At 67.7% G+C, this 53,234-nt stretch carries 57 protein-coding genes, 2 tRNA genes and 1 pseudogene (2 of these 60 only partly in view); 32 read left to right on the top strand and 28 right to left on the bottom strand.

What is annotated here, in order from left to right; genetic code table 11:
- A protein-coding gene (gene ppk1 / locus ACTJKJ_RS12650; protein WP_297388123.1) for a polyphosphate kinase 1 crosses the window boundary here: on the bottom strand, positions 1-51 show its 5' portion. It extends 2,010 nt beyond the left edge of the window; 51 of the gene's 2,061 nt are visible here — the first part of the coding sequence; its start codon is at positions 49-51; the stop codon falls past the left edge of the window.
- Positions 52-207: 156 nt separating this feature from the next.
- Positions 208-1,164, bottom strand: a complete 957-nt coding sequence (locus ACTJKJ_RS12645) for a UDP-2,3-diacylglucosamine diphosphatase (protein ID WP_440820656.1) — start codon at positions 1,162-1,164, stop codon at positions 208-210.
- Between ACTJKJ_RS12645 and ACTJKJ_RS12640 the strand changes: the two genes are divergently transcribed.
- Positions 1,163-2,095, top strand: coding sequence for a hypothetical protein (locus ACTJKJ_RS12640; protein ID WP_440820655.1), 933 nt, complete (start codon positions 1,163-1,165; stop codon positions 2,093-2,095). The two genes, ACTJKJ_RS12645 and ACTJKJ_RS12640, sit on opposite strands and share 2 nt — an antisense overlap.
- Complete coding sequence (gene recJ, locus ACTJKJ_RS12635; RefSeq protein WP_440820654.1) at positions 2,092-3,840, top strand: single-stranded-DNA-specific exonuclease RecJ; 1,749 nt, start codon at positions 2,092-2,094, stop codon at positions 3,838-3,840. The genes ACTJKJ_RS12640 and recJ overlap by 4 nt, the downstream gene beginning before the upstream one ends.
- 24 nt (positions 3,841-3,864) lie before the next feature.
- Here recJ and trxC read toward each other — a convergent pair whose 3' ends face one another.
- Entirely contained in the window at positions 3,865-4,323 is a 459-nt protein-coding gene (gene trxC, locus ACTJKJ_RS12630; RefSeq protein WP_440820653.1) for a thioredoxin TrxC, read from the bottom strand.
- 176 nt (positions 4,324-4,499) lie between these two features.
- Between trxC and ACTJKJ_RS12625 the strand changes: the two genes are divergently transcribed.
- The 4 genes from ACTJKJ_RS12625 (at position 4,500) to ACTJKJ_RS12610 (ending at position 8,605) form a co-directional block, all read left to right on the top strand.
- Positions 4,500-4,961, top strand: a complete 462-nt coding sequence (locus ACTJKJ_RS12625) for a host attachment protein (RefSeq protein ID WP_440820652.1) — start codon at positions 4,500-4,502, stop codon at positions 4,959-4,961.
- A 145-nt stretch (positions 4,962-5,106) separates the two neighbouring features.
- Entirely contained in the window at positions 5,107-6,945 is a 1,839-nt protein-coding gene (locus ACTJKJ_RS12620) for a bifunctional diguanylate cyclase/phosphodiesterase (protein WP_440820651.1), read from the top strand.
- A 101-nt stretch (positions 6,946-7,046) separates the two neighbouring features.
- Positions 7,047-7,913 carry a 3',5'-nucleoside bisphosphate phosphatase gene (locus ACTJKJ_RS12615; RefSeq protein ID WP_440820685.1) on the top strand — a complete coding sequence of 289 codons (867 nt, stop codon included), beginning with the start codon at positions 7,047-7,049 and terminating at the stop codon, positions 7,911-7,913.
- A 41-nt stretch (positions 7,914-7,954) separates the two neighbouring features.
- The gene (locus ACTJKJ_RS12610; RefSeq protein ID WP_091725483.1) at positions 7,955-8,605 is read left to right on the top strand and encodes an L-threonylcarbamoyladenylate synthase; all 651 of its coding nucleotides are present in this window, start codon (positions 7,955-7,957) and stop codon (positions 8,603-8,605) included.
- Between the two features lie 81 nt (positions 8,606-8,686).
- Here ACTJKJ_RS12610 and ACTJKJ_RS12605 read toward each other — a convergent pair whose 3' ends face one another.
- From ACTJKJ_RS12605 to ACTJKJ_RS12590, 4 genes are read right to left on the bottom strand one after another with little or no spacing between them, the layout of a single operon-like run.
- Entirely contained in the window at positions 8,687-9,037 is a 351-nt protein-coding gene (locus ACTJKJ_RS12605; RefSeq protein ID WP_440820650.1) for a RidA family protein, read from the bottom strand.
- Positions 9,034-9,750 (bottom strand): glycerol-3-phosphate 1-O-acyltransferase PlsY, encoded by a 717-nt coding sequence (gene plsY, locus ACTJKJ_RS12600; RefSeq protein ID WP_440820649.1) that lies wholly within the window; start codon positions 9,748-9,750, stop codon positions 9,034-9,036. Before plsY ends, ACTJKJ_RS12605 begins: the two co-directional genes overlap by 4 nt.
- A 6-nt stretch (positions 9,751-9,756) precedes the next feature.
- Positions 9,757-10,260: an aminoacyl-tRNA deacylase gene (locus ACTJKJ_RS12595; protein WP_297388102.1), complete on the bottom strand. Its 504-nt coding sequence runs from the start codon at positions 10,258-10,260 to the stop codon at positions 9,757-9,759.
- A complete protein-coding gene (locus ACTJKJ_RS12590) occupies positions 10,257-10,469 on the bottom strand; it encodes a hypothetical protein (RefSeq protein ID WP_440820648.1) in 213 nt (70 codons plus the stop codon). Before ACTJKJ_RS12590 ends, ACTJKJ_RS12595 begins: the two co-directional genes overlap by 4 nt.
- On the opposite strand from ACTJKJ_RS12590, the gene ACTJKJ_RS12585 reads away from it, so the two are divergent.
- The gene (locus ACTJKJ_RS12585; protein WP_440820647.1) at positions 10,468-11,580 is read left to right on the top strand and encodes a DNA alkylation repair protein; all 1,113 of its coding nucleotides are present in this window, start codon (positions 10,468-10,470) and stop codon (positions 11,578-11,580) included. The genes ACTJKJ_RS12590 and ACTJKJ_RS12585 overlap by 2 nt on opposite strands.
- Before the next feature lie 30 nt (positions 11,581-11,610).
- Here ACTJKJ_RS12585 and ACTJKJ_RS12580 read toward each other — a convergent pair whose 3' ends face one another.
- Positions 11,611-12,669: an aldo/keto reductase gene (locus ACTJKJ_RS12580; protein WP_440820646.1), complete on the bottom strand. Its 1,059-nt coding sequence runs from the start codon at positions 12,667-12,669 to the stop codon at positions 11,611-11,613.
- A gap of 225 nt (positions 12,670-12,894) precedes the next feature.
- On the opposite strand from ACTJKJ_RS12580, the gene ACTJKJ_RS12575 reads away from it, so the two are divergent.
- The 4 genes from ACTJKJ_RS12575 (at position 12,895) to ACTJKJ_RS12560 (ending at position 15,391) form a co-directional block, all read left to right on the top strand.
- Positions 12,895-13,446, top strand: a complete 552-nt coding sequence (locus ACTJKJ_RS12575; RefSeq protein ID WP_440820645.1) for a DUF2975 domain-containing protein — start codon at positions 12,895-12,897, stop codon at positions 13,444-13,446.
- A 7-nt stretch (positions 13,447-13,453) separates the two neighbouring features.
- Positions 13,454-13,693, top strand: coding sequence for a helix-turn-helix domain-containing protein (locus ACTJKJ_RS12570; protein WP_297388090.1), 240 nt, complete (start codon positions 13,454-13,456; stop codon positions 13,691-13,693).
- A complete protein-coding gene (locus ACTJKJ_RS12565) occupies positions 13,680-14,408 on the top strand; it encodes a hypothetical protein (protein ID WP_297388087.1) in 729 nt (242 codons plus the stop codon). The genes ACTJKJ_RS12570 and ACTJKJ_RS12565 overlap by 14 nt, the downstream gene beginning before the upstream one ends.
- 119 nt (positions 14,409-14,527) lie before the next feature.
- Complete coding sequence (locus tag ACTJKJ_RS12560) at positions 14,528-15,391, top strand: hypothetical protein (RefSeq protein ID WP_440820644.1); 864 nt, start codon at positions 14,528-14,530, stop codon at positions 15,389-15,391.
- Positions 15,392-15,463: 72 nt separating this feature from the next.
- On the opposite strand, the gene ACTJKJ_RS12555 is transcribed toward ACTJKJ_RS12560, so the two are convergent.
- Positions 15,464-17,158, bottom strand: a complete 1,695-nt coding sequence (locus ACTJKJ_RS12555) for an acyl-CoA synthetase (protein ID WP_440820643.1) — start codon at positions 17,156-17,158, stop codon at positions 15,464-15,466.
- A gap of 221 nt (positions 17,159-17,379) precedes the next feature.
- On the opposite strand from ACTJKJ_RS12555, the gene arsC reads away from it, so the two are divergent.
- Entirely contained in the window at positions 17,380-17,730 is a 351-nt protein-coding gene (arsC, locus tag ACTJKJ_RS12550; RefSeq protein WP_440820642.1) for an arsenate reductase (glutaredoxin), read from the top strand.
- Between the two features lie 12 nt (positions 17,731-17,742).
- On the opposite strand, the gene ACTJKJ_RS12545 is transcribed toward arsC, so the two are convergent.
- The gene (locus ACTJKJ_RS12545; RefSeq protein ID WP_440820641.1) at positions 17,743-18,237 is read right to left on the bottom strand and encodes an N-acetyltransferase family protein; all 495 of its coding nucleotides are present in this window, start codon (positions 18,235-18,237) and stop codon (positions 17,743-17,745) included.
- A 90-nt stretch (positions 18,238-18,327) separates the two neighbouring features.
- Between ACTJKJ_RS12545 and ACTJKJ_RS12540 the strand changes: the two genes are divergently transcribed.
- Positions 18,328-19,254 (top strand): alpha/beta fold hydrolase, encoded by a 927-nt coding sequence (locus tag ACTJKJ_RS12540; protein ID WP_440820640.1) that lies wholly within the window; start codon positions 18,328-18,330, stop codon positions 19,252-19,254.
- A gap of 146 nt (positions 19,255-19,400) precedes the next feature.
- On the opposite strand, the gene ACTJKJ_RS12535 is transcribed toward ACTJKJ_RS12540, so the two are convergent.
- Positions 19,401-19,844 carry an acyl-CoA thioesterase gene (locus ACTJKJ_RS12535; RefSeq protein WP_440820684.1) on the bottom strand — a complete coding sequence of 148 codons (444 nt, stop codon included), beginning with the start codon at positions 19,842-19,844 and terminating at the stop codon, positions 19,401-19,403.
- Positions 19,845-20,147: 303 nt separating this feature from the next.
- On the opposite strand from ACTJKJ_RS12535, the gene ACTJKJ_RS12530 reads away from it, so the two are divergent.
- Positions 20,148-21,038, top strand: coding sequence for a plasmid replication/partition related protein (locus ACTJKJ_RS12530; RefSeq protein WP_440820639.1), 891 nt, complete (start codon positions 20,148-20,150; stop codon positions 21,036-21,038).
- 6 nt (positions 21,039-21,044) lie between these two features.
- On the opposite strand, the gene ACTJKJ_RS12525 is transcribed toward ACTJKJ_RS12530, so the two are convergent.
- Entirely contained in the window at positions 21,045-21,410 is a 366-nt protein-coding gene (locus ACTJKJ_RS12525; protein WP_440820638.1) for a DUF4212 domain-containing protein, read from the bottom strand.
- Between the two features lie 89 nt (positions 21,411-21,499).
- On the opposite strand from ACTJKJ_RS12525, the gene prfB reads away from it, so the two are divergent.
- From prfB to ACTJKJ_RS12510, 3 genes are all read left to right on the top strand, one after another.
- Positions 21,500-22,604 (top strand): peptide chain release factor 2 gene (prfB, locus tag ACTJKJ_RS12520; RefSeq protein WP_440820637.1). Its coding sequence is split into 2 segments (ribosomal slippage): positions 21,500-21,580 and positions 21,582-22,604, totalling 1,104 coding nucleotides; the frame shifts between segments, so codons are not numbered across the junction.
- A 75-nt stretch (positions 22,605-22,679) separates the two neighbouring features.
- Positions 22,680-25,418 (top strand): aminopeptidase N, encoded by a 2,739-nt coding sequence (gene pepN, locus ACTJKJ_RS12515; protein WP_440820636.1) that lies wholly within the window; start codon positions 22,680-22,682, stop codon positions 25,416-25,418.
- Positions 25,419-25,491: 73 nt separating this feature from the next.
- Positions 25,492-26,511, top strand: a complete 1,020-nt coding sequence (locus ACTJKJ_RS12510) for a class 1 fructose-bisphosphatase (protein ID WP_091725551.1) — start codon at positions 25,492-25,494, stop codon at positions 26,509-26,511.
- A 90-nt stretch (positions 26,512-26,601) separates the two neighbouring features.
- Here the strand turns inward: ACTJKJ_RS12510 and ACTJKJ_RS12505 are convergent, their stop codons facing one another.
- From ACTJKJ_RS12505 to ACTJKJ_RS12495, 3 genes are all read right to left on the bottom strand, one after another.
- Positions 26,602-27,960: an amino acid deaminase gene (locus tag ACTJKJ_RS12505; RefSeq protein WP_440820635.1), complete on the bottom strand. Its 1,359-nt coding sequence runs from the start codon at positions 27,958-27,960 to the stop codon at positions 26,602-26,604.
- Between the two features lie 85 nt (positions 27,961-28,045).
- A complete protein-coding gene (locus tag ACTJKJ_RS12500; protein ID WP_440820634.1) occupies positions 28,046-28,783 on the bottom strand; it encodes a PEP-CTERM sorting domain-containing protein in 738 nt (245 codons plus the stop codon).
- Positions 28,784-28,984: 201 nt separating this feature from the next.
- Positions 28,985-29,060 (bottom strand) — tRNA-Thr (locus ACTJKJ_RS12495).
- A gap of 310 nt (positions 29,061-29,370) precedes the next feature.
- Here ACTJKJ_RS12495 and ACTJKJ_RS12490 point away from each other — a divergent pair.
- The gene (locus ACTJKJ_RS12490) at positions 29,371-29,886 is read left to right on the top strand and encodes an HNH endonuclease (protein ID WP_440820633.1); all 516 of its coding nucleotides are present in this window, start codon (positions 29,371-29,373) and stop codon (positions 29,884-29,886) included.
- Complete coding sequence (locus tag ACTJKJ_RS12485) at positions 29,837-30,532, top strand: T6SS effector amidase Tae4 family protein (RefSeq protein ID WP_440820632.1); 696 nt, start codon at positions 29,837-29,839, stop codon at positions 30,530-30,532. The genes ACTJKJ_RS12490 and ACTJKJ_RS12485 overlap by 50 nt, the downstream gene beginning before the upstream one ends.
- Before the next feature lie 54 nt (positions 30,533-30,586).
- On the opposite strand, the gene ACTJKJ_RS12480 is transcribed toward ACTJKJ_RS12485, so the two are convergent.
- From ACTJKJ_RS12480 to ACTJKJ_RS12465, 4 genes and pseudogenes are all read right to left on the bottom strand, one after another.
- Entirely contained in the window at positions 30,587-30,700 is a 114-nt protein-coding gene (locus tag ACTJKJ_RS12480; protein WP_440820683.1) for an H-NS family nucleoid-associated regulatory protein, read from the bottom strand.
- Positions 30,701-30,924: 224 nt separating this feature from the next.
- A pseudogene (locus tag ACTJKJ_RS12475) lies at positions 30,925-31,014 on the bottom strand (hypothetical protein); the annotation flags it as partial.
- Positions 31,015-31,367: 353 nt separating this feature from the next.
- A complete protein-coding gene (locus tag ACTJKJ_RS12470) occupies positions 31,368-31,625 on the bottom strand; it encodes a hypothetical protein (protein ID WP_440820631.1) in 258 nt (85 codons plus the stop codon).
- Positions 31,622-31,795, bottom strand: coding sequence for a hypothetical protein (locus tag ACTJKJ_RS12465; protein ID WP_440820630.1), 174 nt, complete (start codon positions 31,793-31,795; stop codon positions 31,622-31,624). The genes ACTJKJ_RS12470 and ACTJKJ_RS12465 overlap by 4 nt, the downstream gene beginning before the upstream one ends.
- Before the next feature lie 685 nt (positions 31,796-32,480).
- On the opposite strand from ACTJKJ_RS12465, the gene ACTJKJ_RS12460 reads away from it, so the two are divergent.
- From ACTJKJ_RS12460 to ACTJKJ_RS12445, 4 genes are all read left to right on the top strand, one after another.
- A complete protein-coding gene (locus ACTJKJ_RS12460) occupies positions 32,481-32,993 on the top strand; it encodes a hypothetical protein (protein ID WP_440820629.1) in 513 nt (170 codons plus the stop codon).
- 57 nt (positions 32,994-33,050) lie between these two features.
- Entirely contained in the window at positions 33,051-33,890 is an 840-nt protein-coding gene (locus ACTJKJ_RS12455) for a hypothetical protein (RefSeq protein WP_440820628.1), read from the top strand.
- 675 nt (positions 33,891-34,565) lie between these two features.
- Entirely contained in the window at positions 34,566-35,369 is an 804-nt protein-coding gene (locus ACTJKJ_RS12450; RefSeq protein WP_440820627.1) for a hypothetical protein, read from the top strand.
- Positions 35,370-35,730: 361 nt separating this feature from the next.
- Complete coding sequence (locus tag ACTJKJ_RS12445; protein ID WP_440820626.1) at positions 35,731-36,216, top strand: site-specific integrase; 486 nt, start codon at positions 35,731-35,733, stop codon at positions 36,214-36,216.
- A 720-nt stretch (positions 36,217-36,936) separates the two neighbouring features.
- On the opposite strand, the gene ACTJKJ_RS12440 is transcribed toward ACTJKJ_RS12445, so the two are convergent.
- The 3 genes from ACTJKJ_RS12440 to ACTJKJ_RS12430 form a co-directional block, all read right to left on the bottom strand.
- Positions 36,937-37,443 (bottom strand): TIR domain-containing protein, encoded by a 507-nt coding sequence (locus ACTJKJ_RS12440; RefSeq protein WP_440820625.1) that lies wholly within the window; start codon positions 37,441-37,443, stop codon positions 36,937-36,939.
- An 8-nt stretch (positions 37,444-37,451) separates the two neighbouring features.
- Positions 37,452-37,871 (bottom strand): hypothetical protein, encoded by a 420-nt coding sequence (locus ACTJKJ_RS12435; protein WP_440820624.1) that lies wholly within the window; start codon positions 37,869-37,871, stop codon positions 37,452-37,454.
- A gap of 408 nt (positions 37,872-38,279) precedes the next feature.
- The gene (locus ACTJKJ_RS12430; protein WP_440820623.1) at positions 38,280-38,735 is read right to left on the bottom strand and encodes a MarR family winged helix-turn-helix transcriptional regulator; all 456 of its coding nucleotides are present in this window, start codon (positions 38,733-38,735) and stop codon (positions 38,280-38,282) included.
- 58 nt (positions 38,736-38,793) lie between these two features.
- Between ACTJKJ_RS12430 and ACTJKJ_RS12425 the strand changes: the two genes are divergently transcribed.
- Positions 38,794-39,585 (top strand): siderophore-interacting protein, encoded by a 792-nt coding sequence (locus ACTJKJ_RS12425; protein ID WP_440820622.1) that lies wholly within the window; start codon positions 38,794-38,796, stop codon positions 39,583-39,585.
- Between the two features lie 79 nt (positions 39,586-39,664).
- Positions 39,665-40,054 carry a VanZ family protein gene (locus ACTJKJ_RS12420; protein ID WP_221211085.1) on the top strand — a complete coding sequence of 130 codons (390 nt, stop codon included), beginning with the start codon at positions 39,665-39,667 and terminating at the stop codon, positions 40,052-40,054.
- On the opposite strand, the gene ACTJKJ_RS12415 is transcribed toward ACTJKJ_RS12420, so the two are convergent.
- On the bottom strand, positions 40,026-40,886 hold the full coding sequence (locus ACTJKJ_RS12415; protein ID WP_440820621.1) for a response regulator transcription factor: 861 nt from the start codon (positions 40,884-40,886) through the stop codon (positions 40,026-40,028). The two genes, ACTJKJ_RS12420 and ACTJKJ_RS12415, sit on opposite strands and share 29 nt — an antisense overlap.
- 247 nt (positions 40,887-41,133) lie before the next feature.
- On the opposite strand from ACTJKJ_RS12415, the gene egtB reads away from it, so the two are divergent.
- The gene (gene egtB, locus ACTJKJ_RS12410) at positions 41,134-42,408 is read left to right on the top strand and encodes an ergothioneine biosynthesis protein EgtB (RefSeq protein ID WP_440820620.1); all 1,275 of its coding nucleotides are present in this window, start codon (positions 41,134-41,136) and stop codon (positions 42,406-42,408) included.
- The gene (gene egtD, locus ACTJKJ_RS12405; protein ID WP_440820619.1) at positions 42,405-43,319 is read left to right on the top strand and encodes an L-histidine N(alpha)-methyltransferase; all 915 of its coding nucleotides are present in this window, start codon (positions 42,405-42,407) and stop codon (positions 43,317-43,319) included. The genes egtB and egtD overlap by 4 nt, the downstream gene beginning before the upstream one ends.
- Positions 43,320-43,331: 12 nt before the next feature.
- Here egtD and ACTJKJ_RS12400 read toward each other — a convergent pair whose 3' ends face one another.
- The 4 genes from ACTJKJ_RS12400 to ACTJKJ_RS12385 form a co-directional block, all read right to left on the bottom strand.
- Positions 43,332-44,087: an N-acyl amino acid synthase FeeM domain-containing protein gene (locus tag ACTJKJ_RS12400; protein WP_297389601.1), complete on the bottom strand. Its 756-nt coding sequence runs from the start codon at positions 44,085-44,087 to the stop codon at positions 43,332-43,334.
- 432 nt (positions 44,088-44,519) lie between these two features.
- A complete protein-coding gene (locus tag ACTJKJ_RS12395) occupies positions 44,520-45,899 on the bottom strand; it encodes a lyase family protein (RefSeq protein ID WP_440820618.1) in 1,380 nt (459 codons plus the stop codon).
- A gap of 160 nt (positions 45,900-46,059) precedes the next feature.
- On the bottom strand, positions 46,060-46,803 hold the full coding sequence (locus ACTJKJ_RS12390; RefSeq protein ID WP_091725581.1) for a SapC family protein: 744 nt from the start codon (positions 46,801-46,803) through the stop codon (positions 46,060-46,062).
- Complete coding sequence (locus ACTJKJ_RS12385; RefSeq protein ID WP_091725584.1) at positions 46,800-48,101, bottom strand: hemolysin family protein; 1,302 nt, start codon at positions 48,099-48,101, stop codon at positions 46,800-46,802. Before ACTJKJ_RS12385 ends, ACTJKJ_RS12390 begins: the two co-directional genes overlap by 4 nt.
- 99 nt (positions 48,102-48,200) lie before the next feature.
- Here ACTJKJ_RS12385 and ACTJKJ_RS12380 point away from each other — a divergent pair, with 99 nt between their 5' ends.
- The 3 genes from ACTJKJ_RS12380 (at position 48,201) to ACTJKJ_RS12370 (ending at position 50,032) form a co-directional block, all read left to right on the top strand.
- Complete coding sequence (locus ACTJKJ_RS12380; protein WP_440820617.1) at positions 48,201-49,031, top strand: symmetrical bis(5'-nucleosyl)-tetraphosphatase; 831 nt, start codon at positions 48,201-48,203, stop codon at positions 49,029-49,031.
- Positions 49,032-49,072: 41 nt separating this feature from the next.
- A tRNA-Ser gene (locus ACTJKJ_RS12375) sits at positions 49,073-49,162 on the top strand.
- A gap of 3 nt (positions 49,163-49,165) precedes the next feature.
- Positions 49,166-50,032, top strand: a complete 867-nt coding sequence (locus ACTJKJ_RS12370; RefSeq protein WP_440820616.1) for a cyanophycinase — start codon at positions 49,166-49,168, stop codon at positions 50,030-50,032.
- A 7-nt stretch (positions 50,033-50,039) separates the two neighbouring features.
- Here the strand turns inward: ACTJKJ_RS12370 and ACTJKJ_RS12365 are convergent, their stop codons facing one another.
- Positions 50,040-50,900 carry an NAD(P)H-dependent oxidoreductase gene (locus tag ACTJKJ_RS12365; RefSeq protein ID WP_440820615.1) on the bottom strand — a complete coding sequence of 287 codons (861 nt, stop codon included), beginning with the start codon at positions 50,898-50,900 and terminating at the stop codon, positions 50,040-50,042.
- 92 nt (positions 50,901-50,992) lie between these two features.
- Between ACTJKJ_RS12365 and ACTJKJ_RS12360 the strand changes: the two genes are divergently transcribed.
- Positions 50,993-51,925, top strand: coding sequence for a LysR family transcriptional regulator (locus ACTJKJ_RS12360; protein ID WP_440820614.1), 933 nt, complete (start codon positions 50,993-50,995; stop codon positions 51,923-51,925).
- 140 nt (positions 51,926-52,065) lie between these two features.
- Positions 52,066-53,234, top strand: the 5' portion of a protein-coding gene (locus tag ACTJKJ_RS12355; RefSeq protein ID WP_440820613.1) for a methyl-accepting chemotaxis protein. It continues 274 nt past the right edge of the window; the window shows 1,169 of its 1,443 coding nt (coding positions 1-1,169); the start codon lies at positions 52,066-52,068; its stop codon lies beyond the right edge, outside the window.

Here is a 53,234-nt window from a genome sequence, read left to right as displayed (position 1 = left end):
CTCGAGGATCGCGTTTTCGCGGTTGAGCAGCGGGACATCGGGCAAAGTCATGAACTTATTCTATGAAGCTGGTATGACAAGCCGGTGACCCTCTTTGGAGCCAGTCCGCAGGCGATGCGCGGCCCCGATGACCGACGCCGCGAGTCGTCTCGCGCCGCCCGGAGTTGGCGATGCGGGGGAGACCAGGTCGCCCGAAAAGGGGACCCCTCAGGCGGGTTGGCGCATGGCGGCGGCGAGTGCCTGCGCCGCGTCCTGCTCGGCGCCGGAGCGCTGCCGCTCCGCCCAGTCCAGGATTTCCAGGTGCCCGTCCGCGTGCTCGACCAGCGCCGTGAGGCTCTCGACCCAGTCGCCGTCGTTGGCGTAGGTGATGCCGTCGATGTCGCGCAGCTCGGCGTGGTGGATATGGCCGCAGATCACGCCGTTGACGCCGCGCTTGCGGGCCTCGCGCGCCAGCGCTTCCTCGAACTCGCTGATGAAGGAGACGGCGCGCTTGACCTTGAGCTTCAGGTAATTGCTCAGGCTCCAGTACGGCAGCCCCAGGCGCGCGCGCATCGAGTTGAGGTGGCGGTTCAGCTTGAGCGTGAATTCATAGAGGCTGTCGCCGACGTAGGCCAGCCACTTGGCGTGCTGGATGACGCCGTCGAAGAGATCGCCGTGGGTGATCCAGAACTTGCGGCCGTCGGCGGTCTCGTGGATCCACTCGTGCGCCACCTCGATGCCGCCGAAGCTGTGCTGCAGGTACTTGCGCGCGAATTCGTCATGGTTGCCCGGCACGTAAATCACCCGGGTGCCCTTGCGGGCCTTGCGCAGCAGCTTCTGCACCACGTCGTTGTGGGCCTGCGGCCAGTACCAGCTGCGGCGCAGCTGCCAGCCATCGACGATGTCGCCAACCAGGAAGAGCTGCTCGCACTCGACCTCGCGCAGGAAGTCCAGCAGGGCCCGCGCCTGGCAGCCGGGCGTGCCCAGGTGCAGGTCGGAGATCCACACCGTGCGCACCCGGATCGAGCCGCCCTCTTCCGCCTCGGCCCCAGGCGGTTCTTGCGAGACAGCGGCGGCCATGAGCGTGTCGGTCAGCATGGCCCCACAGGTTGCCGGGGCCGGATGAAAGCTTGATGACCGCCCGACGGGGGGCCTTCCGGGGGAACGCCGATAATCCGCCGCCATGCACCTGATGATCCCCTTCGCCAGTGCGCTGGATCCTCATTTCGAGGGGGCCCTGCGCGAGCTGGAGCTGCCGAACCTGAGCCACCTGCTCGGGCGGCTGGCACCGGCCGGCGAGGTCGGCGACGCCGACGAGACCACCCCGATCCCTCCCCACGAACGTTTCCTGGCGCACTCCCGCGGCATCACCGACGATCACCCGCCGCTGGCCGCCTGGCGCCTGCGCGCGGCCGGCCACGAGCCCGGCGACGCCGCCTGGGCGTTGCTGACGCCCGCCCACTTCGCCGTCGGCACCGAAGGGGTGACCGCGCTGGGCCCCGCCACGCTGGACCTGTCCGAGGAAGAATCCCGAGCCTTCCTCGAAGCGCTCGCCACCGCGCTGTTCCCCGCCGACCAGGGCTGGCGCAGCGCCTGGCTGTCGCCGGGCGAATGGGCGGTCGCGCATGACGACCTGGACGGTCTCGAGGCCGCCAGCGTCGACCGCGTCCTGAATCGCGGCGTCGAGACCTGGTACCCGCGGGCGCGCCGCCTGCGCACGCTACTCAACGAGGTCCAGATGCTGCTGCACGAGCACCCGCTCAACCAGGCCCGCGAGGAGCGCCGGCAACGCCCGCTGAACGCGGTGTGGATCAGCGGCTGCGGCCGCGACCGGGGCACCGCGCCGCCGGCGGACCTGGTGGTCGACGACCGCCTGCGCGGCCCGATGACCAGCGGCGACCTCTACGCCTGGAGCGAGGCCTGGAAGGCCCTCGATGCCGGCCCCATCGCGCAGGCGCTGGCCGCCGTGGGCGAGGGTCGCCGCGTCTCGCTGACGCTGGGCGGCGAGCGCCTGACCCGCACCTGGACGCGCAAGGACACGGGCAGCTGGCAGCGGCTCAAGGAGCGCTTCGCCCCGCCGCGGGTCAGCATTGCCACCGCGCTGGAGAACCTGTGAGCAGCCCCCGCCTCCTGATCCGCGACGTCCCGCCGGACTCCGCCCATGCGCTGCAGCAGGCCGGCTTCTCGCCGCTGCTGTCGCGACTCTTCGCCGCGCGCGGCGTGCTGTCGCACGACGAGCTCGACCCGGACCTGAAACACCTGCTGCCGCCCGAAGGCCCTCAGGGCCTGCTGGGCATCGACAAGGCCGCCACGCTGCTGGCCGACGCGATCACGTCGGGCGAGCGCGTGTGCATCGTGGCCGACTACGACTGCGACGGCGCCACCGCCTGCGCGGTGATGCTGCGCGGGCTGGCGCTGCTGGGCGCGCGGCCGGGCACCCTCGGCTACGTGGTGCCCGATCGCGCGGTCCACGGCTACGGCCTGACGCCGACCATCGTGGAGCTCGCCCTCAAACAGGAACCCCAGCTGCTGGTGACCGTCGACAACGGCATCGCGAGCCACGCCGGCGTCGCCTTCGCGCGCGCGCTCGGCCTGAAGGTGCTGGTCACCGACCATCACCTGCCCGCGGTCGGCCCCGACGGCGCGCCCACCATCCCCGACGCCGACGCGCTGGTGAACCCCAACCAGCCGGGTTGCCCCTTCCCGAGCAAGAGCCTCGCGGGCGTGGGCGTCGCGTTCTACGTGCTGACCGTGCTGCGCGGCGAATTGCGCCGGCGCGGCGCCTTCGGCGACGGCCCGCCGCCGCGGCTGGACGGCCTGCTGGACCTCGTCGCGCTCGGGACCGTGGCCGACGTGGTGCGGCTCGACGCCAACAACCGGCGGCTGGTCGCGCAGGGTCTGCGCCGCATGCGCGCGGGCCGCATGCAACCCGGCGTGCAGGCGCTGTTCACCGCGGCCGGGCGCGACGCCACGCGCGCCAACAGCTTCGACCTGGGTTTCGCGCTCGGACCCCGCATCAATGCGGCGGGCCGCCTCGAGGACATGACGCTGGGCATCACCTGCCTGACGACCGACGACACCGGCCAGGCGCTGGAGCTCGGCCGCGAGCTGGACCGCATCAACCGCGAGCGCCGCGAGATCGAGGCCGGCATGCAGGAGCAGGCGCTCGCGCTGCTGGAGCGGCTGATGACCGACCCGCGTCTGAACGGCGCGCCGCCGCCGGCGCTCGCGATCTTCGACGCGGACTTCCATGAAGGCGTCGTCGGCATCGTCGCCTCGCGGATCAAGGACCGGCTGCACCGGCCGGTGTTCGTCTTCGCCGAGGGCGCCGATGGGCAGCTCAAGGGCTCGGGACGATCGATCCCCGGCTTCCACCTGCGCGACGCGCTGGACCTGGTGTCCAAGCGCCATCCGGAGCTGCTGCGCAAGTTCGGCGGCCACGCGATGGCGGCCGGCTGCACGCTGGCGCCGGGCGGTGTCGAGGCCTTCGCCGCCGCCTTCGAGGCGGTCGCGCGCGAGTGGCTGGACGAGTCCGCGTTGACCCGCACGCTGCGCACCGACGGGCCCTTGCCGCCGGAGGCGTTCTGCGCCGAGACGGTGCAGGAGCTCGAGGCGCAGGTCTGGGGCCAGGCCTTCGAGGCGCCGCTGTTCTGCGACCGCGTGCAGGTGGTGCACCAACGCCTTGTCGGCGAGCGCCACTTGAAGCTGCGGCTGCGCCAGGGCGCGATGCTGCGCGACGCGATCTGGTTCGGCCGGACCGAGCAGCTACCGGAGCAGGTCACCCTCGCCTACCGGCTCAGCCTCGACGAGTACCAGGGGCAGCAGCGCGTGCAGATGGTGGTGGAGGCGATGGCGGACTGAGCGGAGAAGGGCGACAGAGAAGGGCTAAGCCCCGAGCTCCCGCCGCAACCAGTCGACGATCGCCGCGGCCGGCATGGCGCCGGCCTGCCGCGCGATCTCCTGTCCATCGAGGAACAGCAGCAGCGTCGGAATGCTGCGGATGCCGTAGCGCGCGCTCTGCTGCGGCGCGGCCTCGGTGTCGAGCTTGACGAAGCGCAGTTCCGGCAGCATCGCCGCGGCCTGCTCGAACTGCGGCGCCATCATCTTGCAGGGCCCGCACCAGTCGGCCCAGCAGTCGACGACGACCGGCAACTCGGTGCCCGCGATGAACCGGTCGAAGACCTCCGGCGTGAGGTCCGCCGGCCTGGGCAGCATCAGCGGCGTGCCGCAGCGGCCGCAGTCGGGCGACTCGGCCAGCCGCTCGCGCGGCACGCGGTTCTTCGCCGCGCATGATGGGCAGACGATGTGCAGGTGGGTCGCGGCGGCAGGCGTGTCGGTGTCCATGGCGGTCTCGGGTGAAGCGCCGGCGGGGCGCGGTAAGGCGGTGAAGAGGCCCGGCGCCTCTTCCAGGGGGCAAATCATGTGCCCTCGCGCGCGGGCGCGCCTCCGCCGGACGGGGCGGTCCAAGGTACGGCGTTTGCCGCCTCCCGTTCAACGCGAACTCTGTTGAAGGAATCGAGATGCCTGCATACAAGGACGACGGCAAGCTGTGGGTGCTGGTGGCGGACGAGGGCGTGGCCCGCCTGCTCAAGCTGCCCGAGGAAGGCGGCGACCTCGAAGACGTCACCACGCTCACCGATGCCGCTGCGCACGCGGACAAGGCCGACCTGCGCCGCGACGCCGAGGGCAGGCGCGGCAACAACGTGACCTCCTCGGCCAGCGTGGACGAGCTGCACCAGGAAGCCATCGGCTTCGCCACCCGCGTGGCGCGGACGCTGGACGACGGCTTCAACAACGGCGAGGTGACGCAGCTGCGCATCGTCGCCGCACCGCGATTCCTCGGCCTGCTGCGCAAGGCGCTCAGCCCCCAGGTCGCCAAGCTGGTGATCGACGAGACCAACGTCGACGTCGTCCACGAGAGCCTGGGCGAGCTGACCACCCGGCTCTTCCCCGAGCGCGACTTCAGCAAGCAACGGCCTTGAGCGATCAGGAATCGGGTGCTGGACAGGCCGCGATCGCGGCGGATTTCACGCGCAGGTCATGCTGTAACTGTTTGTCAAAGCGATGACATAGAGGCCGCCCAGAATGGGGACACCGCGCGACGCCCCGCTCGCCGCGGTCCTCCCCATGCCCACCACCCACCTGCAGCCGCCCGACCCGTTGAGCATCGCCCTGTCCGCCTTGATCCGCGACGGCGCGCTGGACATCCATTTCCAACCGCTCGTCGAAGTGGAGCGGGCCCAGATCCTCGGCTACGAGGCCCTGACGCGCGGGCCGGCGGACACGCCGCTGCATTCGCCGCTGGTGCTGTTCGAGGCCGCGGCCCGGCTCGGCCGGCTGGTGGAGCTGGAACGGCTGGTGGTGCGCCGCGCGCTGCGCCGCTTCAAGGAACTCAAGCTGCCCGGCCAGCTCTTCCTCAACCTGACCGCCGACACCCTGCTGGCCACCAGCGACCGCGGCGCGCTGATCGCCCGCGAGTTCGCGCAGCTCGACCTGCCGGCGTCGCGCGTGGTCATCGAGCTGACCGAGACCCGCCCCATCCTCGAGCCCGAACGGCTGCAGGACAGCATGCGCAGCCTGCGCGAACTGGGATTCGTCGTCGCGCTGGACGACCTGGGCGAGGGCTTCGCCAGCCTGAAGCGCTGGATGGACATCCGGCCCGACTTCGTCAAGATCGACCGCCACTTCATCGACGGCATCGCTCAGGAGCCGCTCAAGCAGCAGTTCGTCCGCTCGATCCTGGAGATGGCGGCCAGCTCCGGCTGCACCGTCGTGGCCGAAGGCCTGGAGCAGCTCAGCGACCTGACCGTGCTGCGCCGCCTGGGCGTGCCGGTCTGCCAGGGCTACCTGCTTGCACGCCCGAGCGCCGCGCCACGGGCCGCGCTGCGGGCCGAGGTCGACGCGCTGCTGGCCCCCGAGCACCGGCGCCGCAACGCCGACTGGATGCGGCTGCCGCCCGACGCCATCACCACCGCCGCGCAACTGGCCCGGCGCAGCCACACCGTCACGCCCAAGCTCAACTGCCAGACCGTCGCCGACATGTTCCAGCGCGACGAGCAGCTGTTCTCGATGCCGGTGCTGGACGAGGCCAACCGGCCCATCGGCATCCTGCGCTCGCTGCAGGTGCTCAAGCGCAGCGCCGAGCGCTACTTCATGGACATCCACGAGAAGCGCTCCTGCACCGCGCTGATGGATGCGCAGCCGCTGATCTTCGACGCCGGCACCTCGCTGCGCGAGATGAGCGACGCGATCTCCAGCCTGGACGACCGCCTGATGGTGGACGGCTTCATCGTCACCCGGGGCGGCGAGTATTTCGGCACCGGCCGCAGCACCGACCTGCTCAAGGCCGTCTCCGACCTGCAGGTCCACAGCGCCCGCTACGCCAACCCGCTGACGCTGCTGCCCGGCAACGTGCCCACCGACCAGCACCTGGACGCGCTGCTGCACGAGGGCCGGGAGTTCGTCGTCGTCGCCTGGGACATCGACCACTTCAAGCCCTTCAACGACGTCTACGGCTACGCGGCGGGCGACGACATCATCAAGCTCTGCGCCCAGATCCTGCAGACCGCCGCCGATCCGGTGCTGGACTTCGTCGGCCACATCGGCGGGGACGACTTCGTGATGGTGCTGGGCTCGCCGGACTGGACCGCGCGCATCACCCGCGTCTGTCGCGAGTTCGACCGCCAGATCCGCCCCTTCTTCTCCGCCGAGCACCAGGCGCTGGGCGGCTACGTCACGCTGAACCGGCAGAACCAGGAGTCCTTCAACCCGCTGCCCACGCTCAGCGCCGGCGTGATCCAGGTGCAGCCCGGCGCTTTCGACAGCGTCCGCGCGCTGTCCGCCGCGCTGACCGAACCGAAGCACGTCGCCAAGTGCGGCACCGGCCCGAGCCGCTACTTCGTCGACCGCCGCCGTTCCAGTGCTGCCATCCCGGACATGGCGCCGCTCCTAGAATCGGCCGGGTGAACACCCCGCCCCTCGCGACCACCGCCCTTCCCGCCGATCCGACGCCCACGCCGGGTGTCGCGCCAGGTTTCGCGCCCGCGCACGTGCCGGCCCGGATCGCGCTGCACCCGCAGACCAACGCGGACCTGCACTGCCACTCCACCGTCTCCGACGGCACGCTGTCGCCGCAGGCGCTGGCCGCGCGAGCCAAGGCCAACGGGGTCGAGCTCTGGGCGCTGACCGACCATGACGAGGTCGGCGGCCAGCAGCGCGCGCTGGACGCCGCGCGCGCGCTGGGCCTGGCCTACCTGACCGGCGTGGAGATCTCGGTGACCTTCGCCGGCAAGGTGGTGCATATCGTCGGCCTGGGCTTCGACCACCACGATCCCCGCATCGTCGAGGGCCTGCGCGCCACGCGCGGCGGTCGCGGCGCGCGGGCGCGGGAAATGTCGGACGGCCTGGCCAAGGTCGGCATCCATGGCGCCTACGAGGGCGCGCTCAGGCACGCCGGCAATCCGGAGCTGATCTCGCGCACGCACTTCGCGCGCTTCCTGGTCGAGACCGGCCAGTGCGGCGACGTGCCGGAGGTCTTCCGCCGCTTCCTGACCGAGGGCAAGCCCGGCTACGTGCCGCACCGCTGGGCGGCGCTGCGCGACGCGGTGGGCTGGATCGTCGACGCCGGCGGCATCGCGGTCATCGCGCATCCGGGGCGCTACGGCTTCACGCCGACCGAGGAATATGCGCTGATCACCGAGTTCATGGCCCATGGCGGCCGCGGCATCGAGGTCGTCACCGGCAGCCACACGGCGGCGGAGATGGTCCAGTACGCCGACACCGCGCTCGAATTCGACCTGCTCGCCTCGCGCGGCTCCGACTTCCACAGTCCGGAGGAAAGTCGCGTCGACCTGGGCCGGCTCGAGCAGCACCTCTCGGGCAAACTCAAGCCGGTGTGGAATGCGCTCGAGTACCGCATCCACTGGCCGGCCTGATACCGGCCCGGCCCGCACACCGATTGCCCCAGGCGAGGACCATGGCCCAGATCTTTGAAGTCCATCCCGACAACCCGCAGGCCCGCTTCCTGCGCCAGGCGGCGCAGATCCTGAGCCAGGGCGGCATCGGCGCGATCCCGACGGACTCGAGCTACGCCCTGGTGTGCCAGCTCGACGACAAGGCCGCCGCCGAGGCGCTGCGCCGCATCCGCGGCGTCGACGACAAGCACCACATGACGCTGCTGTGCCGCGACCTCAGCGAGCTGGGCAGCTACGCGCGCGTCGACAACAAGCAGTACCGGATGATCAAGACGGCCACGCCGGGCCCCTTCACCTTCATCCTGGAGGCGACGAAGGAAGTGCCGCGGCGGCTGTCGCATCCCTCGCGCCGCACCATCGGCCTGCGCGTGCCGGACCACCGCGTCACGCAGGAACTGCTCGCGCTGGTGGGCGGGCCGCTGCTGGCGACCACGCTGATCCCGCCCGGGGAACACGAGCCGCTCAACGATCCCGAGCAGATCACCGCGCGCTACGACAAGCAGATCCAGCTGATCATCGACGCCGGCGCCTGCCCGATGAAGCCGACCACCGTCGTCGACCTCACCGCGGAACCGCCGGTGCTGGTGCGCCGCGGCTGCGGCGATCCGGCCTGCCTGGGGCTGGAACTCGAGGAGGCGGAGGCCGAGGACTGACGACGCTTCAAACGCGCCAAGCAAAACGCCGGCGCGAAGCCGGCGTTTTTCATGGGGAGGTGCGTCTCGCACCGCCGAGGGTCAGACCGCGGCGGTGATCACGATCTCGATCTTCCACTCGGGCTTGGCCAGCTTGGCCTCGACCGTGGCGCGCGGCGGCGTGTGGCCGGCCGGCACCCAGGCGTCCCAGGCGGCGTTCATGCCGGCCAGGTCCTTGACGTCGGCGATGTACAGCTGCGCGCGCAGGATCCTGGTCTTGTCGCTGCCGGCACGGGCCAGCAGCTGGTCGATCATCGCCAGGACCTGCTCGGTCTGGCCCTTGATGTCGGCGCTGGCGTCCGACGGCACCTGGCCGGCCAGGTAGACCACGCCGTTGTGGATGGCCATCTCGGAGAGACGCGGGCCGACGTCGAAGCGTTCGATGCTGCTCATTTGCTGTGCTGCTTGGGTTTGTGGGAAGACTTGTGATCGCGCTTCTCGCGCGACTGCTCGTGGCGATGGGACTTCACGGCCGGCGCGGCGGCCGCGGGCGCGGCCTTCTGGCCGAGCTTGCTCTCGGTGCCCGCCATCAGCTTCTTGATGTTGGCCGCATGGCGCCAGACCAGCAGCAGGCTCATCAGCGCGATGGCCGGCAGCTCGGGGCCAACGTCCCAGACCAGCATCTGCAGCAGCGGCGCGGCCACGGCAGCGCTCAGCGACGCCAGCGACGAATAGCGGAACACCACCGCCATCGCGATCCACACGCCCAGCACTGCCAGGCCCAGCCAGGGGTTGAGGGCGAGCAACACGCCCGCTGCGGTGGCGACGCCCTTGCCGCCCACGAACTTGAAGAACACCGGCCACAGGTGGCCGATGAAGGCGGCCAGGCCGACCAGCGCGGCGGTGCCCTCCTCCAACCCGTACGGCGCGCCGAACTTGAGCACCAGCAGCACCGGCAGGTAGCCCTTGAGCGCGTCGAAGACCAGCGTGAGGATGGCCGCGGCCTTGTTGCCCGAGCGCAGCACGTTGGTCGCGCCCGGATTGCCGCTGCCATAGCTGCGCGGATCGGACAGGCCCATCAGCCGGCTGACGATCACCGCGAAGGACAGCGAACCGATCAGGTACCCGGCCACGACGGCCAACAAGGGGAACAGGACACTTTGCATGGGGCGCTATTCTGCCCCGGACTTCAGCGCGCACTCGACCGGGCGGGCCGCCAGCAGCTCCGTCAAAACCCGGGGTTCGATGCTGACCAGATAACCGCGCCGCCCGCCGTTGATCAGGATGCGCGGCAACGCGAGCACGCTGGCCTCGACGAACACCGGCATCGCCTTGCGGGTGCCGAAGGGCGAGGTGCCGCCGACCAGGTAGCCGCTGTGGCGCTGGGCAACGTCCGGCTTGCAGGGCTCGACCTTCTTGCAGGGGATCTGCCGCGCGAGTTCCTTGAGGCTGACGGTGCAGTCGCCATGCATCAGCACGATCAGCGGCTGCGCCTTCTCGTCCTGCATCACCAGCGTCTTGACCACCTCGTGCTCGGGCACGCCGAGCTGCTTGGAGGACTCGCCGGTGCCGCCGTGATCGACGTAGTCGTAGACATGCTCGCCAAACGCGACCCGGTGCTGGCGCAGCATCTGTGTCGCGAGCGTCTCGCTGACGTGGACGGATTTCTTGCTCATGGGCGCGGATTGTCGACGCTGGCGGCGAAGGCCCGCTTGTACGAGCTTGCTGCGCCGGCATTGGCATCGGCATCGGCGTCGGCGTCGCCTTCCGTCCCGATGCTTTGCTGCTGACAGCGCGTGGCAATGCGCGCGCGTAACGTGCGCCCGCAATGAACAGCGCCCGCTGCCGCGCGGGCATCACCGACTGCCACGATCCGGACCGCCATGACCGCTTCCACGGACGCCACCGCCAGCTACCACCTCAAGGACCTGATCTCCCCGGCGACGTTGCACGCGCTGGCCGAGGTCTTCGCCGACACCGCGCCCGGCTTCCAGCACAAGCGCTTCCTGGCGGTGGCCACGGACGGCCTGGACGCGCTGTCCATCATGCAGCGCGTGCATCGCGTGGCCGAGGCGCTGGACGCCGCCCTGCCCGGCAGCTTCAGCGCCAAGCTCGACGCGGTGGTGGCCGCCGCGCCGCGCGCCGGCGGCTCCTTCATGAACATGGGCCTGTGCGACTTCGTCGCGAGCTTCGGCCTGCACGATCCGTCCGCGTCGCTCGCGGCGCTCCAGCGCCTGACGCCGCACGGCACCGCCGAATTCGCGATCCGCCCCTTCCTGCGCCAGGACCTCGCCGGCACGCTGCGGACGATGACGCGCTGGACCGCCGATGGCGACGAGCATGTGCGCCGGCTGGCCAGCGAGGGCTGCCGGCCGCGGCTGCCATGGTCCTTCCGCCTGGACGCGCTGGTGGCCGATCCGACGCCCGCGGCGGAGATCCTGTGGGCACTGCGCGCCGACGACGCCCTCTACGTGCGGCGCTCCGTCGCCAACCACCTCAACGACATCACGAAGGACCATGCGGACTGGGTCTTCGCCCATGTCGCCGACTGGGACCTGGACGACGCGCGCAGCGCCTGGATCGTCAAGCACGCGCTGCGCTCACGCATCAAGCAAGGCGACGCGCGGGCGCTGAAGCTGATCGGCGCCAGCGACGGCGCGCGGGCGGCCGTCGAGCAACTGGCGATCGCACCGGCGCGCCTGGCGATCGGCGGCGCGATCGAGATCGCCTTCGAGCTGCGCTCCAGCGCCGACGTCACGCAGCGGCTGGTCGTGGACTACGCGATCCACTACGTCAAGAAGAACGGGCGCGCCTCGCCGAAGGTCTTCAAGCTCAAGACGGTGGAGCTGGCGGCCGGCGCCTCGACGCCGATCCGCATCCAGCGCGCGCTGCGCGACTTCACGACCCGCACGCATTACCCGGGCACGCATCGCGTCGAGATTCTGGTCAACGGCCAGCGACTGGCCGAGGGCACCTTCGAGCTGCTGGCGCCTTGAGCGCGCGGCGTCCGGTCGACCGCCGCGCGTTCACTGTGCCGGGTCGCGGATCTCCCAGCGGATGCGGTCGATGCGCGCGTGGACCTCGGCATCGAGCGGGCGGCCGAGCGCCGCGAGGTTCTCATCGAGCTGCGCCGCGTTCGTGATGCCGATCAGCGCGCTGCCGGTCTGCCAGCGCGAAGTGACCCAGGCCATCGCCAGCGTCGCCGGCGTCATGCCCAGTTCCGCCGCGAGCGCGTTGTAGCGGCGCGCAGCTTCGAGCGTCTCGGGCCGCGCCCAGCGCTGCTTCTTCATGCTGTCGAAGATCGCCAGCCGGCCCGGCCTGGCGGGATCGCCCAGCCCATGCGCGTCGTACTTGCCGGTCAGCGTACCGAAGCCCAGCGGCGAATACGCCAGCAGGCCGACCTGGTGGCGGTAGAGCGCCTCGTCCAGGCCGTTCTCGACGACGCGGTTCACCAGGCTGTAGGGGTTCTGCACGCTGACGATGCGCGGCAGGCCGTGGACCTGCGCCAGATGCACGAATTCACCGACGCCGTAGGCGGTCTCGTTGGACAGGCCGACGTGGCGGATCTTGCCCGCGCGTCGCAGCTGGTCCAGCGCCTGCAACTGCTCCAGCATCGACGCCACCGGCTTGTCCTTGGACGGCTCGAAGTAGACGCCTCCGAACATCGGCACGTGCCGCGCGGGCCAGTGGATCTGGAACAGGTCGATGGTGTCGATGCGCAGCCGCCGCAGGCTGTCCTCGCAGGCCTGGACGATCTGCGCGCCGGTCAGGTCCTGGCTGCCGTCGCGGATCCAGTCATAACCGCGCGAGGGCCCGGCGACCTTGGTCGCGATGACCAGGCGCTCGCGCAGTCCCGGCCGCACCTGCAGCCAGCGGCCGACGATCTCCTCCGTCCTGCCGAAGGTCTCGGCGCGCGCCGGCACCGGGTACATCTCGGCCAGGTCCAGCAGGTTGATGCCCGCGGCCACCGCGCGGTCCAGCAGCGCGTGGCTGCCGGCCTCGTCGACCTGTTCGCCGAAGGTCATCGTGCCCAGGCCGATGCGGGTGACCGACAGGTCCGACTGTCCGAGGGTGATGCGCTCCATCTTGTCCGTGCTCCGTGAGGTGCCGCGTGGCTCCGTCGCCGCGGCAGGCGGCCAGTGTGCCCGACGCGGGCGGCGCGCCGGTTCCCTGCTCGCCCGCATGTGCACCGCCTCCGTCCGCCCCCGTGCACCACATGGCCGGAATGGGCTCTCCCTCACGGTTGCCGACTGGAAATTATTGTTTTACAGTAATTTCTTGCCACATCACGGTAACGTCACAGCCTCGCCATGCGCCCTTCCCCCATCCCCGCCGGCCTGCAGCGCATTCGCTGGATCGCCCACTGCGTGCGCGCGATGGCGCTGATCGCGATGGCGACGGTGGTCGGCTTCCATGCGGTGTTCTGGACCCACCCGGCCATGATCGAGCGCACCGCGCGCAAGGAGTGGGACCTGTCGCACGCGTTGCAGTTCGACGTGGTCTCGCGCGGCGCGGCGCTGGCGGTGAACCTGCCGCTGGCCCTGCTGACGCTGTATGCCCTGTGGTGCCTGTGGCGCCTGTTCGGCGGCTACCTGCGCGGCGAGGTCTTCACCGACGCCGCGACGCGGCTGCTGCGCCGCATGGGGCAGTCGGTGGTGGCGATCGCCGTCGCGATGCCGCTCACCGACACGGCCACGGTGCTCGCACTGACGCTAGGCAACCCGCCGGGCCAGCGCTACCTGTCGTTCCAGTTGGGCAGCTCGCATTTCGTCGTGCTGCTGTGCGGGCTGGTCTTCGTCGCGATGGGCCAGGTGATGCGCGAGGCGCAGCGCATGGCGCAAGAGAACGCCGAGTTCATCTGAGCGGCCCATGCCCATCGTCGTCCGACTCGACGTCATGCTCGCCCAGCGCAAGATGCGCTCGAAGGAGCTGGCCGAGGCCATCGGCATCACCGAGGCCAACCTGTCGCTGCTGAAGTCCGGCAAGGTGCGCGGCGTGCGCTTCGACACCCTGTCGCGGATCTGCGCGGTGCTGCAATGCCAGCCGGGCGACCTGCTCGCCTGGGAACCCGGCGAGGAACCGGAGGGAGACGGTGATGGCAACGCATAGGGCCGAGGCCGCACATGGCGCGACCGATGCAGCGGCGCATGGGGCGACGCGCGCCGCGACGCGGAACACCTCTCGCCGGTTCCGCGCGATGGCGCTGGGCGCGGTCCTCCTGCTTCACGTCGCGCTGGTCGCCTGGCTGCAGCACGCCTGGCACCGGGGCGAGGCGCACAGCACGCAGCGGCGCTCGTCGATCCGGATGGTGACGATCCAGTTGCCGCCGCTGGTCCCGCGGCCGCCGGCGAAGGCGACGACGCAGCGCGCCGAAGGCAGCCCCGCGGTCCGCCGCGCCGCCGCAGCTCACGCACCGACCGGCGGCACGGCGAAGGCGCCGCAATCGCCCGCGGCGAGTCCGCGCGCGGCATCGCCCGCGCCTGGGCTCGAGCGCGTCGACGAAACGCCGCGCGCCACCGTGGTCATCGCCGCGCCGACGCCCGCATCGGGTGCCTCCGGCCCCAGCGGTCGCGAGCTCATGGACGGCACGGCGACGCGCCGCGCGATCCGCCAGTCCGCGCAGGGCCAGCCGCTGCTGGCGGAGCGGGCCGACGAGGCCAGCCGCGCGCCCGACCGGATCGATGCATCGACCAAGCTGGGCAACGAAATGATGAAGGGCGCCAGCGGCGATTGCCTCAAGGGCGAGTACGCCGGCGGCGGCATGGGGCTGCTCAGCGCGCCCTTCTGGCTGCTCGCCGAGGCGCGCGGCAAGTGCCGGCGCTGAGCCCCGCTCCGCCCGACCACCGCGCGGCTGCCACCCCGATGAGGGACAACCGTCGTCAACGCAACTTGACCGCGCGCCGTTCAGCGCGGACCGCTCACAGCGACCAGGGAGAGAGAACCGTGAAACCCCAGCAGTTCCAGCGCGCGCGACTCGCGGCCGCGCTCCTCGTGATCGGCGTGCTCGGCGCGGGCTGCGGCCCGGCGGCCATGGCCGCGCCCGCCGCGACCGCCGCGGCCACCGCCCCCGCCAGCGCGGACGACCCGCGGCCGGCGGCCGCCCCGGCCTCGGCGGCGGTCGCCCTGCCGACGGTCCAGAGCGACGTCAAGCGCGGCGCCTCCTTCCCCTACAAGCGCCTGAACGAACTGCTGTCGAAGCTGCGCACCGAAGGCGAAGGGCTCTTCGTCAGCCGCTTCGTGCTGACGGACGCGAAGGACGCCAGCAAGCCGCCGCCCGCCGGCACCAAGCTCGCGCTGATGAGCGACGACGACTACATCCCCATCCCCATCGACGACAAGGGCCGCTTCGACCTGCCGACCTTCAGCGAGCGCCAGGCCAAGGACATGGACTTCGGCACCAACGTGCCCAAGGGCGAGCTCGGCGTGCGCCTGAGCATCGACCTGGCCACGCCGCCGGAGATGCTGGACATGGCCACGGTGCGGCGCATCGTCACCGTCGGCCAGCGGCTGCGCACCGAGCTGCTGCCCTGGTACGTGCGCTGGATGTTCCCGCAGATCGACGGCGTGATCGCCTGCAGCGACGCGCCGCAATGGCAGCTGGACTGGTCCGAGGGCGCGCAGCGCTGGCGCCTGCCCTTGCCGGCGGACGCGCAGCAGCGCGAGCCGGAGACGCCCAAGGGCAAGCCCTCGCGCGCCTGCACCGTGCTGACCGGGCAGGAGCAATGGCCCGACGCCGCGCTGCTGCAGACGCCGCCGGGCACCAACACCAAGCTGTACGTCAAGCTGCGCAATCCGCGCGCGAGTTGAGCGAAGGCGCGCCGCGCGTCCCACCTGCAACGGCGAAGCGGCGGCGACTGAGCCCTCGACGAGGGGCGCCGCTCAGGCCGCCCGACCGGCGGCGCGATCCGCCTCGAGCTGCCGCAGCACGCGGCGCTGCACCTTGCCGGTGGTGGTCATCGGCAGGCTGTCGAGGAACTCGATCTCCTTGGGGTACTCGTAGGGCGCGAGCCGCTGACGGACGAAGTCCTGCAACTCGCCGGTCAACGCGGCCGACGGCTGCCGCCCCGGCGCCAGCACGACGAAGGCTTTCACCAGCGCGCCGCGCTCGGCATCGGGCTTGGGCACGACCGCGGCATTGGCCACCGCCTCGTGACGCACCAGGCAGTTCTCGATCTCGCCGGGGCCGATGCGATAGCCCGCGACCTTGAACTGGTCGTCGGCGCGGCCCTGGTACCAGAGGTAGCCGTCCTCGTCAGTGCGCGCGAGGTCGCCGGTGCGGCACCAGCTGTCCAGCGGATCGCCGGTGAACTTCGCCGCCGTCGCGGCCTCGTTGCGCCAGTAGCCGAGGAAGAAGATCGGATCGAGGTCGCCATGCCCGTCCCGGCGATGCACCGCCACTTCGCCGATCTGCCCGGGTGGGCAGACCTGGCCGTCGTCGTCGATGACCGCGACGCGGTGACCGGGATACGCGCGGCCCATGCTGCCGGGCTTGGCCGGCCACAGCCGCGCGCAGTTGCCCACGACGTAGTTGATCTCGGTCTGGCCGAACATCTCGTTGACCGTCACGCCCAGTTCGCGCCGGACCCAGTCGAAGACCGCGTCGCCGACGGCCTCGCCGGCGCTCATCACGGCCTCCAGGCGCAGCGTGTAGTGCTCGGCGGGATGGGGCACCGCCTTCATCATGGCCTTCAGCGCCGTCGGAAACAGGAAGGTGTGGCTGACGCGGTAGTGCTGCATCAGCTCGAAGGCCTTCTCCGGCGAGAAGCGGCCCTGGTAACCGAGGATGGGCCGGCCGAAGCACAGCGACGGCAGCAGCGCGTCCATCAGCCCACCGGTCCAGGCCCAGTCGGCGGGGCTCCAGAACACGGCCTCGCTGCGGACCCGCGGGTCATGGGGATCGAAGCCGAACCAGTTCTGGCTCGCGATGAAGCCGGTCAGGTTGCCCAGCAGCGCGCGCTGCGGCAGCAAGGCGCCCTTGGGCGCGCCGGTCGTGCCGCTGGTGTAGATCAGGATCGCGGGATCCTCGGCCGCGTTGTCCCGCGCGGCGAAGCGCGCGTCCTCGGCCTGCAGCGCGGCCATCCAGCCGGCTTCGCCGTCCTGCGGCTCGGACTCGCCGACCAGCAGGACGTGGCGCAGCGCCGGGCATTGCGCACGCACCGCGCGCACTGCGGCGAGCGCCCCGCTCTCGACGATCGCGACGCTGGCCTCGCTGTCCTGCAGCCGGTAGGCCAGCGCATCGGGGCCGAAGAGCATGGACAGCGGCATCGCCACCGCGCCGAGCTGGTTGATCGCGATGTGCGCGACCGCCGTCTCGAAACGCTGCGGCAGCACCAGCGCCACGCGGTCGCCGGCCTGCACGCCGAGGCGCCGCAGCGCGTTGGACAGCCGATTCGCCGCGCGTTGCAGTTGGCCGAAGGAGTACTGCGCGCGACAACCGCTGTCGCTGTCGAAGAGGATGGCCGGCGCGTCGGGCGTCTCGCGGGCCCAGCGGCCGCAGCAGAGTTCGGCGATGGACAGGCGCTCAGGCACCTGCCAGCGGAACGCGCCGTGGATCAGCGCGTAGGCGTCGGACATCGCGACTCTCCGGGACTGGAACAAGAGCGTGGATGCTAGCGAGCGAGCCGGCACGGGACGTCATGGAAAGCCCGTAGCGCCAGGACGGTGCCGGCCCGGGCGGGCGCGCCCTCGCACGGTGCACGGAGAAAACGCGGATCGATCCTCGATGCGCGCATGAAGGCGAAGGCGCGATCGCGTGAAGGCGTGATCGCGTGAAGGCGCCGCCTACACTCCGCCGGATGACCGTGAAGATCCTGCACAACCCCCGCTGCTCGAAGTCGCGCGAGGCGCTGGCCCGGCTCGAATCACGCGGCCTTCGCCCCGAGATCGTCGACTACCTGGCCACGCCCTTGTCGCTGGGCGAGCTGCGGACGCTGCAGCGCCAGCTGGGCGTGCCGGCGCGCGCGATGCTGCGCGAGGGCGAGGATGAGTACCGCGAGCTCGGCCTGTCCGAGCCCGCGCTCAGCGACGACCAGCTGCTGCAGGCGGTGGCGGACCACCCGCGGCTGCTGCAGCGTCCCATCGTCGTGGACGGCGATCGCGCGCTGATCGCCCGGCCGCCGGAACAGCTCGACGGCTGGTGGCCGTGAGCGCGCGAAGCCTCAGCCCTTGAAGCGCGCGAGCGCGTCACCGGTGAGGCGGCACAGGCGCCAGTCCGGCATGATCGTCGCGCCCATCTTCTCGTAGAAGCGGATGGCGTTCTCGTTCCAATCGAGCACGCACCATTCGAAGCGGCCGTAGCCGCGCTCGATCGCGACCTGCGCCAGGCGGGTCAGCATGCGCGTGCCGAGTCGCGCGCCGCGATGGGCAGGCTGGACGTAGAGGTCCTCGAGGTAGAGCCCGGGCTTGGCCAGGAAGGTCGAGAAATTCACGAAGGTCAGCGCGAAGGCGACGATGGCGCCGCTCTCGTGCTCGGCGACCATGGCCTCGGCGACGGGCCGCTCGCCGAAGAGATGCGGATGCAGCTTCTCCGGCGTGACCTCCATCAGGTGGGACAGGCTCTCGAAGTCGGCGAGCTCGCCGATCAGGCCAACGATGGCGGGGACGTCGGCGGGCCGGGCGGGACGCAGGGCGTAGGGATCGGGCGTGGCGGTCATGGTGGCTCGTGGATGAAGTCGGCGCATTGTCTCCATGGCGAAAGCCGGCCGCCGTTCCTCACACTACAGTCGCCGTCCATGAGCACCGACATGAGTCCCGCCACGGGCGCGTCGCACACGGCCGCGTACGACGTCCGCCGCCCGCATCGCAGCGCCTTCCTGACGCTGCGCGGCCTGCGCCACCACGTGCTGCGCTGGGGCCCCGAGCAGGACGGCACGCGCCCGCTGCTCGTGATGGTCCACGGCTGGATGGACGTCGGCGCATCGTTCCAGTTCATGGTCGACGCCTTCCGCGAGGACCGCAGCGTCGTGGCCATCGACTGGCGCGGCTTCGGCCTCACCGACAGCACCCCGGGCGACGCCTACTGGTTCCCCGACTACCTCGGCGACCTGGACGCCTTGCTCGACGCGCTCAGCCCCGGGGCGCCGGTCGACCTGCTGGGCCACAGCATGGGCGGCAACATCGCGATGAGCTACGCCGGCGTGCGGCCCGGGCGGCTGCGCAAGCTGGTGAACCTGGAGGGCTTCGGCCTGCCGGACACCACGCCCGAGATGGCGCCGGCGCGGCTCGCGAGCTGGCTCGACGAGCTCAAGGAGACCCCGAGCCTCAAGAGCTACGACAGCGTCGAGGGCGTGGCGCAGCGGCTGATGAAGACCAACCCGCGGCTGAGCGCCGACAAGGCGGCGTGGCTGGCGCCGCATTGGTCGCGGCGCGGCGATGACGGCCGCTGGCACATCCTCGGCGACCCGGCGCACAAGCGGACCAATCCGGTGCTGTACCGCAAGGCGGAGGCGCTGGCCTGCTGGTCCGCGATCACGGCGCCGACGCTGTGGGTCGAGGGCAGCGAGACCCAGCTCTCGCAGTGGTGGGGCGACCGCTATCCGCGCGAGGACTTCGAGGCGCGCCTGGCCGTCGTCAAGGACCTGCGGCGCGTCACGCTGCAGCAGGCGGCGCACATGATGCACCACGACCAGCCCGAGGCGCTGGCGCGCGCGGTCGAAGAGTTCCTGGGGTAGCGGCCTGCGTGAGGCTGCTGGCCCTCACCCCTGCCCTCTCCCGCAAGCGGGAGAGGGAGTAACACTGCCTCGCTCGCTGGTCTGTCTTTCCCCCTCTCCCGCTTGCGGGAGAGGGAGGGGTGAGGGCAGCGGCCTCCCGCAGTCCTTCACGCCAGCTTTCCCGCACCGGGGACAGACGTCCCCGAGTCAGCCGGGGGCCCAACCACCGCCGCTTGATACGCCGCGACGAACTCCGGCGGCATGCGCCTGGGCCGACCAGCGGAGATGTCGATGCACACCAGCTCCCAGCGGCCGCGCATCAGCGTCTGCCCATCGCTCACGCGACGCAGTTGGAATCGACGCTCCATCGCCAGCCTGCCGTCGCCGCCGGTGAGCCAGGTGCCCAGCACCAGCGCCTCGCCCTCGAAGGACGGCAGCAGGTAGTCGTAGCCGCCGTGGCGGATCGCCATCGCCCGGTCCAGCCGCCGGTAGTCGTCGATGTCCAGCCCCAGCGCCACCGAGTGCGACCACCCCACCTGCTCGCACCACCGCACATACACCGCGTTGTTGGTGTGGTTCAAGCCGTCGATGTCCTCGGGCCGCGGGCTCACCGACAGGCAGTGCGGGGACGGGTAGTCCCATCCGGTAGCGAGCGCATCGGGGCTCGGACTCCCGCTGGCGAGGGGGCTTGAAGAGGTCGCGGTCATCGCGGGGAACTTCCCGGAAATCATCGAAATCCGACACGCGTGGTCGGGGTGCGTCAGCTTAGCCGCGCGGATTGGGCAGAATGCCGCCCTTTTCCGGCGACGTCCGTCGCCTGCGCGACCTGCGCCCGCGCGGCCCACCGAACGGGCCGCCCGCCTGTCGCGCCCCTTCGCCCTGTCCTGCTCCGCCCCCGCTGCTGTCGTCGTCCCATGGAAAACATCATCGTCACCGAAGAACTCAAGGCCTACATCGATCCGCTGACCGAGGACGAGTACGCCGCGCTCGAGCGCAGCATCCTGGCCGAGGGCTGCCGCGATGCGCTGGTGCTGTGGGGCGACATCCTCGTCGACGGCCACAACCGCCACAGCATCTGCACCAAGCACGGCCTCCCCTTCCAGACGGTGCAGAACACGCGCTTCAAGTCGATGGAAGACGTGCACCTGTGGATGATCGACCAGCACCTGGGCCGCCGCAGCGTCTCCGACTTCCAGCGCGGCGTGCTCGCCCTGCGCAAGAAGGAGATCATGGAAGCGCGCCGCCTGGCGGTGCTCAGCGATCCCAGCCCCGAGGCTTCCGCCGCCGAGGCCGAAGCGCCCGCCAGCGCCACCGGCGCGCCGGTCCCGGACGCGCCCCCGCTCAAGAGCCGCGAGGCCATCGCCCGCGCCGCGCGCATCAGCAGCGCCACGGTGACGCAGATCGAGAAGATCCAGAAGGCGGCCGCGCCGGAGCTCGTCGCCGCCGTCCGCTCGGGCGAGGTCTCCATCAGCGCCGCCGCCGTCATCGCCGACCTGCCCGCCGAGGAACAGGCCGCCGCCGCTGCGGGCGGCAAGAAGGAACTGCGCCAGGCCGCCAAGCGCGTGCGTGAATCGAAAGTCGGCAAGAAGGCCGCTGGCGACGCCGTCTCGGAAGTGGCCGTCGCGCTGCTGGACGTGCCCACCAACGCGGACGGCGAGCTCGAGGCCGATCCCGCCGTCGCGCTGCTGCGCGCCCAGGTCAGCGCGCTGCAGGACGAGAACGTGAAGCTGCGCGCGCAGGTCGCCGAGCTGCAGGCGCAGCTCGCCGCCGTGAAGCAGGAATCCGCGGATCCGTCGCCGTTCTGACCGCGCTCAGAAGCCGGTGATCGGCCCCGAGCGCTCCCGCTCGGGCCGCCTGGCCTCGGCCTCGTCCGCATACGGGACGGGGTCCTTCACGCCGGCCGCGGCCTCGCGGCGATTCATGACGGTCGCGTAGATGACCACGATCGCCACGTAGACGATCAGCGCCCCCTGCGACCCGACCCAGAAGCTGAACGGCCAGCCGAAGAAGTCGAAGCTCAAGGCCCGGGCGAAGTAGGCCACGCCGAAGGTCACCAGCGCCCACACCAGCAGCAGCATGAGCGTCAAGCGCCAGTTGCCGCGCCGCACGCGCCGGCGCCGGGCGCGGAACGCACCAGAGGGGGAACCCGCATCGGGGACAGAGGGATGGGAAAGCATTCCGCCATCTTAAGGAGGCCTCCTGCTTCAGCATGAGAAAATACCCGGCTTCGGGCCCCCTGTCGGGGGCTCTTTCACTCGAACGAATCATGGACATCGAGCAAATCAACGCGATCGGCACCACGCTGGCCGATCTGCAAGCGCGGACCGCCGCGCTAAGGGGGTACCTTTGACTACGACCGCAAAGCGCTGCGGTTGAATGAAGTCAACGCCGCCCTGGAGAACCCCAACGTCTGGAACGAACCCAAGCGGGCCCAGGAACTCGGCAAGGAAAAGCGCGCCCTCGACAAGGTCGTCGAAACCATCAATCACCTGACGTCGAACCTCTCCGACAACCTCGAGCTGTTCGAGATGTCCAAGGACGACAACGACGTCACCGGCCTGCAGACCATCGAAGCGGAATCCGCCAAGCTCACCGAGCTGGTCGAGGAACTCGAGTTCCGCCGGATGTTCAACAACCCGGCCGACCCGCTGAACTGCTTCATCGACATCCAGGCCGGCGCCGGCGGCACCGAAGCCTGCGACTGGGCCGGCATGCTGCTGCGCCAGTACCTGAAGTACTGCGAGCGCAAGGGCTTCAAGGCCGAGGTCGAGGAACAGACCGACGATGAGATCGCCGGCATCAAGAGCGCCACGATCAAGGTGGAAGGCGAGTACGCCTTCGGCCTGCTGCGCTCCGAATCGGGCGTGCACCGCCTGGTCCGTAAGAGCCCCTTCGACTCCTCCGGCGGTCGCCACACCAGCTTCGCCTCGCTGTTCGTCTATCCCGAGATCGACGACTCGATCGAGATCGACATCAACCCCGCCGACGTGCGCACCGACACCTACCGCGCCAGCGGCGCCGGCGGCCAGCACATCAACAAGACCGACTCGGCGGTGCGCCTGACCCACATCCCGACCGGCATCGTGGTGCAGTGCCAGGACAGCCGCAGCCAGCACAGCAACCGCGACGTCGCCTGGCGCCGCCTGCGCTCGCGCCTGTACGACCACGAGATGAAGAAGCGCATGGCCGAGCAGCAGAAGCTCGAGGACAGCAAGACCGACGTGGGCTGGGGCCACCAGATCCGCTCGTACGTGCTGGACCAGAGCCGCATCAAGGACCTGCGCACCAACGTCGAGATCTCCAACACCCAGAAGGTGCTGGACGGCGACCTCGACGCATTCATCACCGCGTCCCTCAAGCAGGGCGTGTAAGAGCAACACGAGACAACAGCCCCGGCGCACGACCCTTGAGCCCGGGGCTTCTTCATTCCTACAAGGAAGCCCGCCATGCGTGAAGGCACCGCCACCCTGATCCGCCGCGCCGACTACGTCGCGCCGATCTTCTGGATCCGCACCGTCGACCTGTGCTTCGACCTCGATCCGGCCAAGACGCTGGTCGCCAGCAAGATGCGCCTGGAACGCAACGCCGCGGTGCCGCACGGCCCGCTGCGCCTGCATGGCGAGGAGCTCAACCTGCTGCGCGTGCTGATCGACGGCGAGAGCGTGTCCTTCCGCCAGGAAGGCCATGAGCTGATCATCGACAACGTGCCCGACGCGGACTTCACGCTGGAGATCCGCAACACCTGCGCGCCGGAGAAGAACACCGCGCTGTCGGGCCTGTACACCTCGGGCGGCAGCTTCTTCACGCAATGCGAGGCCGAGGGCTTCCGCCGCATCACCTACTTCCTGGACCGCCCCGACGTGATGGCGGTCTACACGGTGACGCTGCGCGCCGACAAGGCGAAGTACCCGGTGCTGCTGTCCAACGGCAACCTGGTCGAGACCTCCGAACTGGACAACGGCCGCCACCTCGCGAAGTGGCACGACCCCTTCCCCAAGCCCAGCTACCTGTTCGCGCTGGTGGCCGGCGACCTGGTCGCGCGCGAGCAGCGCATCCGCACCCGCGGCGGCAAGGACCACCTGCTGCAGGTCTACGTCCGCCAGGGTGACCTGGAGAAGACCGAACACGCGATGAACTCGCTGATCGCCTCGGTCGTGTGGGACGAGGCCCGCTTCAAGCTGCCGCTGGATCTGGAGCGCTTCATGGTCGTCGGCGTGTCCGACTTCAACATGGGCGCGATGGAGAACAAGGGCCTGAACATCTTCAACACCGCGGCGCTGCTGGCCTCCCCGGCCACCGCGACCGACGCGGACTTCGCCCGCATCGAGTCCATCGTCGCGCACGAGTACTTCCACAACTGGACCGGCAACCGCGTCACCTGCCGCGACTGGTTCCAGCTGTCGCTCAAGGAAGGCCTGACCGTCTTCCGCGACCAGGAGTTCAGCCAGGACATGGCCGCCACGCCGAGCGCGCGCGCGGTCTGCCGCATCGAGGACGTGCGCGCGCTGCGCGCCCGCCAGTTCCCCGAGGACGCCGGCGCGATGGCGCATCCGGTGCGCCCCGACGAGTACGTCGAGATCAACAACTTCTACACCGCCACCGTCTACGAGAAGGGCTCGGAGGTGGTGCGCATGTACCAGACGCTGGTCGGCCGCGACGGTTTCGCCAAGGGCATGGCGCTGTACTTCGAGCGCCATGACGGCCAGGCCGTGACCTGCGACGACTTCGCGCAGGCGATCGCGGACGCGAATCCGGGCTCGGCGCTGGCCACCCGCCTGGACGCGTTCAAGCGCTGGTACTCGCAGGCCGGCACGCCGCGCCTGCGCGCGCGCGGCGCCTACGACGCGGCCGCCCAGACCTTCACGCTGACGCTGCAGCAGTCCACGCCCGCGACCCCGGGCCAGGACGGCAAGCTGCCGCAGGTGATCCCGGTCGCGCTGGGCCTGCTGGCCCGCGACGGCCAGGCGCTGCCGCTGATGCTGCAGGGCGAGGACGGCGCCGCGGGCTCGACCGAGACCGAGCGCGTGCTGGTGCTGGACCAGACCGAGCAGAGCTTCGTCTTCGTCAACGTGCCGTCCGAGCCGGTGCCCTCGCTGCTGCGTGGCTTCTCCGCGCCGGTGGTGCTGGACGACGGCCTGGGCGACGCCGAGCTGCTGGTGCTGCTCAAGCACGACAGCGACGCGTTCAATCGCTGGGAAGCCTCTCAGCGCCTGGCGCTGGCGCGCATCCTGGGCGCCGTGCGCTCGGGCCAGCCGCTGGTGCTGGACGCGGCCTACCTGGACGCGATGCGCGCGGTGCTGCGCCATCCGGAACTGGACCCGGCGTTCAAGGCGCTGGCGCTGCAGCTGCCTGACGAGGCCTACATCGCCGAGCAGCTCGACGTGGTCGACCCGCAGGCGGTGCATGCGGCCGTCGAGGCGGCGCAGGCGCAGTTGGCCTCGGCCCTGCAGGCGGACTGGGCCTGGGCCCATGACGCGCATCAGGTCACGGCCGGCTACAGCCCCGACCCGGTGCAGAGCGGCAAGCGCGCGCTGGTGAACCTGTCCCTGGCGATGCTGGTGCTGAACGCGACGCGCAGCGGTGACGGCGTCTGGCCGGGCCGCGCCTACCAGCGCTTCAAGGACGCCACCAACATGACGGACCGCATGGGCGCGCTGTCGGCGCTCGTGAACGCGCACGCCGACCTGGCCGACAGCGCGCTCGCGCGCTTCCACGCCCAGTTCAAGGGCGAGGCGCTGGTCATCGACAAGTGGTTCGCGCTGCAAGGCCGCGCGGCCGAGCGCGACGGCAAGACCTTCGCGCGGGTGAAGCAGCTGATGAAGCATCCGGACTTCACGCTGAAGAATCCGAACCGCGCGCGCAGCCTGATCTTCTCGCTGGCGATGTTCAACCCGGCGGCGTTCCATCGCAAGGACGCGGCGGGTTATGTGTTCTGGGCCGACCAGGTGCTGGCGCTGGACGCGATCAACCCGCAGGTGGCGGGCCGCCTGGCCCGCGTCATGGACCGCTGGACCGCCCTGGCCGAGCCCTACCGCAGCGCGGCGCGCGAGGCGATTGCCCGCGTGGCGGCCAAGCCCGACCTGTCCAACGACGTGCGCGAGATCGTCCAGCGCGCGCTGGCGCTGGATCCGCGTCCGGCGTCGGCCGAGGCGGCCACGCCGACGGAGGTCGCCGCGCAATCCTGATTCCGCGTGCGGAGCGGTCCGCGCGTCGGGCCGCTGCGCGGCGCACGAGATTTGCAACCATCGGAGTCTTTTCATGAGTCAACGCGTCAGCCTGACCCAATACCTGGTCGAGCAGCAACGGGCGCACGGCCACATCCCCCAGCAGCTGCGGCTGCTGATCGAGGTGGTCGCGCGCGCCTGCAAGCGCATCGCCATCAGCGTCAACAAGGGCGCGCTCGGTGACGTGCTGGGCACGGCCGGGTCGGAGAACGTCCAGGGCGAGGTCCAGAAGAAGCTGGACATCATCGCCAACGAGGTGCTGATCGAGGCCAACGAGTGGGGCGGCCACCTGGCCGCGATGGCGTCCGAGGAGATGGACAGCATCTACCTCGTGCCCAACCGCTATCCGCAGGGCGAGTACCTGCTGATGTTCGATCCGCTGGACGGCTCCAGCAACATCGATGTGAACGTGTCGATCGGCACCATCTTCTCGGTGCTGAAGAAGCCCGAGGGCAGCAAGGGCGTCAGCGAGGACGACTTCCTGCAGCCCGGTTCCGCGCAGGCGGCGGCCGGCTACTGCGTGTATGGCCCGCAGACGACGCTGGTGCTGACGGTGGGCGACGGCGTGGCGATGTTCACGCTGGACCGCGAGCAGGGCTCGTGGGTGCTGACCGCCGACGACGTGAAGATCCCCGCGGACACCAAGGAATTCGCGATCAACATGTCCAACATGCGCCACTGGGACGAGCCGGTGAAGCGCTACATCGACGAATGCCTGGCCGGCACGACCGGTCCGCGCGGCAAGGACTTCAACATGCGCTGGATCGCCTCGATGGTGGCGGACGTGCATCGCATCCTGACGCGCGGCGGGATCTTCATGTACCCCTGGGACAAGCGCGAGCCCAACAAGGCCGGCAAGCTGCGCCTGATGTACGAGGCCAACCCGATGGCCTTCCTCGTCGAGCAGGCCGGCGGCGCGGCCACCAACGCCCGCCAGCGCATCCTGGACCTGACCCCGACCAAGCTCCACGAGCGCGTGTCGGTGGTGCTGGGCTCGAAGAACGAGGTCGAGCGCGTGACGCAATATCACCTGGAGGCCGAGAAGGCCAAGTGATCCGCACCGGATCCGGGGACGGTTTGAACCGCTGATCCCCGGAACGCAAGGACAACGCGAAGGGCGGTCATGAGACCGCCCTTCGTCATTTCAGAAGAAGGTCCGTACCCCGCCGGTGACGCGATAGCCGTCGTCCACGGTGTAGAGCAGCGGCCATTTGTCGAAGGTCGTGCAGGGATGGCCGATGCCGAAGGCGATCAGGTCGCCGACCCGCAGCGGCAAGGCGCCATCGCTCGCGTCGACGAAGGCGTGCTGGTCGTTGAGCTTGGAGACGGACCAGCCGGGCGGCGTCGCCTGCGGCGCCTCATGGACGCCCTGGCGATACCACCACAGCGGTTGCGGCAGGCAGGCGTCGTAGCTCAGGTCGCGGCGGCCCGCGGTGCAGATCGCGCGGCCCGGCTCGGGCACCGACTGCACGTAGGCCCAGACCTCGATCGCGTTGCGCAGGCCCGGTCCGTCGCCCCACAGCGCGCCGGCACGCTGCTTCATGCGGTCCTGCATGCGCTCGTACTGCAGGCTGTCGTGGCTGAGGTAGCAACCGCTGCGCAGCACCACGCGCAGGGCATGGCCGCTGCCGCCGGCCTCGACCGCCGCCAGCGTCTTCGCCGCCATGTCGAAGAACGCCGATCCGCCAGCGGTCAGCAGCACCTCGCCCGGCGCGAACCAGCCTTCGGCGCAGCCCAGCCGGGTCAGCTCGGCCACCGTCTCGATCATCGTCAGCGCGCCCAGTTCCACGCGCGCCGTCTCCGTGCCGCTGTAGACGCCTTCGAAGGCTTCCACGCCGCGCAACGCGATCACCGGAGACGCATCGCGGATCAGGCGGGCGAGCGCCACGCCCTCAGCCGTCGAGCGCACGCCGGTGCGCCCGCCCGGCGTGCCGACTTCCAGCAGCACCTGCAGCGGCCGTTTCAGGCCGCGCTCGCGCGCCGCCCGGTGCAGCAGATCGAGTCCCGCCGCCGAGTCGACCAGCAGGTAGAAATCGAAGGCCGGATCGGCCTCGAGTTCACGCAGCACCAGTTCCAGGTCGGCCTTGCCCACCAGCTGATTGGCCAGGATCACCCGCGGCACGCCGAAGCGGCGATAAGTGCGGACGTGCGCCGCCGTCGCCGCCGTCATGCCCCAGGCGCCTTCATCGAACTGGCGCTGGAACAACTGCGGCGCCATCGTCGTCTTGCCGTGCGGCGCCAGGCTCACGCCGGCGCGCGCGGTGAACTCGCGCATCCAGCGCGCGTTGTGGTCCAGCGCCGATTCCTTCAGCACCGCGGCCGGCAGCGGCAGGTCGCCGTCGAGCAGGGACAGCGCCAATCCGCCCAGCGCGCGCAGTGGAACGCCCTCGGCGGCGGCCGGCAGGCCCTTCAGGGTGCCGGGCAGCGGTTCGGCCTCCAGCGCGGTCAGAGGGAGCGTCACCGGCGCGTGGCCGGCCAGGTCGTCGTGGGCATGTGCGGTCATGGCGTGGGATGTTGCCACCGACGCGCGGGCACGTCGGCCGCGCGTCGAGCCCGTCCCTGCGATCACCGGGTCGACGACCGCGAGTTCAGCCGCGCGAGCGCATCCGGCGCCGCCGCCAGAACAGCCCGCCGGCAGCGGCCAGCGCCAGCGCGAGCGAACCCGGCTCCGGCACCGCAGCCGCCTGGAAAGCGATCGAATCGACCTTCAGCGCGCTCCAGACATACGGGTCCTCGGTCTGCTGCACACCGAAGAAGATCGACCACAGCCCACCCTCCGCGAAGGTGTAGGACGAGACATTGCCGCGCAGGTCGACAACCGCTTCGGTGCTGCCGTTGAAGGCCACGAAGAACGCGTTGTCGACGTTGCCCGGATTGCCGACGTTGCCCGAGGACACCTCGCCCAATCGCTGCGAGACCCATGCCAGCGTGTCCCCGGCCACCACATTGACGTCCTGCGCGATGAAGCCGCCGCGCAGGAAACGTCCTGCGACGTTCTGCGAGAAGAAGGTCGGCGCGCCGGCGCCCGATGGGCTGAAAGGCAGGGGCTGCGGACAGGCGACATTCCAGATGTCGGTCGCGCAGGTCACGTTCGGTCCCAGCGGCCAGAGCGACATCGCCACGATGAGCGCCGAGTTGTTGCCCGCCAGCGCCGGGTAGCCGTTGCCCGCATTCGCGATGGCCGTCGAGGATCCATTGACATTGGCGCCGCTCGCGTACCAGCCGCTCAGGTTGCCGCCTTCGAAATCGCCGTTCACCACGGCGGCGCCGTGGGCCGACATGGCTGCGGCGGCGCCGAACAGCGCGGCGCTCAAGATTCGTTTCATGTTGCTCTCCCTGCGATCACGCCGCGCGACATGCGCGACGGCGCGATGCTAGGGATCACCCCGAGGTCGGCCATCCGCAAGCTTGGGGATGCCATGTCCCCGATCGGAGGGGGCCGCCCAACTCCTGGGACAGCGGCCTTTCACCGGCCTTTGCCGCGCCCAAAGAAAAAGCCGCTTGGACATCCAAGCGGCTTTTCAGATTGGTGCCGGTGAAGAGAGTCGAACTCCCGACCTTCGCATTACGAATGCGCTGCTCTACCAACTGAGCTACACCGGCTTACCCGTGAGATCACGGCGTTTCGGCGCCGTTGCTGCTACCGCCTCGCCCCGGTGATGCAACTTTTGATGCAACCCCTGTGGCTCGGTGATGCAACTTGCATCCCTTGGGAAGACCGCGACTATAGCAGACGTTTTTGGGATGTTTCAAGAACGTCGCGACCGAGCGACCGGTTGCCGTCAGAAGGACGTTGCATCGACTTCGCAGTGCTCTCAAAATCAGCTCGCTTCTGGTCGGGAGACCAGTTCCGCCGCGTTCGCATGAGCCGGCACAGCCGCGCATCGCATGAGCCGGCGCCCGCTGTTCCAGGATGCTGGGCACGGGGACTTTTCCTCACGGAGTCCTCATGACCAAGATCCAGACCCTTCGATCCCGGGCTTTCGCCCACCAGAATGGCCGTTGCTGCTACTGCGATGTACAGATGTGGCTCCATCAGCCGACAGAGTTGCTCCTCCCTCAGCGAGCCGCAGCGAAGCTGAGGTGCACAGCTGAGCACTTGCGAGCGAAGTCAGAAGGCGGCCCCGAGCAGCCCGACAACATCGCTGCGGCCTGTCTCCGATGCAACGAAATGCGCCATCGGATGCATCCCCCGCTCTCACCTGAACGCTACCGGGCCCATGTTCACCGTCTAATGCGGGCCAGGCGGTGGCACAAGCGGTGCGTCCTCTCGGCTGGATTGGCGACAGCAAGTGCAGATGGTCATCCCGCCTTGCGCCCCCTCCCGCTCTCGCCGGCCCAGAATCGGTCAGACAACAGAGTCAATTCAGGGAGCTTTGATGCCTACGTTCGCAGAACTTTGGAGCAACCATCCGACGATCAAGGGTGACGCGCCGCTCCTTGACACAAAGGTCTACGAGAACCAATGCGCGATCAACATGTCCGCGTCGCTGATGCGCAGCGGGATCGATCTGAAGTCGTTCACAGGGGCTCGCTCCTGGGAGAAGGACAAGCCGAAGTATCCGATTCCGGCGGAAGAGCTTGCGGGTTGGCTCGACAAGAATGCAGCCCTGCTTCCGGGCGAGATCACAAAGTTCTCGGGCAAGGACGTGCTTGGCTCGTTCGACAAGATCAACGGTAAGACAGAGGTGATCTTCCTAAAGGACTATTACGGTCCGGGTCAAAGCGGCGACCACATCGACCTGTTCAGCAAGAATCGGATGACACCCTGTTCTCGTGGTTCCGTATCGCGACCGGCTTCTCGTACGAAGGGCGATTCAGCGACTACAAGAAGTCCAAGGCGATCTGGTTCTGGGAAGTCAAATGAAGCGTTCGGTCTACGCCGTTTTGGCCGCAATCATCTCGATCGTGGTGACGTACTACTTGCTCCGCTTCGTCTGGCAGTGGTACGAGCCGAAGTACGCGAAGTCCGACTCGGACATCAGCGACTTCATGATCGCCGGTTTGGTGATTCAGGCGATCTGCATGATCGGAACCGGGATCGCGACGTACAAGCTCACTGGTCGGCGACGTAGCGAATAAACCAAAAAAGGCTGCGCGATGCGCAGCCTTCCTCTGAATCAGGGCCTTCAGGCCTTGAACTCGTCTCGCTTGCGGCCCTGCGCCTCATAGTCAGCGAGCCATCGCGCGGCACGACCGCGACCACTCCAGGTGTTCTCCGGATTGGCCGGATCGCGGTACATCACGGGCGCAGCACCTGTGGATTTGCTCTGCTTGGCCCTCTTCCCGGACACATACGGCTGCAGAGCCTCAATTGCTTCAACTATCTCAAAGCCGGCCGCTTGAATCTTCTTGATGTAGCCGTCGGCGAGAACTTTCAGCTCTTCCGAGCGTCTTTCTTCGATCTGCGAATCCAGCTGCTTCTGTAGCTCAACCAATTCTGCGAACGAGAGCTTCGAAACATCGACATTAGCCAGACGAAGGTCACCACGCACATCATCATCGCGGACAGGCCGTCGATCATGAAGCCGACTTCCATCTTCAGGTCGCCCAGCACAAAGGGATCTCCTTAACGTGTGCGCGAATATAGCTCCACTCAGTACTCGGAAGCAGGCAAGACGGTTGTCACGCTTCAGTCCGGCTCCGTAATCACGTAAACCTTCACTTCTACGGCCTTGTAGCTACTTAGGATGCGAGCGCTATCGATGACGGCATCATCGTTCGCCTTCCGATCACGCAAGGTTAGATCGCCATAGTCGCCAGACTGATGCCGGCGGATTAGCGAGGCTGGCTGAATGCCATTCCTTTCGAGGAATTGAAGTGCGCCGCGAGTGGCAACAGTCCGGCCTACTGGAAACTTCGTCATAGGACGCTCCGTGTGAAAACGGAAGCATCCAGCCGATCTGCGCGTTATGCGCTGCTTGAAAAGCCTGAGGCTGCCGGCTCAGACGACCGATCGCTTCTGAGCGCCTGCGCTAGGGAAGCGTCGCCAGCGATAAAACCGCAGTAGATTAGAAAGTACTCCGGGAGCATTCCACCCATCCACGTCAGCTTCATCATGACAATCATCGCCACCAGATGACCGAGGAAGCGAATCGCCCGATTGGTCAGCCAGCTGCCATGTCGCGACACCGCAAGTTGCCAAAGATGCACAAGGACATTTTTCATGCTCGCCTCAGCAGCACATGGATTGGCTTACCTGTGACCTTTTCGATGATGCCAAGCGTCCACCAGAGGAAAGAAGCGATCGCCGCCAGCGCGGGAAGGATTTTGATTAGCGTAGCTACCGTGATCGTTGCAGCGATCCAGTTGCCAATAGTGTGAATGTAGTCGGACATAGGAGCTTTCGTTGAAGCCCCTATTTATGCCTATGCGGACTTCACGGCGTCATGCGGGCGTTCGATGGCGGCTAAGCGAGATCAGCCGCGCACGCCTAAGAATGCGCTGCCACATGTACACGATTTCCTACGCCGCACGACTGAGTACGGCAAGCAGTGGCAGGGGCAGCTCACTGTCTACCCCACCGACAAGGATGACGACGTTGAGGTCTGAAAGCACACTGTCGGCCGGCCTGGCCCCTCCCTGCAGCCTCGTTTAGACATAGCGGCTTAGGCGTCGGAACACATCCGGCTCACCGAGCATCTGGTTCCGCCACCCGTGATGCTCATGCCGGACTAAGACCCTAGGCAGAGCGGGCCAACCGCTGCTTCGACCTGAATACCTTTACGTGCGAGATTGGGCCGCAGATGGTAAAGACCTTCGCACCGTCCCGAGCGCGCGCCAGTGGGCTTGTTCGCGAAATTGAAAATTGCAGGCCCGACTAAGCACAATCTTCGCGGCACGGCATCGGGACTAACGCGGCCCACTTTTGGGGAGGATGACTAGGCGAGGCCGGCGTGCGCAAATGCCTACTCCTACCGCGTCGAGACATTTGGCGACGACAGGGATTCGCGCAGATGGCTTGCCAATTGGCAGCCACCTGCAATTTTTAATAGCAAAAAAATCGAATAGGGAGGGTCCGAAATGTTGCTGCGCGCTGTAATTCTTATTTTGCTTTGCCTTGGAGCAAATTCCGCGTTTGCCAAAGATTATGGGAAGTGGTTGTGTACAGACTGTGTTGTGCGAGATTTGCCAAATGGCGGAGCAATTCCGAACGCTGGCGAGGTGACGGCCTTCATTAAGGCCGAAGTGAATCAGACGGTCCAACGTTGGCAGCCAAATGACACTGTGACCATCTGCGATGGTCAAAAATGCGTATCTCTACTTTATCATGCGTCGGGAAACTTCCTTGTCGGAGGGCCGCCGTATAACGACACGCGCAGTAACTACAAGAATGTCTCGGCGAGCACAAGCGTTTCCAGCAGCCCCGCTGGAAGCTTTGGCGACATGACAGTCACGATCTCCTGGCGCCTTGTTGACGTATACATTCTGGACCATGGGAGTGGCAATGAAACCTATCTTGGCTCCTATTATGAAATCACCGGAATCTCTGTGAGCGGTAGCCCGCTCAAGCCGTTCCAGAAAATTCCGATGTGAACGTCAGGCGTGCCGAGGAGATCTGTGGCACGCTTGCATTGAGTTGGAATATCTGAAATGAAGCGTCTTCTTTGGATCGGTGGCCTGGGAATTTGCGCGGTCTTGCTCGCGGGGAGCTGGGCAAGGTTCGCCACGCCAAGTGGTTCTGGCGAGGTCAAGCTCTCCGACTCCACGCGAACACCATCGCCCGATCTACAAAATATCCCCGCAAGCTCGCCATCCGCGGCATTCGCAGACGGCACGAAACAGGAAGGGGCCCCGGCGCTCGAGACGCGGCGACCAAATGACTGGATTGAGGCGCTTGCTTCCAGTTCCCGCCCAGCGGATTGGCTGGAAGCGCATAAGGCTGTGCAGCGGTGCGTGATGCAGGAGACGTTGCGGAGAGAAAGCCCTTCCGTGCCGGAGGAGCCGGTGATCCATTTGTCGGAGGGCAAATCAGTGGATTGCAAATCGTTGACCGCGGAACAGCGCCGCGACCATCTGACGTGGCTCGCGAAAGCCGTTGCCAATGAGGTTCCGGGTGCTGCAGTTCAGCAATGGATTGCCGGACCCAATGGCCATCCGGAGGATTTGACGGTGCGGAGGGACGACCCACTGGTGCGGGCCTGGATGCGGGACGCAGAAGCAGCTCTGATCGGTGCCGCCAAGAAGGGTGACGTCGAGGCCATCGCGGGTCTTTCTACGATTTATGGAAATGGCACCATCGCAGAAGCCGACGCGGAGAAGAGCGCAATGTTCGATGTCGTGCTTCTCAAGATCAGAGAATCAGAAGGGGCCAGAACGCAGAGTTTTGTCCGAGTCGTCGATGCGCAACGCCGCCGGCTCGGTGCCGAGAAGATGCAGGCCATCGAACGGGAGGCCGATGCCTACTATCTGCAATGCTGCAAAGCGAGATGATTTACCGCTTCTTCAAGAAGCCAAGCAGGCTGCTGAAATATCCGCATCACACCGCACCGAACACGCCGGGCACGCTCACACTTGATTGCTGACCGTCAGTGTCACGGAGCCGGTCGCGACGATGTTGGTCCCGCCAGCGTCTGATGCAATCCGAATGCTACGGTTGACAGAGTTGTTGGCGCCAGACAGGCTGGTTGAAGGATTCGCCGTCAACGACGCTCACGCACCGCCATCGAAGCTGATCCAGAACTGGCTGCCAATGCTCGGAACGGTCGAGCGGTACCAGTTCGGCGCTCCGAACTTAGTCTGGCTGCCGATGATTGACCCGTCGGAGTTGAACCACACCGTGGCCGTCGAGGTTCCGCTTCCTGCCGCCTCACTGGACGCTCCGCAGCTGATGGGCGTCACGATGCCCCCCCCCCGCCGAGCCAAACATCATCATGTGGATACCAGACATCACGAAACTCCGGCGCCAGAGGCCATGCACTCGCCGCCAGAGTTCCACCATAGGGTCGCGAGGCCGCGCGGCGCGATAGTGCGGTTGCCCAAAACGGTTGTCTCAGCCAGGCGAAGCGTCAAACCTTTCCCTTGAACAATTGTGACCGTTGAAGCGCTATCGTTGTAGAACGACAACGTCGGACCAACGAATCGACAATAGTGGAAAGGGAGGAAGACATGACCAGCAACATGCAGAGGTTTAAGGATGATCTTGAGAAGCTCCTGACGCGCGGCGAGGCTCTTCATCATGCATTGCTGCTAGATTGTTATGGTGACCGCTTTAAAGCCCAGATCAAGGCGTCTTTAAAGGCAAAAGCAGACAAGTTCATCGACGCGCTTCCCAATTTCAAGAAGAAGTATCAGCCTTGGTATACGGAATCTTTGGCCATCGTACGTCAGCTAATACCTGACCGCGCCGGGGACTTCATAAAGCACTACGAGAAGCCGAAGGCTCGAAAAGATATCTCTTACGAGAGCTACCGAATCGACGATTACCTTCAATCATTGCAAGTGACGCGCGGTGGAGAGGTAGTCGTCGACACGAGCGCCGCGGTGCCGCATTTTGATCAACAGCTTGCGATTCTTAGGGCTGCAGAGGCACGGTTCGAGTCTTCTCTTTTCGACATTCGACAGGTTTTACAGGCCGACCTATTTGATTCTGAGTTGGAGGCCGCCGAGCATCTTGCGAAATACAAATTCACCCGTGCGGCCGGAGCTCTGGCCGGAGTGGTTCTTGAGCGTCATTTGATTCAGGTGAAGGATAACCACGCGGTGCCATTTTCGAGGAAAAATCCGACGATCTCCGACCTTCACGAAGCGCTGCGGGCCGGCGGCGTGATCGATCTGCCGACTTCACGGTTCATTCAGCATTTGGCCGACATACGCAATTTGTGTGATCACGCCAAGACGCCTGATCCCACGATAGATCAGGTCCAGGACCTCTTGAACGGCGTCAAAAAGGTCATAAAGACGGTGCTCTGATAGAAACGGAATACAGTGGAATACAGTACCGTATTCGTTTTATCCCGCATAAACAGTGGAGGACGTACGGCAAATACAGTGAATACAGTAGTTTTATAAAAATTGGATAGACCGCCTATAGCAGAGAGATAGAGCGGCGCTTTTACTGTATTTGCTGTATTTACCCTGTTCCACCGCCTCTAACTGCGCGTCAATACAGGACTTTTTCAAATCCACCAAGAGTGGCTCACTGTATTTCACTGTATTCCTATCGTCTTTTAACGCTGTCAAGAAAGAAACCGCCCGGTTGGGCGGCTTCCTCACCTGGACGGGCGTGACAGCGATTTAGGCAGCGTCCAGCGTGCGGTCGAACGCATTTCGGATGCGTCAAGACGCGTACGACCTAACTATCCTTCTGATCGACACCGGCGCTCGGTACAGCGAGATCGCGCAGATCGAGTGGAAGGCGATCGACCTCGCGAAAGGTGAAATCCACCTCTACCGGTCCAAGGTGAAGAACGAATCGGTCCTGGCGCTGACGAAGCGGTCAGCAGCGATCTTGGCTCGCCGCCGAGACGAAATGCGGAATGACCGGAGGTTCGTATTCGAGAGGGAGGGCGGCGGCGCACGCAACTACTGCCCTAGGGCATTCAACAGCGCTTGCAAGCGTGCTCGCATCGACGGGATCACATTGCATAGCTTGCGCCATATGTGGGCCAGCCGCGCTGCGCAGAACGGCCTGTCGCTAGGCGAGATCCAGCAGCAGTTGGGTCACTCAACGATTCAGATGAGCATGCGGTATAGCCACCTGATGCCCAATCAGGCGTCTCGTAAGGCGGCGGACATCATGAACACTTTATACGAGTAAGAGTTTAGCGTCCTTCTTCATGGTTATCACCTGTCGGCAAGATCGCCTTATCACGCTCCTTATATTCCAGCAGGGTCCTTAGCCGTCGGTAATGGGCTGACAGAAGCTTTAGGCTGACTTCAGGGTTATTCGTGCGACGATTTAGGTCCTCAAGGCTTTTAAACCCGATACTCTTCGCGAGATCATTTGAGATCGCGTTGAGCACTTTATTTGGCTGGTTGTTAGCTTCAATTCCGCCAATTTTTCCTTCTCCCGCTCTACCTTCAGCTGACTTATGTAAGTGTATGCGCGCTTATAGGCAGCCGCTGCTGTAGGAGCGGAGGCGGACAGTATCGCCACCAATTTCGCCACCTGAATTGCGACTTCTATGTTCAGGGCGAGATTAAGCCACCCCGGTGAAGCTTTATGGAGAGATGCAATTACCGGGCGATCTCTCGCCGGAATTGGGCGCAGTAGCACGCCATAGACGTTCACGTAGCTATATCCGCCTTTCCATGGGTACTTCCAAAACGCGTAATCCAAGGCCTCTCGGTCTCGTTCCTCTAGTTCCGTATCTAGGCAATAAACGAATGCGTAGCACTGTTCAAACGCATGAGGGAACTCGTACAGATCCTTCAAGGTCCACTCCCCTAATTCGGGAAGATCTATTGAGTACACTGTGCGACGTCTTTCAGCTCTTTTCCTGCGGCGCTCCACTTGACTCTCCTCCGGATATATGGATCAATTGTTGTTCGCTCTGATCCTTATTGCATCTTCCACTATATTAGCCAGATGCTGAGTGATCCATCCGTATCGATCCTGGCTTGTCACACCGACCGGGTCATAGCATTTGACCAGCGAAGACAGTGGGCGTTGTGTTGGCCCGTGAGTTATGGAATCAAACGGATTTACTCCCAAGGCTGATGTATTTCCGTGTCGATCTTTCAGTCCATGAATACGGATGCCGACTAGTCCCAGCCCCTTATTCCACGATTGAATGATCTCGTGATTAATCCATTTGCGGCCTGCTGTGTTGGAACCGACAAGTACGATAGTGCAGGTCCGCCCTTCCATTTGCCGAGCGATCCAGGCTTCGATCTTCTGATCACGATTAGCACCGCTGGCGATCGTCTCCCAGTCGTTATCACTAGCTGGCGCACTGCCATCAATTGCACCAATCTGCCGAACTGTCGATGCGCGCCAGTTGTCTGGCTGGTAATGAAAGCTATAGAAGCAACGTCTCGCCATGTTCCCTCCTAGGAACGCACCATAAACATGATCACGCGCATTACGAGCGCTAAGCCGAGGTAGTAGACGAGTAGCGTTCTCGAAAGCAGCGCCGCCGCCCAGCTGTTATTGGCATCATCGGCGAACGGTCTCGTATCCATTGAGAAGTCGATTGAGTCTTCATTCAACTTCCGAACATGATCGAATAGCGCGCGAAACTTCCGCTCCTGACTCAGGAAGTAGCCATCCAAGAGCCAAAAGATCAGCAGCGGAAAATAGGCGATTAGGATATACAGCTTGTTCGTGTCTTTCGCAGCTAACGCGAAAAGCGCTGCGATCAAGGTCACGCTCCATCCCTTGAGTAGAAACAAGTTACCTGCCATTCGGTTAATGGCCAACTGAATGAACTCAAGGTGCTTGTGCTTGTTCGGCGTCTGGTCGTTCGACATCCCTACTCCTCAATCCCCTTGTTCCTATAAACGGATTACGAACGCAAAACCCGACACCCCCAATCGGGGTGATATGGAAAACCCCGAGAAACAAAAAAGGCCACCGCAAGGGTGGCCTTCGATGCTACGGTGTAGCAGCTCATTTTTCGCGTAGACGTTGATGCAACTCTTGATGCATCACGTCGATGTGCAGGAACTGGGTAATCAATAGGGTCACGCAGAATCAACGAGTTGGCTTCGTATAGCGTGCGCAGAATGCGGGGGATTTCGCGGTGCTGATTCTTACGGATGCGCTGCTCTACCAACTGAGCTACACCGGCGCTGTCGCGAATAACAGAGTCAAAGGGTATAAGCGAGGTTTTCGAGGTCGACAAGCGTTCGCATCACTCCCCTCGCCGGCGTGAGGCGTCATTCCTCGCCCAGATTCGCCTGCACCCGCTTCAGCAGCGCGGCGAGCTGGCCCTGCTCTTCGGCGCTCAAACCCGCCAGGGCCTGCACCGAGACCCGCCGCGCCTGGCGCCGCAGTTCGCGCTGCACGGCTTGGCCAGACTCGCTCACGCGCAGCCGCACCTGGCGGCGGTCGACCTCGTCGGTCTCGGCCTCGAGCAGCCCCTTGTCCCGCAGCCCCTTGATCAGCCGGGCAAGCTGCGCCTTGTCCCTGCCGCTGTGCTGCGCCAAGTCGCTCTGCGTCCCGCCCGGGTGGCGGTCGAAGAAGAACAGCACCTTGCCCTCCATGTGGGTGAGGTCCTGCGGGCCGTCGCGCAGGAAGCGGTACTGCAGCGCGCGGTAGCGGTGCATCACCGAATGGATGAGCTCGAGCACGTCGTCGCCCTTGTCCCTGCGGCCAGCGGTGTTAGTTGACATTGTCAATCGATCCAACGCAAGATGGATGACATTGTCAACGAAACATCCAGGATCGGCAATGAAGCCTGACACCACCCACGCGCCCGTCACCCCTGCCCCGCTGCCCGCCGACGCCGGCCGCGAGACGCCCACCAGCCGCGTCCAGCGCGTGCGCCACGAACTCAAGCGCCGAGAGCTCACGGTCCGGCGGGTCGATGACATCACGCCCAACTTCCGTCGCGTGACCTTGTCCGGCGAGTCGCTCGGCGACTTCGTCAGCGCCTCCTTCGACGATCACGTGAAGCTGTTCTTCGACGCCGCCTCGGCCGAGGGCCCGACCATGCGGGACTACACCCCGCGCCGGTTCGACGCCGCCGCGCGCGAGCTGGTCATCGAATTCGCCCAGCACGGCGACGGACCCGCGGCCGCCTGGGCCGCGCAGGCGCAGCCGGGTCACACGCTGACGGTCGGCGGGCCGCGCGGCTCGTTCATCATCCCCACCGATTTCGCCTGGCACCTGCTGGCCGGCGATGAAACCGCCCTGCCCGCCGTCGCGCGCCGACTCGAGGAACTGCCGGACGGCGCACGCGTCATCGTGCTGCTGAACGTGCCGGCCAGCGATCGCCGGGTCTTCGAGACCCGGGCCGCGCTGGACCTGCGCTGGGTCGACGGCGACGACGCCCTGCTGGCCGCGGCCCGCGCGCTCGAGCTGCCGCCGGGCGAAGGCTACGCCTGGTGCGCCGGCGAGGCCGCGGCGATGGCCGCGCTGCGCCGCATCCTGGTCGAGGACAAGGGCCACGACCGGCATGCGATCCGCGCGGCGGCGTACTGGAAACGCGGCGCCAGCCATCACCACGAGCACCTCGAGTGAGGCTGGGCGCGACCTCACATCGGCTTCACAGGCCCATGGCACACTGCCTTCCGCCCGAACCCGGAGGCGGGCCGCCTTGATGTCTGAAGTCCTGCATGACCCGCGCTGGCGCTCTGCCTGGCGCCTCCTCTTCCTCGCCGTGGTGGCGGGCGCGAGCTGGCTCGCGTTCTCGCCGCATCCGCCCCGCGTCGCCGACCTCGGCTGGGACAAGGCGAATCACTTCGCCGCCTTCGGCACGCTGGCGTTCATCGGCATGCAGTGCTTCGCGGCGGGGCCACGCCGGCGCTGGATCGTGCTGGCCGTGCTGCTCGCCTACGGCGTGCTGATCGAACTGGTGCAGTCGCAGATCCCCGGCCGCGACGCCGAGGCCCGCGACGTGCTGGCCGACATGATCGGTGCCTCGATCGGCGTGGCGCTGCACGCGCTGCTGGTGCGCGTCATCACGCCGCGGGCGCTTCAGGCTCGCTGAAATCCCGGCGCGACATCGCGATCGCGACCGCCTGCGCGCGGTTGTTCGCACCCAGCTTGCGCAGGATCTTGCGCACATGGTTCTTGACCGTGAACATGCTGATGCCCAGCTGGATCGCGATCCCCTCGTTGCTCAGGCCAGCGCGCAGGCCCTCGACGATCTGCTGCTCGCGCGGCGTCACCAGCGCGCCCGCGCGGCGCGGCGAGGCCTGACCCCGCGATTGCAGTCGCGCCCGCCGCCAGGCCGCGTGCAGCGCCGGCGTGAGCAGCTCCAGTCGACGCAGGTGGTCCTCGTCCCAGCCGTCGCCGGCCAGCAGGAACAGCCCCTGCGGTCGCTCGCCATCGCCGACGACGCCATGCAGCGCGAGCTCGCGCAGCCCGGCTTCCAGCAGCGGCTGGAACAGGGCCGAAGGCGCCTCTCGCTCCAGCTGGAGCCGCAGCGGCCGCCGGCCGTCGCCCCAGCGCCGGATGAGGTGCAGCCAGAGCCCATGCTCGGGCGACTCCAGCTGCGTCTGCAGCACCTCTCCGATCGGCTTCAGGTGAAAGAGCTGCGCGGCCAGCCGAGGCGATGGCGGCTGATCCCCGACGCACACCAGCAGGCGATGCGGCAGCAAGACTTGCAGCCGGCTCTGGCTCCAGACGAAGAACTGGGCCGGCGTCGTCGGCTGCCGCGCGCTCCACACCGCCTCGAGCAGCCGCTCGGCGAGCAGTCGATCCTGCAGCCACGACAGCGGCAGCGCGTCACCATCGGCCAGGACGGCGGGCGGCATTGAAACGGTCGGCAGCGAGGGCGGAGCGATCGTCGAGGACAGCGAAGGCGGCGTCATGGACATGGAGGGATGCGTGAGCCGGGGCGACGCCAGCGTGCCCGCGCGGCGTGACGTCCCGATGAATGGCGCACGATGAGCCGCGCACGATGCCGCCGCGTCGCGGGTACCCGCCTTGCCCTTGCTGACATCGGGTGGCAGCTGAGCCGTCCCTCCGGCACCCGCGCCGCGGCTCGCGCCGGATGGGGAGATGGCAAATCGGCTACCGTTGTCGCTCGGCCCATCCTCCCCCGGGCCGACAGGAGTTGCTTGCATGTCGGATCACGATCTGCCGCCCGCGCGGCGCGACCTCGCGCGCCGTTACGAGGCGGTGCGGCGTCACACGCTGACGCTGGCGGAGCCGCTGTCCGCGGAGGACCAGGCCGCCCAATCGATGCCGGACGCCAGTCCCGCCAAATGGCACCAGGCCCACACGAGCTGGTTCTTCGAGGCCCTGTTGCTGCGCCCTCACCTGCCGGGCTACCAGCCGCTTGACGACAGCTACCACTACCTCTTCAACTCGTATTACGAAGGCCTCGGCCCGCGCCATCCGCGGCCGCAGCGCGGCCTGCTGACGCGGCCGTCGCTCGACCAGGTCCGCGCCTATCGGCAGCACGTCGACCTGCACATCCGCCAGTTGATCGCGCGCTGCGACGACACGCGCTGGGCCGCGATCGCGCCGACGCTGGAACTCGGCCTCCATCACGAGCAGCAGCATCAGGAGCTGCTGCTCACCGATGCGCTGCATCTGCTGTCCTGCCATCCGTGGCGGCCCGCGCTGCTGGACAGCCCGCCGCCGCCGGCTACCGCCGGCACGAGCGCCTGGCTGCGCCACGAGGGCGGCCTCGTCGAGATCGGCCATGACGCCCAGGCCCCGGGGGCAGGCTTTGCCTTCGACAACGAAGGACCGCGGCATCGCGTCTGGCTCGAGCCCTTCGAGATCGCGAGCCGGCTCGTCACCTGCGGCGAGTTCCAGCGCTTCATCGACGACGGCGGCTATCGCGAGCCGCGCTGGTGGCTGTCCGACGGCTGGGCCACGGTGCAAGCGCAGGGGTGGCGGGCGCCGATGTACTGGGTCGACGCGAGCGATGGCGATGACGGCGCGCGCGCCAGCGATGCCACCTCCCGCTGGGCCGTCTTCGGCCTGCATGGCCTGCGGCCGCTGGATCCCGCCGCGCCGGTGATGCAGCTCAGCTTCTACGAGGCCGCCGCCTACGCCGAATGGGCCGGCGCTCGCCTGCCCAGCGAGCAGGAGTGGGAGGCCGCGTCCGCGCTACCGGGCATCGCGCAGCTGCACGACCAAGCCTGGCAGTGGACCCGCTCCGCCTACCACCCCTACCCTGGCTTCCAGCCGCTGGAGGGGGCCGCCTCGGAATACAACGGCAAGTTCATGGTCGGCCAGCTGGTGCTGCGCGGCGGCAGCGTCGCCACCCCGCCCGGCCACACGAGACCGAGCTACCGCAACTTCTTCCCGCCGGCCGCGCGCTGGCAGTTCACCGGGCTGCGACTGGCCCGCGATGCGCGCCCGCGCGCGGAGACCCACGCATGAGCAGCTTCGCCGAGGACCTTCACGCCGCGCTGGCCGGCCCCGAGCACACGATCTCCCCCAAGTACTTCTACGACGCGCAGGGCTCGACGCTCTTCGAGCAGATCTGCGAGCTGCCCGAGTACTACCCCACCCGCACCGAACTGGCGCTGCTGCGCCGCCATGCCGGCGACATCGCCGACCGCATGGGCCCGGACGCCCAGGTGATCGAGTACGGCGCCGGCGCGCTCGTGAAGGTGCGCCTGCTGCTGGAGCGCGCGACGCGGCTGCACAGCTTCGTGCCGGTGGACATCTCCGGCCCGCACCTGCTGGCGGCCTGCGAGACGCTGCAACGCGAGCAGCCCGCGCTGCGCATCCTGCCGGTGGTGGCGGACTTCACCCGCCCCCACGTGCTGCCCGATGCGCCCCCCGAGGGCCGGCGCATCGGCTTCTTCCCGGGCTCGAGCATCGGCAACTTCGATCCGGGCGAGGCGCTCGAGTTCCTGCGCCTGCTGCGCGAGGAACTCGACGGCGGCGCACTGCTGATCGGCGTCGACCTGATCAAGGAGCCGGCGCGCCTGCATGCGGCCTACAACGACGCCCAGGGCGTGACCGCGCGCTTCAACCTCAACCTGCTGCGGCATGCGCAGCGCGCGCTGGGCCTGGAGTGCGACCCCGCCGGCTTCGACCATTACGCGTTCTACGACCCGCGCAAGCACCGCATCGAGATGCACCTGCTGCCTCGCGGTGAACAGCAGCTGCAGCTGCAGGGACGGCGCTACACGCTGGTGCCCGGCGAAAGCCTGCACACGGAGAACTCGTACAAGTACAGCGCCGAGAGCTTCCAGGCACTGGCGCGGGAAGCGGGCTTCCATCCGTCAGCCCACTGGACCGACGATCAGCGCTGGTTCAGCCTGCACTGGCTGCAGGCCTGAGGCGCGCGACGCTCACGCGTCGTAGCCGTAGACGTCCGCGAGCTTGCTCAGCAGCTCGGGCTCGTCGTCCGTCGAGAAGAAATAGGGGAAGAGGGTGCGGGAGCGCCCTTCGTCCTCGTTCAGCGTGCCGCCGTACTCGCGGACCTTGCTCGCGCCGTAGGCGAGCGACAGGCTCATCAGCACCGCCGGCGCGCCGACGCTGCGGTGCAGGCGCTCCTCGCCGTGCGGCTGGAAATCCAGCATGCGGCGATAGAAGGCCTTGTGCCGCGGATTGACCTCGATCACCAGGAACTCGGCGCCCCAATGGTGGGCCGCATGCAGGTAGGCCAGGTGGAACAGGCTGGCCAGCACCAGCTTGGACGGGCCTTCCGGATCCGCGGCCAGGCGGGTGAATTCGCACAGCTGCCAGCCTTGCTGGCGCATGCCGGCCATTTCCAGCGGAAAGCTCTGGTCCGCGGCGAGGTTGCCGCTGTCCCGCCGCAATCCCAGCGTCGAGACCAAGCGGCCTTCCCAATAAGCGCCCAGCGTCACGTCCGCGGAACGGCTCAGCCTGTAACCCCGTGACGCGTAGCGGCGCTCCAGCAGGGAATGACCGGCGCCTTCCATCAGCGCGCGGATCTCGATGCGGCCATAGGCCGTCTCGCGCGTGACGAGTTCCACCGAGTCGGACCGAACGAAGGGAATCTCCGCGCGAACAGATTGCAGCGCCTGCAATGGGCTTGCGGGCGCTTCCAGTTCGATGCTCGACAGGTGAGATTCGTCGCTCATTCCCAACTCCAGACTGCTTGGTTATCAAGGGCGAGTCTATGGCCCACTCAAAGTAATTACTGCCGGGCGCTACGATAGATAACAAATGCGTACCTGACCTTACGGGTCTGTCCCGGGTTCGGGTCGGGGTCAATCCCTTGCCAGGGCGAAACCCCGCATTTGAGGGAATTCGGTTACATCCCGGGCACCCCGCCGCAAACCAGCGTCAACCCTCACCACCGTTCGATATTGCGGAATCCCCAGGCACCTGCCGGCGGGCCTCCCGGCCGCGGTTTTGTTGCAGGTGTAACCAGATGCGATTCGTTCAGATGCCGAATTCAGGGGACAAAACGCCCAGAATTTTTTGCCGAAACCCTTGGACAGCGTGGGGATATTTGTCGCTTCGCCCGCGACGCGCTCGCTGAGCGACCAGGAAGTTCGTATCGCGTTGCGTCAGATCCAGGGCGTCGCTGCCAGGGTCTCCACACGCCGTCGGGCGTCGGCCATCAGCGCGTCGACGCGCCCATCCGCCTGGGCGGCGATCGCTTCCAGATCGAACATCGCCGCCAGTTCCTCGGACGACAGCGCCGCCGGCGGCAGGTCGCCGGCGTCGATCGCCGCGAGCAGCAACTGCTCCAGCGTCCCCTGCCCCAAGCGCACCCGGCTGATCAGGTCGCGGACGATGGCGCCGGTGCGCTGCCGGCCCAATCGCGGCATGAGCAGGTGCTCCAGGCGCTCGCTCGCGACCAGTCCCTGGCGCTCGAGCACGTGCGCGCGCATCCGGTCGATCCGCAGCACCGGCTCGGCCAGCGCGCGGTTGAGCGCCTGCACCGCCAGGTGGGCGCCGCCCATCAGGCCGCTCCATTCGGCGAGTTCCGCCGGGTGCTGCCCCAGGCCGCGCTCGTGTTCGGGCGTCATGCAGCCCATCAGGCCGGCGACGCGCTGCGGCACGCGCTGGACCGCCGCCATCGCCTGCAACGCGGCCACCGGATTCTTCTTGTGCGGCATCGACAGGCAGGCGCCGTAGCCCTCACCGGGCGGCTCGTTGAGCTCGTCGACCTCGGCCTGCGCCATCAGCGCGAAGTCCTGCGCCAGCTTGCCGAGGTTGCCGCACAGCAGGCCCACCTCCATGCCCAGGCGCAACCAGCGGTCACGTTGCGTGTGCCAGCACATGTCGGGCAACGGCAGCGACAGCTCGGCGGCCACGGCCGCCAGCATGTCCTCGGCGCGGTCGCCCATCGCGTCCAGCGTGCCGACGGCGCCGCCCAGCTGCAGCAGCAGCGAGGCCTGGCCCTGCTCGCGCAGCCGCTCGGCGCTGCGCAGCAGCGGCATCAGCCAGTTCATCAACTTGAAGCGCAGGCTGATCACCTGCGCCGGCTGCATCATCGTGCGGCCCAGCATCGGCACGGCGGCATGTCGCTCGGCCAGTTCGAGCAGCCGGGCGCAGAGCTGCTGCAGGTCGTCGTCGATCAGGCGCAGCGCCTCGCGGGTGCGCAGCACCATCGCGGTGTCGACCAGGTCCTGGGCGGAGGCGCCGCGATGCACGTAGACCGCGGCGGACGGGTCGAACAGCGCGACCGTCTCGCGCAGCCGCTGCACCACCGGCAAGGCCAGGTTGCCGCTGCGTGGCGCGGCCGCCACGAGCGCCGGCACGTCATAGAGCTCGGCGCGGCACAGGCTGGCGATCGCCTGCGCCGCCGGCGCCGGGATCATGCCCACGCGGGCCGCGGCCCGCGCGAGCGCGGCCTCCACATCCATCATCGACTGGACCACCGCGGTCGGCGAGAACACCGATTCCATCGCGGTGGACGACAAAAAAGCCTCGAACAGCATCTACGTCCTCTCGGTCGAGGATGCTATCGAGGCTCCTGCGTACGCCGTACTCAAGCAAACCCGCTTGGGGTTTGTCTCGGCCGGTGATCGCCCCTCCTTTTTTCACTCCCTCTCCCCGCTTGCGGGGAGAGGGTGGGGGTGAGGGGTCCCCCCCAGGCGCTCAATTGGCCGGCACGTACATCTGCGCCAGACGGCTCATCAGACGCAGCGACAGGCGATGCATCGTGATGACCTCCAAGAGGCCGTTGCGGTGCAGCTCGACGATCTTCGCGTCGGGCAGTTCGGCCAGGGCCTTCTCGTTGATGGTCATGAAGCCGTCGACGTCGAGCTTCTCGCCGCTGGGCAGTTGCGCCTCGAAGCGCATGTCCTGCAGCAGGTCCAGGTCCTGCAGCAGCTCGCAGGCCTGGCGGGTGCGCTCGGCCTCGCGCTCGAAGTCCTCGCAGAACTGCTTGGCGTTGAGCAGCAGCTCGGAGGCCTCGCCGTCTTCCTTGAACAGCGGCTCGCCGTCGGTCTCGGAGAACGCGCCGGAGCCCATGTCCAGGCACAGCGCCATGTCGCTGCCGTTCTCCTCGATGCGGGCCATCGCGAAGGGCCAGCGGCGCACGTAGGCCGGCACGTAGCGGCCGGTCCACTGGCCGTCCTTGACGAACAGGTTGCTGCCCTGCTTCAGGCCGAACACGGCCAGCGGCGCGATCGCCGGACGCTGACCTTCGGCGGCCTGGCCGACGCGCACGAACACCACCGGGTACTCGAGGCTCGCATCGGCGAACTCGGCCACGGCGACGAACAGCGAGTTCAGCTGGGTCACGCGGTCCAGCACCGGCGCGCCGATCTTCATGCGCGTGCTCTTGTGCTGCACCCGGTCCACGGGGACCAGGTTTTCATACATCGGGGGGTTGCTCATTGATTCACTCCATCGTCCGCCAGTCGCGAGACCAGCACCTTGTCCACACGCTTGCCGTCGAGGTCGACCACCTCGAATCTCCACGCGTCCCACTCCACCACATCGGCCGTGCGCGGCAAGCGCCCAAGCAGCAGCATCACCATGCCGGCCAGGGTGTTGTAGCGCCCACGGTCCTCCTCGGGCAGTTCCTTCAAGTCCAGCCGGTCCTTCAGCTCGGTGACGGGGATCAGGCCGTCCATCAGCCAGCTGCCGTCCTCGCGCTGCACCGCCCAGGCGTCCTCGCCGTCGGACGAGTTGAACTCGCCCGCGATCGCCTCCAGCACATCGCGCATCGCGACCACGCCCTGCACCTCGCCGTACTCGTCGACGACGAAGGCCAGCGGCGTGTCGGTGCCGCGCATGTGCGCGAGCAGCTCCATGCCGGACAGCGTCTCGGGCACGAACACGGGCGGCTCCAGGCCGGTGGACAGATCCAGCATCTCGCCGGCCAGCACGCGGGCCAGCAGGCTCTGCGCGCTCACCGTGCCGACCACGTCGTGCAGGCCGCCGCGGCAGACCGGGTAGCGGCTGTAGCCGTGCGCGCGCAGGATCTGCAGCACCTGCTCGGCGCGATCGGTCGCGTCCAGCCAGGCGATCTCGGCGCGCGGGATCATCATCGAGCCGATCTGGCGCTCGTCCAGCCGGAACACGTTGCGCACCATCTGGTGCTCGTGTTCCTCGATCACGCCGGCGTCGCGGCCTTCCTCGAGGCTGGCGGCGATCTCCTCCTCGGTCACCGAGCGGTTGGCGCGCCCGCCCATGCCCAGCAGCTTCAGCGTGAACTCGGTGCAGAAGCTCAGCAGCTTGACAAAGGGTCGCGTGATCAGCGACATGATCTCCATCGGCGGCGCGACCAGGCGCGCGACGTTCTCCGGGAACATCTGGCCCAGGCGCTTGGGCACCAGCTCGCCGAAGATGATGGTCACGAAGGTCAGCACCAGCACGACCAGGCCGGTCGCGGTGATGTCGGCGGCGCGCTCGCTGAGCGGGGTGTGGGCGCGCAGCACCTCGGCCAGCGGCCCGGAGAAGGCCGCCTCGCCGACGATGCCGTTGAGCACGCCGATGGAGGTGATCCCGATCTGGACGGTGGACAGGAACTTGGTGGGGTTCTCGTGCAGGTCCATCGCGGCCTGCGCGCCTCCCTCGCCACTCTCCACCATCACTTGCAAGCGTGCCTTGCGGGCGGCCGTGAGGGCCATCTCCGACATGGCGAACAATCCGTTGAGCAGTATCAGGAAGAGAACTAGGGCGGTATCCATTGACAGCGCGGACCGGGTGAAAACCCCGAGTCGCGCCCAAAACACAAGGTCGGCAAGGGTAGCAGAGCCGGCGTGACGCCGACACCGCAAAATCCCCGTATGCATTACCTCATCGGCGATCTCCAGGGCTGCTGCGACGCGCTTGCCCGGCTGCTGGAAAAGATCGACTTCTCCCCGTCCCGCGACCGCCTCCACCTCCTGGGGGATCTGGTCAACCGCGGTCCCGATTCCCTGACGACGCTGCGCCGCCTGCAGTCGCTGGGCGACGCGGCGCACTGCCTACTGGGCAACCACGACCTGCACCTGCTCGCGACCGCCGCCGGCGTGCGCGCCCCGCACAAGGGGGACACGCTGGACGCGATCCTGCAGGCGCCGGACCGCGAGGCGCTGCTGGAGTGGCTGCGTCGACAGCGGCTGGCGGCGCGGGCGCAGGGCTGGCTGATGGTGCATGCGGGCGTCGTGCCGCAATGGGACGCCGCGCAGGTCCTGGCGCTGGCGGAGGAAGTGCACGCGCTGCTGCGCGGCCCGGAACTGGCGGACTTCCTGCCGCAGATGTACGGCAACGAGCCCGACCGCTGGAGCGACGAGCTGACGGGCGCGCCGCGGCTGCGTTTCATCATCAACGTGATGACGCGGATCCGCTTCTGCAATGCGAAGGGCCGGCTGGACTTCAAGACCAAGGAGGGCCTGGGCACGGCGCCGGAAGGCTTCATGCCCTGGTTCGACGTGCCGGAGCGGCGCACGGCGGGTGAGCCGGTGGCCTTCGGGCACTGGTCCACGCTGGGGCTGGTGCAGCGGCCGGACCTGCTGGCGCTGGACACCGGCTGCGTGTGGGGCGGCGAGCTGACGACGGCCCGCGTGGCCGACGGCCAGGTGCTGGAGATCATCCAGGTGCCCTGCGCGCAGGCGAGGAAGCCGGGGGCGGACTGAACGAAGGCCGACGGCACGCATACAATGCGCGCCTTCTCCAAGGAGACGTGGCCGAGTGGTTTAAGGCAGCGGTCTTGAAAACCGCCGAGGGTTCGCGCCCTCCGTGAGTTCGAATCTCACCGTCTCCGCCACCCATGAACGCCCTCACGACCGCCAGCCCCCCCGCCCTGCTCGCCTTGATCGGCGGCAACGAGGACCGGCTGACGCCCGGCATCGTGCTGCGCGAACTGGTCGCGGCTTGCGACGCCTCTCATGCGGGCGGCGGGCCGCTCCGGGTCGTCGTGCTGAGCACCGCCAGCGGCGAGCCCGACCTGCTCTGGTCCCAGTACGAGCCCGCCTTCCGGGCGCTGGGCGCCGTGCCGGCCTGGCTCGATCCGCGCGACCGCGAAGCCGCGGGCGGGGACGACGCGCTGCGGGCCTTGCGGTCGGCCGACCTGCTGTTCATGACGGGCGGCGACCAGGAACGCCTGCTCGACGTCATCGGCGACACCCCCCTGCACGCACTCATCCGAGAACGCCACCGCACCGGCGAACTCGCGATCGCCGGCACCAGCGCCGGCGCCTCGGCGCTCGGCGCCCACATGCCGGTCGGCGACCTCAATGAGCAGTTCGCCGGCCCCTCGCAGCCGCTGCACGCCGCGCTTGGACTGATGCCGGCCCTCGTGATCGACCAGCACTTCGCGCAGCGCAAGCGCCATGCGCGGCTGCTGCAGCTGGTCTCGCTCGACCCGCGCCGCACCGGCGTGGGCATCGACGAGGACACCGCGCTGATCGTCCGTCCCGGCCACGACTTGCGCGTCGTCGGCGCGGGCGCCGTGACGGTCATCGACGGCTCGCGAATGACCGACCGGCGCGAGCCGTCCTCCGTCATCGCCTTCGAGCAACTCGGCTTCTTCCTGCTGCCATCCGGCACCGCACTGCGATTCGACGACCCTGCCACGCCACCGCATCTGCAGCGACTGCTCCGCGCGATCGCCTCGCCCGCTCCGCTGATCGGCTGAGCTCGCCTCAGCCGGCAATGTGGGCCTCGAAGCCCACGCGTCCCGGCGCCACGTCATCGCGCAGCTGATGCCCATCCGGGTAGTCGCCGCCGTTCTGGGCGCGGAAGGCAATCGGCGCTTCATCGAAGACGCCCGCAAGGCGCAGGCGCCACGCCGCCTTCGCCGCCTCGACGTCTTCCGCCGTCATCCGACCCACGCCGTGTACCGCATGCGTCTTCAGCACCGACATGCCGGGATAGAACAGCGTGCCGTGGGTGATCGGGAACAGCAACTGATCTATCGGACCGTTGATGCCGCGCGGCGAGTAGTCCGCCGCCGGCCCGCCGGTCGTCACCGAGACCATCGCACGCCGGCCCGAGAGGCCGCCTTCGCCGTAACGGAAGCGGTTGCCCTGCCCGTGGCGGCCATAGGCCAGGCCGTAGGCCCAGACGCGGTCGATCCAGCCCTTCATGATGGCCGGCATGCCGAACCACCACAGCGGGAACTGCAGGATCACCAGGTCGGCGGCGAGCAGCTTGCGCTGTTCCTCGACGACATCGGCCGGCTGATGGCCGTGCTCGAAGGCATGGCCGGATTCGCGCACGAAATTCAAGCGTGTCGCGTCGGCGCGCACGGGGAAATCGGCCTCGCCGTAGACGGCACGCCAGCCCATCGCGTAGAGATCGGACTGCAACACCACGTGCCCGGCGGAACCCAGCGTTTCCGCCGCGACGCCCACCAGCGTGCGGGTCAGCGAGGTCGGCTCGGGATGGGCGTGGACGATCAGCACGGTCTTGCGACCTGCGGCGGAGGCGGCGGTGGAAGCGGAAGCGGCGACTGCCGCGGCGCCGATGGCGGCGGGATGGTCTCTGTTGGAAGTAGCGGTCATGTCGGACTCCAGGAAGGTCGGGAATGGGCGTCAGTCTGACGAGCGCGACCCCATCCGTGAAATCACCTCTTCTCTGTCCTACTATCCAAAGCATGGATACCAGCCGGCTCGACCTCAACCTGCTCGTGACGCTCGAGGCGCTGCTGACCGAGCGCAATGTCACCAAGGCCGCCGCCCGGCTGGGCCTCAGCCAGCCCGCGGTCAGCGCGCAGCTCAGCCGGTTGCGCGATGTCTTCGAGGACCCGCTGCTGCTCCCGGCGCAGCGCGGCATGACGCCCACCGCCAAGGCCCTGTCGCTGTTCGAGCCGCTGCGCCAGGCGCTGGACCAGGTGCGCGGGGTCGCGAGTTCGCACCTGCACTTCGAGCCGGGCAGCGCCGAACTGACGGTGACCATCGCCGCCTCGGACTACCTGCAGGCCTCGGTCCTGCGTCCGCTGGTGCTGCGGCTGCGACGGGAAGCGCCGGGAGTGCGCATCGCCGTCCGGCACCTGGACCCGCACCAGCATGCCGCCCAGATGGCGCGCGGCGACGTCGACCTGGGGCTGATGCAGCCGATCGAGGCCGCGGACAGCTTGCGGCTGCGCCCGCTCTTCCATGAGCGCTACGTGCTCATCGCGCGGCGCGGCCATCCCGCCGTCAGCGGTCGGCTCACGGCCAAGGCCTTCTCCAAACTGGAGCAGGTGGTGGTCTCGCCGGCCGGCGGCGCCTTCAGCACGCCGGTGGACCAGGCGCTCGCGGGCCTCGGGCTGACGCGCCAGGTCGTGCTGTCGGCGGCGTCCTTCCTGTTCGTGCCCGACATCGTCGGCCGCTCCGACCTGGTCGCCCTGGTGCCCGAGCGCCTGGTCAAGGGCCAGGCCGCCGGCCTGCAGGTGCTGCCGCCGCCGCTGCCGATCGACGGCTTCGACATCGCCATGGTCTGGCACGAGCGCAACCACGGCCACGCGGCGCAGCGCTGGCTGCGCGATCAGGTGTTCGCGATCGCCGGGCCCCGCGCGCGAGCAGGCACGGACGCCGCCCCGTCGTGAATTCCGTCGCGCAGGACCCGTTGCGCCTTGGCGTTTTCACCAAGCCGGCCGACACATCCTGAAACGAACATGCGCCCCGCGTGGTCAGAACGGTCGTCACCTCGATAGAAGCCGCCGCCACGCTTCGAGGGAGAGCAACGATGGGACATCCTTCCGGACTGACCGGTTTCCGCAAGATCTACGCCGCCTGCGATCGCGCGATGCTGCTGATCCTGGCGGTCAGCTGGCTGCTCGCGTTGGGGCTGGGCTGGCGCTATGCGCAGTTCGGGCTGGCGACGGGCATAGGCACCGCGCTGCTGGCCGTGGCCGGGCTGGCCTACGCGGCGGCACCGGGCGCCACCGCCACGCGCATGACGCTCACCACCGCGCAGGCGCTGATGGTGATGCTGCACATCCACCTGGGCGGCGGCATGGTCGAGCTGCACTTCGGCGTCTTCGTCACGCTGGCCTACCTGCTGATGTACCGCGACTGGAAGGTGCTGGTGCTGGGGGCGGCGCTCTTCGCCGTCCACCACCTGCTCTTCGATCGCCTGCTCGCCGCCGGTTTCGGCACCTACTGCCTGAGCGAACCCGACTTCGGCCGCATCGTGCTGCATGCGGCCTACGTCGTCGCGCAGACCGGCATCGAGCTGGTGATGGCCGCGCACATGCGGCGCAACACCAAGGAAGGGCTGGAGCTGCATGACCTGGTCCGCGCGCTGGGCAGCCGCGACGACCGCCTCGCGCTCGACGTCGCGCATGTGAAGGCGAGCACGCCGGCGGGTCTCAAGATCAAGGACTCGCTGCAGCGCCTGAACGCGGCGATGGCGCGCGTGCGGGAAGCGGCGCAGCACATCGGCAGCGCCTCGACGCAGATCGCCGCCGGCAACACCGACCTCTCGGGCCGCACCGAGCAGGCGGCCGCCAGCCTGCAGGAAACCGCCGCCTCGGTGCAGCAGCTCGCGGCCACGGTGCGTCATACCGCCGAGGCCGCGCAGCAGGCCCGCGAGCTCTCCGACCAGGCGATGCGGGTCGCCGACGCCGGCGGCAGCGCGGTCACCCGCGTCGTGTCGACGATGGAGGAGATCCACCGCGCTTCCGGCCGCATCGCCGACATCATCGGCGTCATCGACGGCCTGGCCTTCCAGACCAACATCCTGGCGCTGAACGCGGCGGTCGAGGCCGCGCGCGCCGGCGAGCAGGGCCGCGGCTTCGCGGTGGTGGCGGCGGAGGTCCGCACGCTCGCGCAGCGTTCCGCGCAGGCGGCCAAGGAGATCAAGACCCTGATCGGCGCCTCCACCGAGCAGGTCGGCAGCGGCGCGACGCTGGT

This window comes from Roseateles sp. 22389 (assembly GCF_052044995.1).
Lineage (GTDB): Bacteria > Pseudomonadota > Gammaproteobacteria > Burkholderiales > Burkholderiaceae_C > Roseateles.
This window is presented reverse-complemented; position numbering and strand designations above follow the sequence as displayed.

Excerpts from the sequence above, each read along its gene's own strand:
- ACTJKJ_RS12420 (WP_221211085.1), top strand. The coding sequence starts at position 39,665 with ATGTCTGAAGTCCTGCATGACCCGCGCTGGCGCTCTGCCTGGCGCCTC.
- ACTJKJ_RS12415 (WP_440820621.1), bottom strand. The coding sequence starts at position 40,886 with ATGTCCATGACGCCGCCTTCGCTGTCCTCGACGATCGCTCCGCCCTCG.
- ACTJKJ_RS12400 (WP_297389601.1), bottom strand. The coding sequence starts at position 44,087 with ATGAGCGACGAATCTCACCTGTCGAGCATCGAACTGGAAGCGCCCGCA.
- ACTJKJ_RS12645 (WP_440820656.1), bottom strand. The coding sequence starts at position 1,164 with ATGGCGGCGGATTATCGGCGTTCCCCCGGAAGGCCCCCCGTCGGGCGG.
- ACTJKJ_RS12465 (WP_440820630.1), bottom strand. The coding sequence starts at position 31,795 with ATGTCCGACTACATTCACACTATTGGCAACTGGATCGCTGCAACGATC.
- ACTJKJ_RS12510 (WP_091725551.1), top strand. The coding sequence starts at position 25,492 with ATGAGTCAACGCGTCAGCCTGACCCAATACCTGGTCGAGCAGCAACGG.
- ACTJKJ_RS12570 (WP_297388090.1), top strand. The coding sequence starts at position 13,454 with ATGCCCATCGTCGTCCGACTCGACGTCATGCTCGCCCAGCGCAAGATG.
- ACTJKJ_RS12490 (WP_440820633.1), top strand. The coding sequence starts at position 29,371 with ATGCTGGGCACGGGGACTTTTCCTCACGGAGTCCTCATGACCAAGATC.
- ACTJKJ_RS12395 (WP_440820618.1), bottom strand. The coding sequence starts at position 45,899 with ATGCTGTTCGAGGCTTTTTTGTCGTCCACCGCGATGGAATCGGTGTTC.
- ACTJKJ_RS12565 (WP_297388087.1), top strand. The coding sequence starts at position 13,680 with ATGGCAACGCATAGGGCCGAGGCCGCACATGGCGCGACCGATGCAGCG.
- ACTJKJ_RS12450 (WP_440820627.1), top strand. The coding sequence starts at position 34,566 with ATGACCAGCAACATGCAGAGGTTTAAGGATGATCTTGAGAAGCTCCTG.
- ACTJKJ_RS12435 (WP_440820624.1), bottom strand. The coding sequence starts at position 37,871 with ATGTCGAACGACCAGACGCCGAACAAGCACAAGCACCTTGAGTTCATT.
- ACTJKJ_RS12425 (WP_440820622.1), top strand. The coding sequence starts at position 38,794 with ATGAAGCCTGACACCACCCACGCGCCCGTCACCCCTGCCCCGCTGCCC.
- ACTJKJ_RS12485 (WP_440820632.1), top strand. The coding sequence starts at position 29,837 with ATGCCTACGTTCGCAGAACTTTGGAGCAACCATCCGACGATCAAGGGT.
- ACTJKJ_RS12470 (WP_440820631.1), bottom strand. The coding sequence starts at position 31,625 with ATGAAAAATGTCCTTGTGCATCTTTGGCAACTTGCGGTGTCGCGACAT.
- ACTJKJ_RS12585 (WP_440820647.1), top strand. The coding sequence starts at position 10,468 with ATGACCGCTTCCACGGACGCCACCGCCAGCTACCACCTCAAGGACCTG.
- ACTJKJ_RS12370 (WP_440820616.1), top strand. The coding sequence starts at position 49,166 with ATGAACGCCCTCACGACCGCCAGCCCCCCCGCCCTGCTCGCCTTGATC.
- ACTJKJ_RS12575 (WP_440820645.1), top strand. The coding sequence starts at position 12,895 with ATGCGCCCTTCCCCCATCCCCGCCGGCCTGCAGCGCATTCGCTGGATC.
- ACTJKJ_RS12460 (WP_440820629.1), top strand. The coding sequence starts at position 32,481 with ATGTTGCTGCGCGCTGTAATTCTTATTTTGCTTTGCCTTGGAGCAAAT.
- pepN (WP_440820636.1), top strand. The coding sequence starts at position 22,680 with ATGCGTGAAGGCACCGCCACCCTGATCCGCCGCGCCGACTACGTCGCG.
- ACTJKJ_RS12390 (WP_091725581.1), bottom strand. The coding sequence starts at position 46,803 with ATGAGCAACCCCCCGATGTATGAAAACCTGGTCCCCGTGGACCGGGTG.
- ACTJKJ_RS12555 (WP_440820643.1), bottom strand. The coding sequence starts at position 17,158 with ATGTCCGACGCCTACGCGCTGATCCACGGCGCGTTCCGCTGGCAGGTG.
- ACTJKJ_RS12640 (WP_440820655.1), top strand. The coding sequence starts at position 1,163 with ATGCACCTGATGATCCCCTTCGCCAGTGCGCTGGATCCTCATTTCGAG.
- ACTJKJ_RS12530 (WP_440820639.1), top strand. The coding sequence starts at position 20,148 with ATGGAAAACATCATCGTCACCGAAGAACTCAAGGCCTACATCGATCCG.
- egtB (WP_440820620.1), top strand. The coding sequence starts at position 41,134 with ATGTCGGATCACGATCTGCCGCCCGCGCGGCGCGACCTCGCGCGCCGT.
- plsY (WP_440820649.1), bottom strand. The coding sequence starts at position 9,750 with ATGCAAAGTGTCCTGTTCCCCTTGTTGGCCGTCGTGGCCGGGTACCTG.
- ACTJKJ_RS12590 (WP_440820648.1), bottom strand. The coding sequence starts at position 10,469 with ATGGCGGTCCGGATCGTGGCAGTCGGTGATGCCCGCGCGGCAGCGGGC.
- trxC (WP_440820653.1), bottom strand. The coding sequence starts at position 4,323 with ATGGACACCGACACGCCTGCCGCCGCGACCCACCTGCACATCGTCTGC.
- ACTJKJ_RS12620 (WP_440820651.1), top strand. The coding sequence starts at position 5,107 with ATGCCCACCACCCACCTGCAGCCGCCCGACCCGTTGAGCATCGCCCTG.
- ACTJKJ_RS12610 (WP_091725483.1), top strand. The coding sequence starts at position 7,955 with ATGGCCCAGATCTTTGAAGTCCATCCCGACAACCCGCAGGCCCGCTTC.
- ACTJKJ_RS12545 (WP_440820641.1), bottom strand. The coding sequence starts at position 18,237 with ATGACCGCCACGCCCGATCCCTACGCCCTGCGTCCCGCCCGGCCCGCC.
- ACTJKJ_RS12440 (WP_440820625.1), bottom strand. The coding sequence starts at position 37,443 with ATGGCGAGACGTTGCTTCTATAGCTTTCATTACCAGCCAGACAACTGG.
- ACTJKJ_RS12360 (WP_440820614.1), top strand. The coding sequence starts at position 50,993 with ATGGATACCAGCCGGCTCGACCTCAACCTGCTCGTGACGCTCGAGGCG.
- ACTJKJ_RS12595 (WP_297388102.1), bottom strand. The coding sequence starts at position 10,260 with ATGAGCAAGAAATCCGTCCACGTCAGCGAGACGCTCGCGACACAGATG.
- ACTJKJ_RS12500 (WP_440820634.1), bottom strand. The coding sequence starts at position 28,783 with ATGAAACGAATCTTGAGCGCCGCGCTGTTCGGCGCCGCCGCAGCCATG.
- egtD (WP_440820619.1), top strand. The coding sequence starts at position 42,405 with ATGAGCAGCTTCGCCGAGGACCTTCACGCCGCGCTGGCCGGCCCCGAG.
- ACTJKJ_RS12455 (WP_440820628.1), top strand. The coding sequence starts at position 33,051 with ATGAAGCGTCTTCTTTGGATCGGTGGCCTGGGAATTTGCGCGGTCTTG.
- ACTJKJ_RS12540 (WP_440820640.1), top strand. The coding sequence starts at position 18,328 with ATGAGTCCCGCCACGGGCGCGTCGCACACGGCCGCGTACGACGTCCGC.
- ACTJKJ_RS12625 (WP_440820652.1), top strand. The coding sequence starts at position 4,500 with ATGCCTGCATACAAGGACGACGGCAAGCTGTGGGTGCTGGTGGCGGAC.
- ACTJKJ_RS12525 (WP_440820638.1), bottom strand. The coding sequence starts at position 21,410 with ATGCTTTCCCATCCCTCTGTCCCCGATGCGGGTTCCCCCTCTGGTGCG.
- arsC (WP_440820642.1), top strand. The coding sequence starts at position 17,380 with ATGACCGTGAAGATCCTGCACAACCCCCGCTGCTCGAAGTCGCGCGAG.
- ACTJKJ_RS12605 (WP_440820650.1), bottom strand. The coding sequence starts at position 9,037 with ATGAGCAGCATCGAACGCTTCGACGTCGGCCCGCGTCTCTCCGAGATG.
- ACTJKJ_RS12385 (WP_091725584.1), bottom strand. The coding sequence starts at position 48,101 with ATGGATACCGCCCTAGTTCTCTTCCTGATACTGCTCAACGGATTGTTC.
- ACTJKJ_RS12365 (WP_440820615.1), bottom strand. The coding sequence starts at position 50,900 with ATGACCGCTACTTCCAACAGAGACCATCCCGCCGCCATCGGCGCCGCG.
- ACTJKJ_RS12430 (WP_440820623.1), bottom strand. The coding sequence starts at position 38,735 with ATGTCAACTAACACCGCTGGCCGCAGGGACAAGGGCGACGACGTGCTC.
- ACTJKJ_RS12380 (WP_440820617.1), top strand. The coding sequence starts at position 48,201 with ATGCATTACCTCATCGGCGATCTCCAGGGCTGCTGCGACGCGCTTGCC.
- ACTJKJ_RS12480 (WP_440820683.1), bottom strand. The coding sequence starts at position 30,700 with ATGTACCGCGATCCGGCCAATCCGGAGAACACCTGGAGTGGTCGCGGT.
- ACTJKJ_RS12445 (WP_440820626.1), top strand. The coding sequence starts at position 35,731 with ATGCGTCAAGACGCGTACGACCTAACTATCCTTCTGATCGACACCGGC.
- ACTJKJ_RS12505 (WP_440820635.1), bottom strand. The coding sequence starts at position 27,960 with ATGACCGCACATGCCCACGACGACCTGGCCGGCCACGCGCCGGTGACG.
- ACTJKJ_RS12580 (WP_440820646.1), bottom strand. The coding sequence starts at position 12,669 with ATGGAGCGCATCACCCTCGGACAGTCGGACCTGTCGGTCACCCGCATC.